This window comes from Streptomyces sp. NPDC005863, from assembly GCF_042871345.1.
Classification (GTDB): Bacteria; Actinomycetota; Actinomycetes; order Streptomycetales; family Streptomycetaceae; genus Streptomyces.
This window is the reverse complement of the sequence record NZ_JBIAII010000008.1, coordinates 1-56,510: the sequence shown is the minus strand read 5'-3', so window position 1 is coordinate 56,510 and position 56,510 is coordinate 1. Positions and strand designations below refer to the sequence as shown.

The following is a 56,510-nucleotide window of genomic DNA, read 5'->3' as shown; positions in this document are numbered from 1 at the left end:
CCGCCGGGCGCGGTGAGTTCCGCGGCCTCGCCCGCGCGCGCGAGGGCCCGTACGTAGCCGGCCGGGTCGCTGGAGGCGAGGGCCAGCGGCGGGCGTCCGCCGCTCACGCCGAGGGCGCCGAGCGCCGCCCGCTGGTCGAGCAGCGCCGCGCCCTCGCCCGCGCAGGCGTCCAGCGCCACGTGGGCGGTGATGTCACAGCTGCCGTCGGGCACGGGCGCCGCCTCCCGGCCCGCCCTGAAGCCCGTCAGCGTCCCGAACGGCGGCCGGGCGTCCCGGGCGTGGGCGTAGTCGACCGCGACCGCCAGACCGCGCCTCAGGGCCCGCACGGCCCCCGCCCACGCCTCGTCCCGGGAGCGGCCGACCTCCGCGCGCAGACCGGGCTCGTGGGCCTGCGGCCACCAGCGCGCCAGCCAGTCGGCGTCCGGTCCCTCGACGCGGCCGCCCGGCGACTCACGGCCGTCGTCGTCCACGAGCACCAGGCGGGGCGTTCCGTCGGGCGCCACCTCGACGACGTCCACGGGCACGTTGTCCAGCCACTCGTTGGCGAAGAGCAGCCCCGCGACACCCGCGGGGGGCGTGGCCCGCCACTCGATGCGCGGGTCGAGGCCGGCCGGGCGCTCGGCGCGCTCCACCGCGTACGCGCGTACGCGTGCCGCCACCTCGGCGGGGAGCGCGGCGAGAACGCCCGTGGTCAGCTCGCCGCGGCCCGCCCCCATGTCGACGAAGGCCAGCTCGTCCGGGCGACCGAGCGCCGCGTCCAGACGACACAGCAGCCGCGCCACGGCGGCCGCGTACAGGGGCGAGGCGTGCACGGAGGTGCGGAAGTGGGCGGCGGGCCCCTCGGGGCGGCGGTAGAAGCCGTCGGGCCCGTACAGGGCGGCCTCCGTCGCCTCGCGCCAGCCGCGCGGGGCGCGCGTGCCCGCTTCGGTGTTGTCGTTCGTCACAGCCCGCAGGCTAAGCGGGCCTCCACCTTGGGGAGTACATGTGCCCGACAGGGATCGGACCTCCGGTTGACCCGAGGGGCTCGCGGGGCTGCCTACGCTGGGTTACGTGCAGCGCCTCTACGACTTCTTCCGCAGACACCCGACATGGGTCGACGGCTTCTGGGCCTTCGTCCTCCTCGGGATCTCCGGGATCGGTCTGGTCACCATGTCCGAGGGCAACGGATACGACCCGACGCCCGTGGCGATCCCGGTCGTCGTCGGCCTCTCCGTGGTGGTGGCGCTGCGTCGGCGGGCGCCCGAGAAGATGCTGGTGCTCGCCGCGGTCATCGGCTTCGTCCAGCTCGTCTTCGACGTGGAGACGTTGCCCTCGGACTTCGCGATGCTGGTGATCATCTACACGGCGGCGGCCGTCGGGGCGAAGTGGGCCTCACGGTTCGCGCTGATCGGCGGCCTGTGCGCGGCCCCGCTGTCGATGATGCGCTGGCCCTCGGAGAACTCCGGCGTCGTCGGCAACGTGTTCTTCACGATCTTCCAGATCGTGCCGTTCGCCCTCGCCTGGGTGCTCGGCGACTCCATCCGCACCCGCCGCGCCTACCTGGCCCAGCTGGAGGAGCGCGCCGACCGCCTGGAGAAGGAGCGCGAGGCGCAGTCGAAGGTCGCGGTCGCCGCCGAACGGGCCAGGATCGCCCGCGAACTGCACGACGTCGTCGCGCACAACGTCTCCGTGATGGTGGTCCAGGCCGACGGCGCCGCGTACGTCCTGGACACCGCGCCCGACCAGGCAAGGAAGGCCCTGGAAACCATCTCGGGCACCGGCAGGCAGGCGCTGGCCGAGATGCGCAGGCTGCTCGGCGTGCTGCGCACCGGCGAGCCCGAGGAGAGCGGCGAGTACGTCCCGCAGCCCGACGTCGAGCAGCTCGACGAGCTCATCGAGCAGGTCCGTACGGCGGGGCTGCCCGTCGACTTCAAGGTGGAGGGCACCCCGCGCCCGCTGCCCAGCGGCGTCGAACTGACCGCCTACCGCATCGTGCAGGAGGCACTCACCAACACCCGCAAGCACGGCGGGGAGAACGCCGGGGCGAGCGTGCGCCTGGTCTACTTCGACGACGGCCTGGGGCTGCTCGTCGAGGACGACGGCAAGGGCGCGCCGCACGAGCTGTACGAGGACGGCGGGGCCGACGGCAGCGGGCACGGCCTGATCGGCATGCGGGAGCGCGTCGGCATGGTCGGCGGCACCCTGGACGCGGGGCCGCGCCCCGGCGGCGGATTCCGCATCAGCGCGCTGCTGCCGCTCAAGCCCGCACACTGACACCTCGGACATCCGCCACCCTCGGACACCCGCACCGAACCTTTCCCGAAGGGACTCTCTTGATGTCGATCCGCGTGATGCTCGTCGACGACCAGGTGCTGCTGCGCACCGGGTTCCGGATGGTGCTCGCCGCCCAGCCGGACATGGACGTCGTGGCCGAGGCGGGTGACGGTGTCGAGGCCCTGGAGGTGCTGCGCGCGACCGCGGTCGACGTGGTGCTGATGGACGTCCGCATGCCCAAACTGGACGGCGTGGAGGCGACCAGGCGCATCTGCCAGGACGCGAACCCCCCGAAGGTGCTGATCCTGACCACCTTCGACCTCGACGAGTACGCCTTCTCGGGGCTGAAGGCGGGCGCGTCCGGCTTCATGCTCAAGGACGTGCCGCCGGGCGAGCTGCTCGCCGCGATCCGCTCGGTGCACAGCGGCGACGCGGTGGTCGCGCCGTCCACCACGCGCCGGCTCCTCGACCGCTTCGCGCCGATGCTGCCGAACACCGGCGGCCAGCCGCAGAACAAGCGCCTTGAGCGCCTCACCGACCGGGAGCGCGAGGTGATGATCCTCGTCGCGCAGGGCCTGTCGAACGGCGAGATCGCGGCGCGCCTCGTCCTGTCGGAGGCGACCGTGAAGACGCACGTCGGCCGCATCCTGACCAAGCTGGAGCTGCGGGACCGGGTGCAGGTCGTCGTCCTCGCGTATGAGACGGGGCTCGTACGGGCCGGGGGCGCGTAGACCCGCGCCCGTCGGGGGGCGAGCCGCGGGGTGGGCTCGGCCTACCGCAGGACGCCCTCGATGAAGTCGCTGCCCAGGCGTGAGACCACGCTGATGTCCAGCTGGTGCTGCACATAGCGCCCGCGGCGGCGCGTGGTGATCAGGCCGGCCTTCTTCAGGACGGTCAGGTGCCGGGATATCTCCGGCGCCGTCATGCCGTGCGAGTCGGCCAGCTCGCTCGTGGTGTACGCCCCGCGCGCGAGGTGCCGGCACAGCCGCATCCGCACCGGGTGGGCCAGCGCGGACATGCGGCGGGTGAGCTGCTCGACGGTGGGCGGCGAGGTGAGGCCGGGGGTGCTGACGGGGTACGTGATCGACGCCTGCCAACCCTTGCGGTGCAGCACCATGAGGTGCGGCCAGCCGAGGCTGGTCGGGACGAGGACGAGGCCTCCGGAGGCCGTGTGGGTCTGGCCCTCGGTGATCTTGTCGACGGTGATGGTCCGGCCGCTCTCGTCGAGGGAGAGCGCCCCGGAGACCGCCTTCAGGGTCTCCGTGAGGCCCTTGTGCCGCAGCAGGTCGGTCTTGTGCCGGGCGTCCGCGGCCAGTTGATGGTGCAGCCGGGCCCAGGTGTCCGCGAAGAAGGCCTCCTCGCAGTCCTCCAGGAGGGTGCGGAACCACGCGCGGACGACCGGCGGGTCGGTGAGCAGCCGCTTGGTGAACAGCACCTGCTGGGGGCCGCGGGCCGCCGCCAGGTCGAGCGCGCGGCGCTGCACGGCCGGGTCGGTCAGGATCTCGCGGTTCGGCTCCGAGTACGTCGACTGGCAGGTGAACTCCAGGGCGGCGTCCACGAACTGTTCGTCGGTCAGCTTGTCCAGCTGGTCGAGCTCCTCGGCGAGCGTGGCTCCGGGGAGGGCGTTCTGCCCCTGGATGCCGGCGAACGGCGCGAACACGTCCGAGAACGTCGTGCGCCACAGGAAGTCGGCCTCGCACATGCGGTCCGCGAGGCACGGGTCCAGACGCGCGGAGACCGCCGTCACCCACCCCTGGAGGCCCGGGTGGTGGCCCGGCTCGGACAGCGCGTGCAGCGCCATGCCGAGCTCGGCCAGGGGGGAGGGCACGACGTGGATGCGCTCCTGGGTCAGCCCGGTGATGTCGATGCGCACGCTCATGGCCCCATGGTGCACCGTGCCACCGACAGCGCGGCCGTCGATTGACGGCGCCCGTCAATCGACGCGACGCCGACGGGGCGGCGGGAGCAAGCTGTGGTCATCGGAAAACGCGGCAGCGTCGCCGCGACCGACGCCCGGCCACCCTGACCGGCCACACCCCGACCGGCCGACCTGACCGGCCGCCTTCATCCGACCCACCCCCATCCGACCCACCCCCATCCAACTCACCCCCTCCGCGAGACCCCCAGCCCATCGATGTCCGTTAAGTACCATTTGTTACGAGAGGTGTTCCGTCATGAGCGTCACCCAGCAGTACCTCCTCGACGCCTACCGCGCCGCCCAGCACGGTGCCCCGACGCCGCCCGCCCCCGGCCAGGGCGACTGGCAGGCCGTCCGCGAGGTCCGCGACTACGGACGCTTCCGTGCCGTGGTGGCGGAACGCCCCGCCCACGGCCGGTTCCGCGCCGCCCTGGCCCGGCTCGTGCACGCCGGCCGGCTCAGCGGGGGAGCCGGCGCACGAACTCCGCGACCGCTTCCTTGACGTCGTCGGCCGTCCACGCCAGGCCCTCCTCGGTTACGGTGACCTCCGTGACCGAGAGGCCCGGCGGCCCATCCGCGAACCAGCGCCCGAAGAGCAGCGTGCCGGTCTCCTCGGCCTGCGCCACGGAGACCTCGGCCAGCACGTCCGGCGCGTACGGCAGCCACACCTGGAACTGATGGGTGTGCGGGCGCTCGGGATGTACGCGCGAGAAGGGCACCCCGGCCGCCGCGAACCCCTCGTGCAGCGCCTCGGCGACCACGCGCGCGTGGGCCACGTACACCGGCAGCCGGGGGAGTCTGTGCCGCAGGCCCAGCAGCGCCGAGACCGCCGTGGGGAACTGCTGGAACACCTGCCCCCCATAGCGGTGGCGCCACACCCTGGCCTCCTCGACAAGCGTGCGCGGGCCGGCCAGCGCGGCGCCGCCCAGCCCTTCGAGGGACTTGTAGAACGACACGTACACCGAGTCGGCGAGCCCGGCGATCTCGTCGAGGCCGCGCCCGAAGTGGTCCGTGCACTCCCACAGGCGGGCGCCGTCGAAGTGCACGACGGCGTCCCGCTCGCGGGCCGCCGCCACGACCGCCTCCAGCTCCTCCCACTCCGGCAGGACGTAACCGACGTCCCGGAGGGGCAGTTCGAGCATCAGCGCCCCGAGGGGCTCGTCGAAGTCGCGCACCTCGTCCGCCGTCGGCAGCCGCGGCTCGCCCGTCGGGTGCACCGTCCGCAAGCCACTGAGCACGGAGAAGGCACCGCCCTCGTGCAGCTCGGGGTGCGCCTTCGGGTGCAGCGCCACGGTCGCGTTCCCGGTACGGCCCGCCCAGCAGCGCAGTGCGACCTGCTGCGCCATGGTGCCGGTCGGGAAGAACGCCGCGTCCTCCATGCCGAGCAGCCGCGCGACCTCGGCTTCCAAGGTGGCCACGACGGAGTCGCCGTACACGTCGGCGGGCTCGTCCGGGCCGGCCACCTCGGGGGCGGCGGCCGCCAGGGCCGAGAGGCGCTCGGTCAGCGGGACGTGGACGGCGGCGCGGTGCAGGGTGCGGGCCGCGCTGCGGTGGGCGGCGCGGCGCCGGTCCGACGCGAGCCGTTCCGGTGGCTCGGACCGCTCTTCGACTGTGCTGTGGGAGGGCATCCTCAGAGCATGGACCGCCCGCGGCCACCGGGCACACGGATATCCACAGCCACCGGCCACCGGTCATACGAACAGCCACAGCCTGTGGACAGCGGCAGACGCGGCGCCGACCGATAGCGTTAACATGACGAGAAATCGTCCGGTACCCCGAGCGGACTGGAACGGAAGGCGCCGCAGCGTGAACGCATCGCATCAGCCAGACCCGCGGGACCGCCCCGCGAGGCTCACCGTCGGAGTCGTGGGAGCGGGCCGGGTCGGCCCCGCCCTCGCCGCGGCGCTGCAGCTCGCCGGGCACCGCCCGGTGGCCGCGTCCGGGGTCTCCGACAGCTCCGTACGACGAGCCGCCGCCCTGCTGCCCGACGTGCCCCTGGTCCCGCCCGCGGAGGTCTTGGAGCGCGCCGACCTGGTCCTCCTGACCGTCCCCGACGACGCCCTGCCCGGCCTCGTCGAGGGCCTCGCCGAGACCGGCGCCGTCCGCCCCGGCCAGCTCCTCGTGCACACCTCCGGGCGGTACGGCACCCAGGTCCTCGACCCCGCCCTGCGCGCCGGCGCCCTGCCGCTCGCGCTGCACCCCGCCATGACGTTCACCGGCACCGCCGTCGACGTACAGCGCCTCGCCGGATGCTCCTTCGGCGTCACCGCCCCCGAGGAGCTGCGGCTCGCCGCCGAGGCCCTGGTCATCGAGATGGGCGGCGAACCGGAGTGGATCGACGAGGAGAAGCGCCCGCTCTACCACGCGGCTCTCGCCCTCGGCGCGAACCACCTGGTCACGCTGGTCGCCGAGTCCATGGACCTGCTCAAGGACGCCGGAGTGACCGCCCCGGACCGGATGCTCGGCCCGCTGCTCGGGGCCGCCCTGGACAACGCCCTGCGCTCCGGCGACGGCGCGCTCACCGGCCCCGTCGCGCGCGGCGACGCGGGCACCGTCGCGGCGCATGTCGCGGAGTTGCGCAAGCACGCCCCGCAGACCGTCCCCGGCTATCTCGCGATGGCCCGCGCCACCGCCGACCGCGCCCTCGCCCACGGCCTGCTCAAGCCGGAGCTCGCCGAGGACCTCCTCGGCGTCCTCGCCCACGGTGCGGCCGGCACCGGCGGCACCGAAGGGGGAGACCGATGAGCACCCACCCGATGGGCACCGACCCGATGAGTGCCGACCTGCTGCACACCGGCGCGGCCCTTCGTACGCGTGCGCGTGCGGGCCGCCGGGCCGTCGTCATGACCATGGGCGCCCTGCACGACGGACACGCCTCGCTGATCCGCGCCGCCCGCCGCGCCGCGGGCCCCGACGGCGAGGTCGTCGTGACCGTCTTCGTGAACCCCCTGCAGTTCGGGGCGGGCGAGGACCTCGACCGCTACCCCCGTACCCTCGAAGCCGACGTCAAGATCGCCGAACAGGCGGGCGCGGACGTCGTGTTCGCCCCCGACGTGGACGAGGTCTACCCCGGCGGCGAGCCCCAGGTCCGCATCACCGCGGGCCCCATGGGCACCGTCCTGGAGGGCGCCACACGGCCCGGCCACTTCGACGGCATGCTCACCGTCGTCGCCAAGCTGCTGCACCTCACCGCCCCCGACATGGCGCTGTTCGGACAGAAGGACGCCCAACAGCTCGCCCTGATCCGCCGCATGGTGCGCGACCTGAACTTCCCCGCGGAGATCGTCGGCATCCCCACCGTCCGCGAGGACGACGGCCTGGCCCTCTCCAGCCGCAACCGCTACCTCTCCCCGGACGAGCGGCGCACCGCCCTCGCCCTCTCCCAGGCCCTCTTCGCCGGCCGCGACCGGCACGCCGCACAGGAGGCCCTGCGCGCGCGGGCCGCGAGCGCCCCCGCCACGCGCGCGCGTGCCGTCGCCCTCAGCGAGATCGGCGAGTCCCGCGCGGCGGCCGACGCGCACGCCGTGGCGTACTCCGCGGAGCCCTCCGCGTCCGGCGGCCCGGCCGCCGTCGTCGCGGCCGCCCGCCTCGTCCTGGACGACGCGGCCCGCCTGAGCCCCCCGCTGGAGCTGGACTACGTGGCGTTGGTGGACCCGGCCGACTTCACCGACGTACGCCCCGGCCACCAGGGCGAGGCCGTCCTGGCCGTCGCCGCCCGGGTCGGCTCGACGCGCCTGATCGACAACATCCCGCTGACGTTCGGAGCCGCCCTATGAGCGCGCGCCACCCGCGACCGAGCACAGCGTCCGTACGGTTGAACGGAGTCCCCGCATGAGCGCCACCGGCATACGGCTGTACGCACCCGCCCCCGGCTGGTCCCTCGACGCCGACGTCGTGGTCGTCGGCTCCGGAGTGGCCGGTCTGACGGCCGCCCTGCGCGCCTCGGCGGCCGGCCTGAAGACCGTCGTGGTGACCAAGGCCCGCCTCGACGACGGCTCCACCCGCTGGGCGCAGGGCGGCGTCGCGGCGGCGATCGGCGAGGGCGACACCCCCGAACAGCACCTGGACGACACCCTGGTGGCCGGCGCGGGCCTCTGCGACGAGGCGGCCGTCCACACCCTCGTCACCGAGGGCCCCGGTGCCGTACGCCGCCTCATCGACACCGGCGCCCACTTCGACCGAGACCCCGAAGGGGCCATCGAGCTGGCCCGTGAGGGCGGTCACCACCGCCGCCGCATCGCGCACGCGGGCGGCGACGCGACCGGCGCGGAGATCTCCCGCGCCCTGGTCGAAGCGGTCCGCGCGCGCGGCATACCGACCGTGGAGAACGCGCTGGTCCTCGACCTGCTCACCGACGCCGACGGCCGCACCGCCGGCGTCTCCCTGCACGTGATGGGGGAGGGCCAGCACGACGGCGTGGGCGCCGTGCACGCCCCCGCCGTGGTCCTCGCGACCGGCGGCATGGGGCAGGTCTTCGCCGCCACCACCAACCCGTCCGTCTCCACGGGCGACGGCGTCGCGCTCGCCCTGCGCGCGGGCGCCGAGGTCTCCGACCTCGAATTCGTCCAGTTCCACCCGACGGTGCTCTTCCTCGGCGCGGACGCGGAGGGCCAGCAGCCGCTGGTCTCCGAGGCCGTCAGGGGCGAGGGCGCGCACCTGGTGGACGCCGACGGCGTGCGCTTCATGGTGGGACAGCACGAGCTGGCCGAGCTCGCGCCGCGCGACATCGTCGCCAAGGGCATCACGCGCCGCATGCTGGAAAAGGGCACCCAGCACATGTACCTGGACGCCCGGCACTTCGGCGCCGAGATGTGGGAGAACCGCTTCCCGACGATCCTCGCCGCCTGCCGCGCCCACGGCATCGACCCGGTCACCGAGCCCGTCCCGATCGCCCCCGCCGCGCACTACGCCTCCGGAGGCGTCCGCACCGACCGGCACGGCCGCACCACCGTCCCCGGCCTGTACGCCTGCGGAGAGGTCGCCTGCACCGGCGTCCACGGCGCCAACCGGCTCGCCTCCAACTCCCTGCTCGAAGGCCTGGTCTACGCCGAGCGCATCGCCGACGACATCGCCGCCCGGCACGCGGAGAACGCCCTCCACGCGCGCGTGCCCGCCCCGGTCACCCAGCCCGAGACGCCCACGCACCCGCTGCTGCCGCCCGAGGCCCGCTTCACCATCCAGCGCGTCATGACCGAGGGCGCCGGAGTGCTGCGCTCCGCCGACTCCCTGGCCCGGGCCGCGGACCGGCTGGCCCGCATCCACGCCGAGGCCGCGGGCGCCCTCGCCGAACACGGCAAGACCTCCGAGCCCGGCGTCGACACCTGGGAGGCCACCAACCTCCTCTGCGTCGCACGGGTCCTGGTGGCCGCCGCCCAGCGCCGCGCGGAGACACGCGGCTGCCACTGGCGCCAGGACCACGCCGACCGCGACGACACCGCCTGGCGGCGCCACATCGTCGTACGCCTGAATCCGGACCGGACGCTGGCGGCGCACACCACCGAGACCCACGACTTCCCTCCGACCCGTCCCAGCCTCCAGGAGCAGTGACCGTGAGCACCCCCGACGACCTCCCCCTCGCCAGCCCCTCAGCCGCGGGCGGTGGCTGCGGCGACGCCTGCGGCTGCGACGGCGGCGGCGAAGCGTTCGACCCCTTGGAGTGCGGCCTCGACCCCGCTCTCGCGCTGCTCCTGACCGAGGCGGGCCTCGACCCGCTGCAGATCGAGGACATCGCGCACATGGCCATCGAGGAGGACCTGGCCGGCGGCGTGGACGTCACCACGGCCGCGACCATCCCCGAAGACGCCGTCGCCACCGCGGACTTCGCCGCGCGCGAGGCCGGCACGGTGGCGGGCCTGCGCGTCGCCGAGGCGATCCTCTCCGTGGTCTGCGAGGAGGAGTTCGAGGTCGAGCGGCACGTCGAGGACGGCGACCGCGTCGAGCCCGGCGACGTCCTGTTGAGCGTCACCACCCGCACCCGCGACCTGCTCACCGCCGAGCGCAGCGCGCTGAACCTGCTGTGCCGCCTGTCCGGCATCGCGACCGCCACGCGCGCGTGGGCGGACGCGCTGGAGGGCACGAAGGCGAAGGTCCGCGACACCCGCAAGACGACGCCCGGCTACCGCGCCCTGGAGAAGTACGCGGTGCGCATGGGCGGCGGCGTCAACCACCGCATGTCGCTCTCCGACGCGGCCCTGGTGAAGGACAACCACGTGGTCGCCGCGGGCGGCGTGGCGCAGGCCTTCAAGGCCGTACGGGAGCAGTTCCCGGGCCTCGCCATCGAGGTGGAGGTCGACACGCTGCACCAGCTGCGCGAGGTCGTCGACGCGGGCGCGGACCTGATCCTCCTGGACAACTTCACGCCGGCCGAGACCGAGGAGGCGGTCGCCATCGTGGCGGGCCGCGCGTTCCTCGAATCGTCCGGCCGCCTCACCCTGGAGAACGCCCGCGCGTACGCGGAGCGGGGCGTCGACTACCTCGCGGTGGGCGCGCTCACGCACTCGTCGCCGATCCTCGACATCGGCCTCGACCTGCGGGAAGCGGTGCGGGACTGATGCTCCTCACCATCGACGTCGGCAACACCCATACCGTCCTCGGCCTCTTCGACGGCGAGGACATCGTCGAGCACTGGCGCATCTCCACCGACGCCCGCCGCACCGCCGACGAACTCGCCGTCCTGCTGCACGGCCTGATGGGCATGCACCCGCTCCTCGGCGACGAGTTGGGCGACGGCATCGACGGCATCGCGATCTGCTCGACGGTCCCCTCCGTCCTGCACGAGCTGCGCGAGGTCACCCGCAGGTACTACGGGGACGTCCCCGCGGTACTGGTCGAGCCGGGCATCAAGACCGGCGTCCCGATCCTCATGGACAACCCCAAGGAGGTCGGCGCCGACCGCATCATCAACGCGGTCGCGGCCGTCGAGCTCTACGGCGGCCCCGCGATCGTCGTCGACTTCGGCACCGCGACGACCTTCGACGCGGTCTCCGCGCGCGGGGAGTACGCGGGCGGCGTCATCGCCCCCGGCATCGAGATCTCCGTGGAGGCCCTCGGCGTACGGGGCGCGCAGCTCCGCAAGATCGAGCTGGCCCGGCCGCGCAGCGTCATCGGCAAGAACACCGTGGAGGCCATGCAGGCGGGCATCCTGTACGGCTTCGCGGGCCAGGTCGACGGGGTCGTGAACCGCATGGCGCGCGAACTCGCGGGCGCGGGCGGCGATCCGGACGACGTGACGGTGATCGCGACGGGTGGTCTCGCGCCGATGGTGCTCGGTGAGGCGACCGTCATCGACGAGCACGAACCATGGCTGACGCTGATCGGTCTCCGCCTCGTCTACGAACGGAACATTGCCCGTTCCTGACCGATTGCTGTTGCCCTCGTGTGCATAACCCTCCACCTTCTGCAAGAGTCTGCGCAGGAACGGGGCTTGGGCGGGTGTAGGGCGGGCTGGGGCGGATGAGGCGCAAGAGACGTGTTGTGGCGGCGGTCGCATGGACGGCGGTGCTCGCCGGTCCCGCCCCGGCGGCGTCGGCGACCACGCCGTACGCCCCGGCCCTGGCCGGAGCGGGCGCGGGCATCCTGCCGTGGCTGGCAGTCGCGGCGGTAGCCGCGCTGGGCATAGGAGCGGTGACCTACGCCTTGCTCCGCCGCCGCGCGGACTAGCGCCGAGCTCGGGCCACAGGGCCCAGCAGCGGACCGAGCGCGCGCCCCTGCGGGCGGGGAACGGCCCGCGAGGCGGGTGTGCGGGGCAGGCAGGCCAGGTGCAGGCCGGCAGGTGGCATAGCCCGCGGGGCGGATACGCGGGGCGGGCCAGGCGCGGGCTCGGCAGGTGGCATGGCCCGGCAAGCGGGAACGCGGGGCAGGCCAGGTGCAGGCCAGCAGGAGGCATAGCCCACGAGGTAGGTACGCGGGGCGGGCCGGGTGCAGGCTCGGCGGGCGGTATGGCCCGTGAGGTGGGTACGCAAGGCAGGCTAGGCGCGGGCCGGCAGGCGGCATGGCTCGTCAAGTGGGTGCGCGCGGCAGGCTAGTTGCAGGCCGGCAGGTGGCATGGCCCGTGAGGCGGGTACGCGCCGCAGGCCAGGCGCGGGCTCAGCAGGCCACCGGCCGCCCCCGCACCCTCCACGGCGTCCTCCCGCCGCCCAGAAGCGCTTCCAGCCCCTCGCCCGCCCCCCGCACCCACCCACCGTCCCTGCGGGAACCCACGCCTGGCCCGCCCCTGCGGGAACCCACCCCCGGCCCGCCCTGGCGGCTACCCACCCACGCCCGCCCGGGCGCCCCCGGCCCCCGCCCCCGCCCCGGGACCTGGAGGGGGCGGGTGGGTGGGGAAAAGCCCGCGAAGCGGGCACGCAGCGCGAATGACGCGCAGGCCCAGAAGTCGACGCCCCCCGCGATAACGCGGAGGCCCACAAGTCCACGCCCCCCGCAAATAACACGCAGGCCCACCAAACCCACGCCCAAGCGAAGACGCCACGCACTGGCGTTAAGCGGATTTTGTCCGTTCTGCGCGTATCGTCAGTCCATGCCCACGCCATACGGATCCCGAGGCGGCATGGCCTTCAGCGCGGAGGAGCTGCGTGTGCTCCGTCGCGCCCTGGCCCTCGCCCTGCACCCCAGCCCCGCCGCGGACGAGGACGTCCAGGACTGTCTGCGTCTCGCCGAATCGGTCGACGAAGCGGTGCGCGAAGGCGCCCGGCTGCGCGCCTTCCTCGTGGCCGACCTCGCCCGGTACCGCGCGGCCCTGCCCGGCACCGCCTCCGGCTACCTCGGACTCCTCGACGACGTCCTCGCCACCGGTTACCAGCCCGGCGCCGACGACCTCGCCGCGCTGCGCGCCCTGCGCGGCAATCCGGTCGCCGCCGCCCTCCTCGACCGCTGCCGCGCCCTGGCCGAACGGTCCGTCCGCGCCCGTCTCGCGGGCCGCGCCGTCGCCGTACCGGAGCGCGCCACGATCCCCGCACCCGCCTCCCGTACCCGCACCCGCACCCACCTCCTCGCCCTGCCCGGCGGCCTGCACGCACCGGGTTCCGCCCCCGACGCCCCCGACCCCGCGGCCCCCCGGCCCAAGACGCCCGCCGAACGCCGTCCGGCCCCCGCGTCCGAGCCGCCCCGCCCGGTCCCCACCCCCGCGGAGGTCTTCCCGCCGAAGCGCCGCCCGGCGACACCGGCGGACCCGCCGCACCAGCTCGTCGCCGGCTAGCTACCCTGGGGGCATGGACTACGTCTCCGCGCTCGTGCCCCCGGTAGTGATGGCCGTGTTCTTCACCTGGCTCATCGTGACGATCGTGAAGTCCCAGGGCGGCGCCAACAAGACCAAGGAGGACGCGGCCGTCGACGCCGCGATCTCCCGCGCCGAAGCCGTCCACCAGGGCCCGAAGACCAACGGCGCCTGACCCGCGCCGCACCCCGGCCGGCCCGCCCCTCACCGGCGTACGACTCATACGTTTCGAGTCGTACGCCCTTTTTGTTGCAGAATTAGGGGTACGCCACGTCCCTCATACATCACGCCAATAGTGACGTCTCCCACTATTGTTCTGCTGTGCCTCGTCCATTGGGAGAACTCGAAGACTCTGTCATGACGCGGGTGTGGAAGTGGAACCGCCCCGTGACCGTTCGAGAAGTCCTGGAAGACCTTCAGCAGGAACGGTCCATCGCGTACACGACCGTGATGACCGTTTTGGACAATCTCCATCAGAAGGGCTGGGTGCGTCGCGAAGCGGAAGGCCGCGCCTATCGATATGAGGCGGTCTCCACTCGCGCCGCCTACGCAGCCGCACTGATGAACGAAGCCTGGTCCCGGAGCGACAACCCCGCGGCCGCTCTCGTCGCGTTCTTCGGCATGATGTCCGAGGAACAGCGCGAAGCGCTGAGCGACGCGATGCGTATCGTCCAAGGCCCGGAGAACCCCGGCTCGGCGGAGCGCGCCGCAGAGCGATAGCGTCCGCTCATGCCAGCAGAGGTCCCCGGACGCAACGAACGCAACGAAGTCAGCGAACTCAGCGAACTCAGCGCAAAAGCGGTCTCCGTCCGCAGGGCGCGAACCTCCGATGTGCCGGCCGTGCGCCGGCTCCTCGACTCCTACGTCCGCGAGCGCATCCTCCTGGACAAAGCGACGGTGACCCTTTACGAGGACATCCAGGAGTTCTGGGTGGCGGAACGCGACGACAACGCGGAGTTGGTCGGCTGCGGCGCACTGCACGTGATGTGGGAAGACCTCGCGGAAGTCCGCACCCTCGCCGTGAACCCGGACGTCAAGGGGGCCGGAGTGGGACACCAACTGTTGGGCAAGTTGCTGCAGACCGCCGGCTGGCTCGGCGTCCGCAAGGTTTTCTGTCTCACCTTCGAAGTCGACTTCTTCGCGAAGCACGGCTTCGTGGAGATCGGCGAGACTCCGGTCGACGGAGATGTCTACAGCGAGCTCCTGCGTTCCTATGACGAGGGCGTCGCGGAGTTCCTCGGCCTCGAACGAGTGAAACCGAACACCTTGGGCAACAGCCGGATGCTTCTGCATCTGTGATCGCCGCGGCGGGAAGCGTGACGGAACAGTGAACGGGGCATCGACGGAACGCGCGTATTCCTGACGGCAGCCTGCCCGGGTGCCCTATGTCCGAAACGCGCACGTTTCCAGGGTTCCTGGGGTCCCCGGTCTCTCCCAGGGGTTTGTGTTTTTCCGGCAAAAGCGGTTTGCTTTCCGACGTACTGCAGTACTGCATATAACAAGGGGCCGAGGAATCGGCGGCGTGTGCCGCGCGGCCCGGCCCCACAGTTATCGATGAAAGGAAATCCGGTGGCACAGAAGGTTCAGGTCCTTCTTGTCGACGACCTCGACGGTGGCGAGGCAGACGAGACCGTGACGTTCGCGCTGGACGGCAAGTCCTACGAGATCGACCTCACCACGGCCAACGCGGACAAGCTCCGTGGCGCCCTCGAGGACTTCGTCAAGGCCGGTCGGCGCACCGGAGGCCGTGGTTCGGGCGGCCGCGGCAAGACCCGTGCCGCCGCGTCCAGCGGCAGCCAGGACACCGCCGCCATCCGCGCTTGGGCGAAGGAGAACGGTTTCGAGGTCAACGACCGCGGCCGTGTCCCCGCCTCCATTCGCGAGGCCTACGAGAAGGCCAACGGCTGACGGCTGCGACGCCGCAGCCGGACTCGGTGGCAGTGTGTCGCCGCCGTGTCCACCAGCCGTACGAGACCGGAGCCCACGGCGGGGTCGCTGTGCGGCGCAGTCCCACCTCCCGCCATGGCGGGCAGGGACACCAGCGCGGGCAGCGTCGGCTCCACCTCACAGCCGGGCTCCGGGGGTCGCAGCCATACGGCGGCCCCCCGCGAGCCGGACCACCCCGGGGGCGTGGGCGCGTCGATCCGCCCGCCCGCCCCGATCGCGGTGAGGCCGAGCGGAATGCCGCCCCACTCCAGCCAGTCGAGCAGCCCCGGCAGCTCGTCCGCGCTTCCCGCGCCGACAAGCAGCCGCATCGTTTCCCCGCGCAGCGCCACCGGAGCCTTCGGCCCGAGGTGCCGCAGCGCCGCGAAGCCCGCCTCCGCCGGCAGCTGCAGGACGTCGAAGCGCAGCCCCGTCACCAGACGCACCGGGCCGGGCCCGGGAACGGTCGCCCAGCCGAGCTCGTTCTCGTACCACCGCCGCACCGGATCGTTCCGCTCGGCCGGCATACGGGGCTGAGGAACTGTGGGAGCCATGTCGGAGCAACAGCCCGCGAGGCACCGGAGTTACGGAAGGTAGCGGCCTGGATGCGTTACGCGTCCGAAAAGGGGGCGCAAGGAGGTGCTCGGCGGCGCAAGGGTGTTCGCCCGTAGCTGAGGGAACCGGGGCGCGCCGCATGGAGTGTCCGTCCTTGCGGGTAAGACATCCCTAGTGGGAAGGGGCGACACGCGGTCCGCGGCACCTCACGTTCGCCATCGGCGTAGTGATGGTGGGGGTAACTGCCTGGCCTGCGGGAACATCGTCTCGCACCATCGGGTTGGAGCAGTTGTCGGCGTTCGAGGTCAGGACTTCCCCTGTGAAGGGGGCCGGGTGTCGGCAGTTGGAATGAGCGGTCCCCGCTTGCGGGACTAAGCTGCGGAAGGACAGGGAGGGGACCGACCCCTTACTGCCTGACCGCTCTGAGGAGCGATTAACGATGTTCGAGAGGTTCACCGACCGCGCGCGGCGGGTTGTCGTCCTGGCTCAGGAAGAAGCCCGGATGCTCAACCACAACTACATCGGCACCGAGCACATCCTCCTGGGCTTGATCCACGAGGGCGAGGGTGTCGCCGCTAAGGCCCTGGAGAGCCTCGGGATTTCGCTCGAGGCGGTCCGCCAGCAGGTGGAGGAGATCATCGGGCAGGGCCAGCAGGCTCCGTCCGGCCACATCCCCTTCACCCCCCGTGCCAAGAAGGTCCTGGAGCTCTCGCTCCGCGAGGCCCTTCAGCTGGGCCACAACTACATCGGCACGGAGCACATCCTGCTCGGCCTGATCCGCGAGGGCGAGGGCGTCGCCGCCCAGGTCCTGGTCAAGCTGGGCGCCGATCTCAACCGGGTGCGGCAGCAGGTCATCCAGCTGCTCTCCGGCTACCAGGGCAAGGAGACCGCCACCGCCGGCGGTCCTGCCGAGGGCACGCCCTCCACGTCCCTGGTCCTCGACCAGTTCGGCCGGAACCTCACCCAGGCCGCTCGTGAGTCCAAGCTCGACCCGGTCATCGGGCGCGAGAAGGAGATCGAGCGGGTCATGCAGGTGCTGTCCCGCCGTACGAAGAACAACCCGGTCCTCATCGGTGAGCCCGGCGTCGGCAAGACCGCCGTCGTCGAGGGCCTCGCCCAGGCCATCGTCAAGGGCGAGGTGCCCGAGACCCTCAAGGACAAGCACCTCTACACCCTCGACCTCGGTGCCCTGGTCGCCGGTTCCCGCTACCGCGGTGACTTCGAGGAGCGCCTGAAGAAGGTCCTCAAGGAGATCCGCACCCGCGGCGACATCATCCTGTTCATCGACGAGCTGCACACGCTCGTGGGTGCGGGTGCCGCCGAGGGCGCCATCGACGCGGCTTCCATCCTGAAGCCGATGCTGGCCCGCGGTGAGCTGCAGACCATCGGCGCCACCACGCTCGACGAGTACCGCAAGCACCTGGAGAAGGACGCGGCCCTCGAGCGCCGCTTCCAGCCCATCCAGGTCGCGGAGCCGTCGCTGCCGCACACCATCGAGATCCTCAAGGGTCTGCGCGACCGTTACGAGGCCCACCACAGGGTCTCCATCACGGACGAGGCGCTGGTCCAGGCCGCCACCCTGGCCGATCGGTACATCTCGGACCGCTTCCTGCCGGACAAGGCGATCGACCTGATCGACGAGGCCGGTTCCCGGATGCGCATCCGCCGGATGACCGCGCCGCCGGACCTCCGCGAGTTCGACGAGAAGATCGCGGGCGTGCGCCGCGACAAGGAGTCGGCCATCGACTCCCAGGACTTCGAGAAGGCAGCCTCCCTCCGCGACAAGGAGAAGCAGCTGCTCGCCGCGAAGGCCAAGCGCGAGAAGGAGTGGAAGGCCGGCGACATGGACGTCGTCGCCGAGGTCGACGGCGAGCTGATCGCCGAGGTCCTCGCCACGGCGACGGGCATCCCGGTCTTCAAGCTCACCGAGGAAGAGTCCTCGCGACTCCTCCGCATGGAGGACGAGCTCCACAAGCGCGTCATCGGCCAGAAGGACGCCGTCAAGGCGCTCTCGAAGGCGATCCGGCGTACGCGTGCGGGCCTCAAGGACCCGAAGCGCCCCGGTGGCTCGTTCATCTTCGCGGGCCCGTCCGGCGTCGGTAAGACGGAGCTCTCCAAGGCGCTCGCCGAGTTCCTCTTCGGCGACGAGGACGCGCTGATCTCCCTCGACATGTCGGAGTTCAGCGAGAAGCACACGGTCTCGCGTCTCTTCGGTTCGCCCCCCGGTTACGTGGGTTACGAAGAGGGCGGCCAGCTGACCGAGAAGGTCCGCCGCAAGCCGTTCTCCGTCGTCCTGTTCGACGAGGTCGAAAAGGCCCACCCGGACATCTTCAACTCGCTCCTGCAGATCCTGGAGGACGGTCGCCTGACCGACTCCCAGGGCCGCGTCGTGGACTTCAAGAACACGGTCATCATCATGACGACCAACCTTGGAACCCGTGACATCTCGAAGGGCTTCAACCTGGGCTTCGCGGCCCAGGGCGACACGAAGTCCAACTACGAGCGGATGAAGAACAAGGTCAGCGACGAGCTGAAGCAGCACTTCCGCCCGGAGTTCCTGAACCGCGTGGACGACGTCGTCGTCTTCCCGCAGCTCAGCCAGGACGACATCCTCCAGATCGTCGACCTGATGATCACCAAGGTGGACGAGCGCCTCAAGGACCGGGACATGGGCATCGAGCTCTCCCAGTCCGCGAAGGAGCTGCTCGCCAAGAAGGGCTACGACCCGGTGCTCGGCGCGCGTCCGCTGCGGCGCACGATCCAGCGCGAGGTCGAGGACAGCCTCTCCGAGAAGATCCTCTTCGGCGAGCTGCGCCCCGGCCACATCGTGGTCGTCGACACGGAGGGCGAGGGCGAGACCGCCACGTTCACCTTCCGCGGCGAGGAGAAGGCGGCACTCCCCGACGTGCCGCCGATCGAGTCGGCCGCGGGTGGCGGCGCGGGCCCGAACCTGAGCAAGGAGGCGTAGCCCCGCGGGGTACGCGTTTCAAAGGGGCTGCCCCGGACCGTTCTTCACGGTCCGGGGCAGCCCCTTTTGCGTACCGCCGCGGTTGCCCTCAGACCGTGATCGTGACGCCTTCGCGGGTAGGTCCGTCCCCCCTTTGTTCAGGGGGCGGTAATGGCGGTTGGAGTCGCGTCGGGGTGCGCGCTCGTATCGCTCCCAGGTACATCGGGGTGCGTCGAGAGAAGCCGCGCCGGGTCAGGGCAGGGTCTTGATCCACTCCGTGATGACGTCCGCGTACTGCTGTGCCATCGGTCCGTGCATGGTGTGCGGCGCGTCGAGCGGTGTGAAGGTCACCGGGTGGCCGGTGGACTCCAGCAGGCGTCGGGCCTGCGCTGCCTGGACGTCCGTCATGGCGCCCATGAGCTGCCCGGTGTCGGGGTCGGTCATGTGGAAGTGGTGGGTGAGCAGGGTCGGCACCTTGACCTGGGCGAGCAGGGTGGCGTGGTCGCAGCCGGCGTTCGCGGCATCGGTGACCCACACCTGGGCCCACTCGGGGTCGTACTCCTTGAGGTGCTGCACCGGTGTCGGGGACGCGCCGTCCTCCGGATTCCCTTGGCCCATCATGAAGCCGATCCCCGGGTGCAGGAACGCCGGCAGCTCGCGCGGGGCAGCATCGACCATGCCCGTCCAGTCGCCGATGGACCACTGCGGGCCGAGCCACTTGGCCCACAGCGCGAAGATGGGCCCGAGGGTCTGCATCATGCCGGGCCCGTACGGCGGGGCGGCCTGCGAGGAGAACAGAGGCGGGTCCTCCAGGATCGCGCCGCGTACCAGACCGGGCTTGGCGTACGCGGCCACGTAGGCGGTGATGACGCCACCGGAGGAGTTCCCGGCCACGATCGTGGGGCGTTGGATGACGACGTCGATGAACCGCTCGACATCGGCTCCCCAGGTGTTGAGGCTGTAGCGGCCCGGTGTCCAGGTCGAGCGGCCCTGCCCGCGCAGGTCGATCGCGAACACCCGGAACTCCGAGCTGAGCAGACCGATCGCCTCCTCGTACCCCCACCACGACTCGCCCTGCGCGGGGACCAGCAGCAGCGCCGGTGCGTCCGGGGAGCCCTCGACCACGTAGTTCATGCGGATCTCGCCCAGGTCCACCAGCTGCTCGGTGAAGCGGTGCGGAACGAAGTGGTCGGCGCGGTCTGCGGCCTCGGAGATGCCCACGGTCGTACTCCTTGCATACGGGACAGGCCGGCGGGGGCGACGTGGCCCCGCCTGTTGTCATCGTCGATCGAAGCCGCCGGATCAGCGACCCGGCACCGACCGTAGAGGGGGTTGCGGACGGTTTCTGTCCCCAACCTCTGCCGCGCGCGCCCAGGGCGTGGTCACCGGGCCTGGATCCGCCGACGTAAGCGTCCGTATGAGGGCGGCCAGGGCCCGGGGGGTCGTGGTGAGGGTGGTGGCCGGGTCGTCGCTCTCTTGGAGGTGGACCCGGCCGGCGGGGTCGGTGACGGCTACGTAGACGCAGTTGGCGCCCGCGCCCTCGCTGAAGGATGACTTCTGCCAACGGGGTTCGGTCACGAGGTCCCCCTCGGGGTCAGCGTTCGGTGAGTGTGCGTATGAGGGCCGCCAGGGCCTTGGGGGTTGTGGTGAGGGTGGTGGTGGGGTCGTCGCTCTCTCGGAGGTGGAGGGTGGGGGAGGTGTCCTGGGGGGCGGCTATGTTCAGGCAGTTGTCTCCGGCGCCCTCGCTGAACGAGGACTTCTGCCAAGCGAGTTCACTCATGGTCTCTTCCCTGGTGGGTGTAGAGCAGGTGCTGGAGCAGTCCCCAGGAGTCACGCTGCTCATGGGTCTCGGTCGGTACGACGGGCGGAAGCGCGTTACGGCACAAGTCGGCGAAGGTCGCCCGGTAGCGGGTCAGGGAGTCTTCGTCGTCCAGGACGACGCGGGCCGCGGGATGCTCCAGGATGACGGTGCCCAAGCGGGCGACCGCGGGTTCGATCTGGAGGAAGGGGGCGCTCAGCCAGGGGCCCGGGCCGGCGTCGAACGGGCGGATCTGCAAAGTGACGTTGGGCAGCGCGGCCGTGTGCAGCAGATGCGTGAGCTGTTCCCGCATGACACGGGCGCCTCCGACAAGCACCCGGACGGCAGCCTCGTGCACGACCACGTGCAGGTGAGGGCCTGACGGTTCGAGGGTCGACCGTTGCCGCGCCCGGCGGAACGCGATCAGCTCCGCGATCTCGGCGTCCCGTGCCGTCGGGCGCGAGCTCCGGAAGAGGGCACGCATGTACGCCTCCGTCTGGAGGAGCCCCGGCAGAACCAGGGTTTCGTAGCTGTAGATGCGGCTCGCCCCGGATTCCAGCTCGGCCAGATCTAGGGTGCGCTGGGGAAGGGAGCGCCGGTACTCCGACCACCACCCCTTACCGTCGCTTTCCGCCAGCGAGGCCAGCGCCTCTGCATAGGGCTCAGATTTGACGTCATACGTCAGGAGAAGAGCGGCGAGCCGGTCGGCCGCGACGGCTGTGCGGGCGGCTTCGACATGACTGAGGTGGGCGGCGCCCATCCCGATCCGTGAGCTTGCCGCGTTGACCGACAACCCTGCCGCTTCGCGCAGCTTGCGCAGTTCGGCCCCGAGTCTCCTCTGCCGTTCCGTGATGTACGTGCGCAGCGCCATGCGGGCCTTTCTGGTGTTTGCGTCATAGTTTGCCGCGCCCGATCGGTCCGGGTCCACCAACTTCACGGATCAGGTTGCAGATCTGAGCCAGCACTCGCTACGTTACGTATGGCGACGCTCACGCACCGAAGCCGGAAGCCTCGCTGTCGACGCAGTAACACCGTCATGCCCGCCCGCAGAAGCGCACCGCCCGTACCAACTCCCCGTGCCGGACGTGGAGTTGCCCGCGAGGGGTGGTAGGCCACTGCGGTCGGGCCGGCGCGGTCGGTCCATCCGTCGAAGCAGCGACCCGCACGCCATGGAGGCGTCTCATGGGCGTACCCGAACATCCCTGCGCGGTTGTCCCGCGCGAACCCGAACTGCCCCAGACCTACACCCTGTTCACCCCGGGCGGAGCCCAATGCGCCAAGGTGTGCCGGGACTTCGTGCGCGGCACCCTGGAGACCCTCGGGCTCGGGCACCTCGGTGAGGTCGCCGCACTCTGCACCTCCGAGCTCGTCACCAATGTGCACCGGCACGCCAGAGGTGACGTCCACCTTCGGGCGGCCGTCGCCGAGACGCACGTACGGATCGCCGTCTACGACGGGAGCGACCGGCTGCCCGCGCCCCGGCGGGCCCTCGCCGGGGACGACTGCGGGCGGGGGCTCTTCCTCGTGACCGCGCTGTCGGACCTGTGCGGCGTCACCCCCGCCGGTGCCGGCAAGGGTGTGTGGTTCCAGCTCAACCGGTGACCGCGACCATGAGGAGAGGGGTGCCGCATCCGTGCTCGGGGTCACAATCGCCGCCCTTGGATCTCCCGCCCCGGTGACATGGCGCACAGGACCTACGTCACGTACTACACGGAATAGTCGACCCGGAAGGGCGCGCGCCCGGGACCTTCGGCCCGCCACCTCCGGGACCTCCGTCGCGCCCCCGTGAGGTCGGCCCGCGCCCGGCGGGGCCGGGAGTCGAGGGGGCGCCCGACGTGCGGGTAAACCTGCGTCGCCGCCGAACGCCCCTCTTTCCACTCAAGGGGGAATTGTCCGGATTTCAGAGGCTCAAGGGGACTAAATACTGCCGGGCCGCTACGGCTCCGGGTAGTAGAAGGGGTGTTTGAGCATCCGTGGGGACGGGGGTTACCAAGGGATGGCTGACCCGGTGAAGCGCGGTCCACGGGGACGTGGGTGACTCTCACCCGCCCCCTCCGCCCGCCGGGTCCGTTCATGCCCCCCTCGGTCGTCGCGTCAGGCGTCGCCGTCGTACACCCCGGAGGACATCCTCATGCTCAAGCGCACCCAGACCCCCCGCTCCTCGTTCCTCGGCACCCGTGTGGCCGTCCTCGCCCTCGGCGTCGGAGCGTCGGCGGTCCTCGGCGGCGGGGTCTCGGTCGCCGCGGGGGACGCGAAGAGCGGCGGCGCGCTGCCCGGCGTCACCGTGAACTCGGTCAAGGCGCAGGCCGACGCCCAGGCCAAGAAGGCCGAGGCGCAGGCCAAGAAGGCCGCCGACGTCAAGAAGGCCGCCGCCGCCAAGGCCGCCGCCTGGGTCGACCCGGTCAGCAACTACACGCTCTCCGCGAAGTTCGGCCTCGGCGGCAACATGTGGTCGAGCAAGCACTCCGGCCAGGACTTCGCCGTGCCGGTCGGCACCCCGGTCGCCTCCGTGCACGGCGGCACCGTCGTCAAGGCCGGCCCCGTCGGTGCCGGTGACGGCCCCGCGTACGGCAACGCCATCGTGATCAAGCACAGCAACGGCACGTTCTCCCAGTACGCGCACCTCTCCCGGATCGACGTCCGGGTGGGCCAGACCGTCGGCACCGGCCAGCACATCGCCCAGTCGGGCAACACCGGCAACTCCAGCGGTCCGCACCTGCACTTCGAGATCCGCACCAACCCCAACTACGGCTCGGCCGTCGACCCGGTCGCCTTCCTCCACTCGGTGGGCGTCAAGGTCTGACCCGTACGGCCCGTAAGGGTGGTGGCTACGTGCCCGTGTGCGCCCGTGTCACCAGATCGATGGCGACCTCCAGGATGGCCTCGCGCTTCTCCTCGGGGTCGCCTTCGACGTCCTTGAGCACGAACATCCCGCCGTGCATCGTGAAGAGCGCGCTGAAGCAGCGCACCTGGTCGGACATCGCGGCTTCCGGGTCCTTGAGGAGGTCGTAGAGGCCGAGCATGCGGTCCTTGAAGCTCTCGCCGGTCTTCAGGTCGCGCATCGTGGCCTGGTTCTCCTGCATGAAGCGGAAGAGCGGCGCCGCGTCGATCAGGATCTCGCTGTAGCGGGTCAGGACCTTGGTCTTAATCTCCAGTGAGGCCGGCTGCGGCTGCTCGTGGCCCCAGGCGATCAGCTCGTCGATGGGCCTGGTCAGGTCATCGAAGATGCTGGTCAGGATGTCTTCCTTGGTCTTGAAGTGGTAGTACAGCGCCGCCTTCGTGACCTCCAGGCGCTCCGAGATCTCCCGGAGCGACGTCTTCTCGTATCCCTGCTCGGCGAAGAGTTCGAGGGCAACGTCCTGAATGCGTTGGCGAGTGTTCCCGCGGCGCTGCTGCTTGTTCGTGCCTGTGCGCGTGCCCATCGGGGTGCTCCTCGACTCCACTGAACTTCGATTTAACTTACTTGACGCCCGGCTAGTTAGGGGTCTACCTTCCCTCAGTGTAGACAGCTAGCCGGGCGGCAAGTAAGTGCCGGGGTGCCGGTACCGGAGTCGGCCCAGGACAGGGCGGGGAGTACGGGGAGTGGGGAACATGGCAGAGAAAACCAAGGCCGGAGCGGGGAAGGCCGAGCCACAGCCGCGCAGCGTGCGCGTCGTCCTGATGGCGCTGATGATCACGATGCTGCTCGCGATGCTCGACAACATGATCGTGAGCCCCGCGATGCCGACCATCGTCGGCGACCTCGGCGGCATGGCGCACCTGTCGTGGGTGGTGACCGCCTACACCCTGGCGACCGCCGCCTCCACCCCCATCTGGGGCAAGCTCGGTGACATGTACGGGCGCAAGGGCTCGTTCCTCACCGCGATAGTCATCTTCCTCGCCGGATCCGCGCTCAGCGGCATGGCGCAGGACATGAACCAGCTCATCGGCTTCCGCGCGATCCAGGGGCTCGGCGCGGGCGGGCTGATGGTCGGCGTCATGGCGATCATCGGTGACCTGGTGCCGCCGCGGGAGCGCGGCAAGTACATGGGCATGATGACCGGCGTCATGGCGGTCGCGATGATCGGCGGCCCGCTAGTCGGCGGCTCCATCACCGACCACCTCGGCTGGCGCTGGGCCTTCTACATCAACCTGCCGCTGGGCGTCGTCGCGCTCGCCATGGTCACCGCCGTCCTGCACCTGCCCAAGAAGAAGGCGCAGGGACGCATCGACTATCTCGGCGCGGCCCTGCTCACCGTGGGGATCAGCGCGCTCGTGCTGGTCACCACCTGGGGCGGTACGGAGTACGCCTGGGGCTCCGCCGTGATCATGGAGCTCATCGGCATCGGCGTCGCCTCGCTCGTCGGCTTCCTCTTCGTACAGAAGAAGGCCGCCGAACCGATTCTGCCGCTGCACATCTTCACCAGCCGCAACTTCTCGCTGATGGCCGTGATCGGCTTCATCACCGGCTTCGTGATGTTCGGCGCGATGCTCTTCCTGCCGCTCTACCAGCAGACCGTGCAGGGCGCGTCCGCGACCAACTCCGGTCTGCTGCTGCTGCCCATGCTGCTCTCGATGATGGCCGTCTCGATGGTCGCGGGACGGGTCACCACCTCCACCGGCAAGTACCGGGCCTTCCCGATCGTCGGCACCATCCTGATGATCACCGGCTTCTACCTGCTGTCGCGGATGGACACCGAGACGACCCGCCTCACCTCGGGCCTCTACATGGCCGTGCTCGGCGCCGGCATGGGCTTCCTGATGCAGATCACGATGCTCGTCGCGCAGAACAGCGTCGAGATGAAGGACATGGGCGTGGCGTCGTCCTCGGCCACCCTCTTCCGTACGCTCGGCTCCTCCTTCGGCGTCGCGATCATGGGCGTGCTCTTCAACAACCGCGTCGCCGACGTGATGGCCGAGCGGGCCGGGTCGGCGGGCGGCCAGGCCACCGGGGAGACGTCGCAGCTGACCGGACCGCGCTTCGAGGCGCTGCCGCAGGTCGTGCAGGACGCGTACCAGCACGCGGTGTCGGCCGGTACGCACTCGGCCTTCCTGCTGGGCGCCGCGATCAGCGTCGCCGCGCTGCTCGCCGCGCTCTTCGTGAAGGAGGTGCCGCTGCGGGGGTCGGGACCGGCGGACAAGGCCGCCGTCGCCGACAAGGGTGTGGCCCTGGACAAGGGTGCGGCCCTCGACGGTGCGGAGAAGATGGTCGACGGCGCCGAGGCCACGGCCGACGGCGCCGGCAAGACGGCCGACGGTGCGGACAAGACGACCGGGAACGCGGGTGGGGACTCCGCGCGGCCGTCCGGGACGACGGTAGCGGAACCCGTCTGACCTCTGCCTGCCCCGCCTCGGCGGACGACGGCCCCCGGCGCTTCGGCGCCGGGGGCCGTCGTCGTGATCGTGGGGGAGTGCCTCAGAAGTTGTCCGGCAGCTGCAGCACCGGATAGCTCCCCGTGTTCGTCGGCGCGTGCTCCGGCAGCCACAGCACCGCCACCGCGCCCTCGGCCGGCTCGTCGGGCGACGCCCCCGCCGGACGTACGTTGCGGAAGGTGAGCCGCGCGCCGAGCACCCGTGCCTGGCCCGCCGCGATCGTCAGGCCGAGGCCGTGCCCGTGGCCCGCCCGGTCGGCGCTGCCGGTACGGAAACGGCTCGGCCCCTCGTTCAGGAGCGCCTCGGGGAAACCGGGGCCGTGGTCGCGGACCCGGACGACCCGGCCCTCCACGCTGACCTCGATGGGCGGCTTGCCGTGCTTGGTGGCGTTGGCGACGAGGTTGCCGAGGATGCGTTCCAGGCGGCGCGGGTCGGTGGTGACCTCCGACTCGTGCACGACCGTCACCGTCACATCGGTGGTCAGGACCGCCATCCGCCGGGACACGAACTCGCCGAGGGTGATGTCCTGCAGCTCGGCCCGCTCGGCGGCGGAGTCGAGCCGCGCCACCTCCAGTACGTCCTCGACGAGCGTGCGCATCGCCTGCGCCCGGTCCCTGACCAGCTCGGTCGGACGGCCGGGCGGCAGCAGCTCGGCCGCCGTGAGCAGCCCGGTCACGGGTGTGCGCAGCTCGTGCGCGATGTCCGCGGTGACCCGGCGCTCGGCCTCCAGACGCTGCTTGAGGGCGTCGGCCATGGCGTCCACGGCGCTCGCCACGTCGTCGGTCTCGTCCCGCATGACGCCGCCGATGGCCTCGCGGACGCTCACGTCCGTCTGCCCCTGGGCGACCTCGCTCGCCGCCGTCGCCGCCTTGCGCAGCCGGCGCGACAGCTGGCCGCCGATCAGCACGCCCAGCGCGCAGCCGCCGAAGACGACCGTGATCGAGCCGATGACCAGCGCCTGGTCGAGGTCCTTCATGACGGTGGCGCTGCGGTCGGTGAACCGGGAGTGCAGCGAGAGGACGTGCCCGTCCGCCAGCGGCACGGCGGCCCAGATGTCGGGCACGCCGTCGGTCTTCTCCTCGACGAAGGTGGCGCGGCGACCCCTGAGGACCTTCTGCCGCAGGTCCTGCGGGAGCTCGGGGTCGTCGACCTTCGTGCCGAACTGCAGGGTCTGCCGCTGGGAGGCGGAGGAGTAGAGCCGCAGGGCGAACTGGATCCGCTCGTCCTGCACGTCGCGGGCGTTGTCGAGCATCGAGACGCGTGCGGCGTTGTGCACGACCAGGCTCAGCGCGATGGCGACGAGCGCGCCGACCAGTGCGATGGCCGCGGCGATCTTCCAGCGCACGCCCGTACGCAGGCGCAGGCCGGTCCGGAACCGCTCACGGACGCGTTCGACCGCCCTGCGTCCCCCGTTCATATGTGTCGTCCCCTGGGTGCGTCGATGAGTACGCCGAATTGGTCGGTTGCGCTGAACTGGCCGGTTGCGCTGAGTTGGGCGGTTGCGCTCACGCGCCCGTTCACGCCTTGAGTTTGTAGCCGAAGCCGCGGACCGTCTCGATGCGGTCCTGGCCCACCTTCGTACGCAGCCGCTGCACATGGACGTCGACGACGCGGGTGTCACCGCCCCAGCCGTAGTCCCACACGCGCTCCAGGAGCTTGTCGCGGGAGAGGACCGTGCCGGGCGCGGACGAGAATTCGAGGAGCAGGCGCATCTCGGTCGGCGTCAGCGCCACCGGTGCGCCGTCCTTGCGCACCTCCATGCCGACCGTGTCGATCTCCAGGTCGCCGAAGTTCAGCACGCCGCCGTCCGCCGCGTCGCCCTCCTCCTGGCCGGACGCCGCCGAGCCCGTCCCGCCGGCGTGGCCGAAGCGGCGCAGCACGGCGCGGATCCGGGCGACCAGGACGGCACCGTCGAACGGCTTGGTCACGTAGTCGTCGGCGCCGGCCTCCAGGCCGAGCACGACGTCGATGGAGTCGGCACGCGCCGACAGCATGATGACCGGGACCGTGGACTCGTCGCGGATGCGGCGGCACAGCGAGACGCCGTCGAGGCCCGGCACCATCACGTCGAGCAGGGCGATGTCCGGCTGGTCGGCGCGGAATGCCTCCAGACCCGAGAGTCCGTCGGGCATCGCGGTCACCGCGAAGCCGTCACGCTCCAGGGCCAACTGGGTCGCTTCGCGGATGACGTCGTCGTCCTCGACGAACAGGACGTGGGTCTGCTCTGCCATCGGGTGCTCTCAGTCCTTGTCGGTGCGGCGGTGCGGCGGTGCGGCGGTGCGGTGTGCGGGGCTCGTGGTCAGGGAGGGGATCAGTTCGCGGCCGGTTCGCTCGGTTCGTCGACCGCGTTGCCGAAGTCGTTGCGCGTACGCCCCTGCTCGGTGAAGCGGTTCGACGACCAGCGGTACGTGATCACTTCCTCGCCGGATGGATAGGCCACCGAGTCACCCTTCGCATACAGCTGCTGTGTCACGACCAGGTCGCCGCGGTCGATCTCCGCGTAGACGGAGGCGGGTTCCTCGGCCGTGAACACATTCTCGTACCCGCCGCCCTGGGCGCGATACACGTAGCTGCCGATGCCCACCGCGTCGCCGCAGGTCAGCACGTTCACCACGACATCGGACGACGATCCGCCGGTCAGGTTCCCGTACGACACGTCGACCGGGTAGGCCTTCCCCACGCACGGCTTCAGCTCGCGCTTGATGACCGGGCTGACCTTCGGATCGTTCTTCACCAGCCGCACCGCGTCGATCTTCTTCGTCGGCACGGCGGCCGAGGACGACGGGGACGGCGCCGTGGAGACCACCGGCTCGCTGCGGGCGGGACCCTCGTCGCGGGCGCCGGAGCCGCCCGTCGCGCAGGCGGAGAGCAAAAGGCCGAGGGCGGCGACCGCGGCCATCGCCGCGCTCACCGCCTTGACGCTCTTTCTGACCCGGGGGCCTAGGCCGCGCAACTCTCCCGCTCCTCACGTTCGAGCGCGCGGGCGCCCAGGTCGCGGCTCTCCAGCTCCTGGCGGAGCCGGGCGAGCGCCCGGTGCAGCGTGCTCTTGACCGTTCCGGCCGACATGCCGAGGGCGGCGGCCGTCTCCTCCGTGGACATCTGCTCCCAGTGTCGCAGCACGACCACGCTGCGCTGCTTGGGAGCGAGCACCTTCATGATGTCCATCAGCAGCGCGCGGTCCGCGTGCTGCTCGGTGGAGTCTTCCACGCTCGCGTCCGGCAGCTGCTCGGTGGGCACCTCTTCGAGCTTGCGGGCCCGCCACCACTCCGTACGCGTATTGATCATGACGCGGCGCAGATAGGCGTCCGCGAGGCGCTTGTCGGCTATGCCGTCCCAGCGGCCGTACGTCCGCACGAGCGCGGTCTGGAGCAGGTCCTGGGCGTCCACGGGGTCCGGGACCAGGCGTCGGGCACTGCGCAGCAGAGCGTCCTGCCGTGTGCGGACGTACTCCTCGAACTCGAGCACCTCGCCGTGCGCCATACCCAACCGCCTCCGTTCCGTCCCCATTGCCGACCGCTGTCCCTGCTCTGCGGTACGGATATGAAGGTACGGAGGCGTTGTCACGGGGTTGTGCGGAGCAGCCAGCGGCGGACGCACGGCTGTACGTAGGTTGTGTAACAGCCGCGGGCGTCAGGTCAGGGGCAGACGGTACAGGCCGTCCGGCAGTGGCTCCACGAGACCGTCCGCGACCAGTCCGTCCAGCGCGCGGGCCCGCTGCACCGGCTCGTCCCACACCCGGTCGAGCGCGGCCTGCGGCACCGGCGTCACGGCCTCGCGCAACACGGCGAGCAGCTTGCCCCGCACCTGACGGTCCGTCCCCGCGTACGTCTGACCGCGGCGGGCCGGGCCCTCGTGCGCGGGCTTGCCCGCCGTCTGCCAGGCGCACTGCGCGGCGATCGGGCACTGCGCGCAGTTCTCGTTCTTGGCGGTGCAGACGAGCGCGCCCAGCTCCATCGAGGCGGCCGCCCACCGGGACGCGGTGCGCTCGTCCTCGGGCAGCAGGGCGCGGGCGAGCTTGCGCTCGGCGGCGGTCGTCGCGTTCGGCGGGTACTGGACGCCGGTCACCGCCCGCGCGAAGACCCGGCGGACGTTGGTGTCCAGGACGGCGTGCCGCTGCCCGTACGCGAACGAGGCCACGGCCGCCGCCGTGTACTCCCCGATGCCGGGCAGCGCGAGCAACTGGGCGTGCTGCGTGGGCACGTCACCGCCGTGCCGCTCCGTTATGGCGACGGCGGCGCCGTGCAGCCGCAGGGCGCGGCGCGGATAGCCGAGCCGGCCCCAGGCGCGGACGGCCTCCCCGGGCGCCTCCTTGGCGAGGTCGGCGGGGCGGGGCCAGCGGGCGAGCCACTGCTCGTAGACGGGCAGGACGCGGCTCACCGGCGTCTGCTGGAGCATGAACTCACTGACCATCACGCCCCACGGCCCGGCGTCCTCGCGGCGCCACGGCAGATCACGGGCGTGCGTGTCGAACCACGCGATGACGGGGGTGTGCAGGGCCTCGCCGACGGATGCGGGGACGTCTCCGGCGGCGGAGGTGGCGGGGGCGACGGGGGCGGCGTGGGCGTCGCCGGTGGTGTGTCGGGGGGCGGGGCCGTTCGGCATGGGCTTCGTGGGAGCAGTCATGGCATCACCGATCCTGCCACGGGGGTGGTGGGGTGCGGGTCCGCCCACGCGGGGGCCTTTGCGGTTTTACGGGTGGGGGGGCCGGGCGGGGCGGCCTCGGGCCCCGGGTGGGGGTGTTCCCTGCGGGTGGGTGGGGGTGGCCGTACGTCGCCGCTCCGCGGCGGGTGGTCACGGTGGGTCTCTGCCGCCGTCAGGTGGCCCGACCCGTGAGTGCCCGCGCCCCGCCGCTCCGCGGCGGCTTCTCCCACCCGCCCGCCCGTTTGCCCCGCGCCGATTCCGCCGGGTAGGAGCGGGCCGTCGTGTGGTCCCGCCGACGTCGGGTGGCCCGGCCCGTGAGCCCCCCCGCCGCTCCGCGGCGGCCTCTCCCAACCCACCCACTCGTTTGCCCCGCGCCCCGCCGCTCCGCGGCGACTTCTCCCACCCGCCCACCCGTTTGCCCCGAACCGATTCCGCTCGGTAGGGGCGGTCGTCACCGTGGGCCTCTGCTCTGTCAGGTGGCCCGGCCCGTGAGTGACCGCGCCCCGCCGCTCCGCGGCGGCCTCTCCCACCCGCCCGCCCGTTTGCCCCGCGCCGGGGCCGCCAGGTAGGGGCGGGTGGGTGGGGAAACCGCCGCGGAGCGGCGGGGCAGGGGTGGGACGGTGCAGGGGGAGGTGGGGCCGTCGCGGAGCGGCGGGGTGCGGTGGGAGGTCGACGTCTGCGGCCGAGGATGGGGCCCCGCCCCGTGGGTTCGTGCAGCCTGGGCTTGCCGCGCCGGCGGGGTGGTGTGCGTAAGGGTGGGTGGGTGGGAAGACCGCCGCGGAGCGGCGGGCCGGAACGGGACGGTGCAGGGGGAGACGGTCAACCCGTAAGGGCACGGACGCGGAAGGACGAGGACGTCGACCGCGCGGAGAACCTGACGATCGGCAGAGGCGCGGGCCGCCCCACAAAACGTAACGTCACCCCCGTGGAACGACGTACAGGCGAGGGACCCCGCCGAACCGAGGACGGACACATAACCACCCGCACAAAAGGCCACCGCACACGCCCCGCCCTCCTCTGGGCCGCCCTCGCCACCCCCGTCCTGACCGTGAACCGTCTCGGTCTGAACGAACCCCGGCCCCTCGCCCAGCAACTCACCGGCCTGGCCGCCCTCGCCGCCGCCACCGTCCTCTCCCGCTCCCGCCCCCTCCTCGCCTTCCTCCTCCCCGCCGCCCTCGGCCTCGCCACCGCCCCCTCCCTCTTCACCCTCGCCTACGGCCCCGCCTTCGCCGTCTTCGCCCTGCTCCTCGGCCGCCGCGCGGACCGTGCGCGCCCCGCCCTCCTCGCCTTCGGGGGCATCGCCCTCCTCGGCACCGTCAAGATCGCCGTGCGGGACGTCGACCCGGTCGTGGAGTGGCTCGTCCTCATGGCGACGCTGCTCTTCGGCGCCGTCTTCCCCTGGCTCGCGGGCCGTTACTGGCGGCAGGGCCGTGAACTGGCCGCCGCCGGCTGGGCCCGCGCCGACCAGCTGGAGCGCGAACAGCGCATCGTCGCCGACCGCGCCCGGCTGCGCGAACGCGCCCGTATCGCCCAGGACATGCACGACTCCCTGGGCCACGAACTGAGTCTGATCGCCGTACGGGCGGGCGCCCTCCAGGTCGCCCCCGACCTGCCGGACCCGCACCGGGAGGCCGCCGCGGACCTCCGCGCCGCCGCCTCGCAGGCCACGGACCGCCTGCACGCCATCATCGGCCTGCTCCGCGAGGACGGCGACGAGCAGGCCCCGCTGGCCCCCGCGGGCGAGAGCGTCGCCGCACTCGTGGCCCGCGCCTCGGAGTCGGGCCTGGACATCACGTACGTCGAGGAGGGCGCCCCGCTCCCCTCACAAGGCGACCCCGCCCGGACCGAGTTGACCCGAGCCACCGCCCACCGCGTGGTCCAGGAAGCCCTCACCAACGCGGCGAAACACGCACCCGGCGCCCCCGTCTCGGTGACGCTGACACACGACGCCCCCGACAGCCACGCCCCCGCGACAACCGTCACCGTCACCAACGGCCGCCCGGCCCACCCCGGTTCCCCGCCCCCCTCCGGCGGCGGCTCCGGCCTGCGCGCCCTGCGCACCGGCGTCACGGACCTGGGCGGCACCTTCGAAGCCGGCCCGCACGACCACGGCTTCCGCGTGACCGCCCGCCTGCCACCCGGCGGCCCACCCCCGCCGCCTTCCCCGACCCCGCCCCCGCTCCACGCCCGACGCCGCACGGTCATCGCCTTCGGCGCCGCGGTCACCACGGGTGCGCTGCTGATCGGCGGAACCTTCGCCTGGTACGCGTACTCCCGCACCCACTCCGTCCTGGACCCCGCCGACTACGCGCGCCTGCGCATCGGCGAGACCCGCACCGAAGTGGAGCGCGTACTCCCGGAGCGGACCGTCTCCGACCCGCCACTGGAGCGGGCGCCGACGCCGCCACCCACGGGCGCCGACTGCGCGTACTACCGCGCGAGCGGCGAACTGTTCACCGCGGTCACCCACTTCAGGCTCTGCTTCACCCGCCACGGCACCCTCGTGGACAAGGCCGTCATCCCCACGGCGGGCGAGGCCGACGAGAACAGAAGAACAAGAGAGACAACAAGAGGGACAGGGAGCGCGCACGGTGAATGACGAGAACAGCGACCAGGGGAAATCCACCATCCGCGTCCTGCTCGCCGACGACGAGGCCATGATCCGCGCCGGCGTGCGTGCCATCCTCTCCGCGGGCCGCGGCATCGAGGTCGTCGCGGAGGCCGGCGACGGTCGCGAGGCGGTGGCGCTCGCGCAGGCCCACCGGCCCGACGTCGCCCTGCTCGACATCCGCATGCCCCGCCTCGACGGCCTCGCCGCCGGCGAGGAGATCGTCCGTACGCTGCCCGGCACCGGTGTCGCGATGCTGACGACCTTCTCCGAGGACGCCTACATCGCGCGGGCCCTGAGCGGCGGGGCCACCGGCTTCCTCCTGAAGTCCGGCGACCCGCACGAACTCATCGCGGGTGTACGGGCGGTGGCGGGCGGCGCCGCGTTCCTCTCGCCCCGGGTCGCCCGGCACGTCATCGACGGTGTCGGCGCCCGGCGGCTCGGCCGGGGCGTCACCGCCCGCGCCCGCGTCGAGGCCCTCACCCCGCGCGAGCGCGAGGTGCTCGGCCTGGTCGGGGCGGGCCTGTCCAACCCGGAGATCGCGGCCCGGCTGCACCTCGTGGAAGGCACGGTGAAGGCGTATGTGAGCGCGGTCCTCGACCGGCTGGGGGTCAAGAACCGCGTCCAGGCGGCGATCGTCGCGTACGAAGCGGGGCTTGTCCCGGACGGAGCCTGACCGGCCGCGACCGGCTCAGTGCCGGGGCATGTCGTCGCGACGGAAGCTCATGGTCGGCGCGTCGTACGCCGCCGGGTCGTACGCCTCGTGCGGCGCAGCGCCATGAGGCGGAACCTGCCCTTGCGCCGCGTAGGGAGTCGAGGCGGAGGCGGACACCGCGGCGCGCCGGGGTCCCGGGCCCGCGAACCACTTCACGATCCCCGTCGACGAGCCCCGCATGGCCAGAGTGATCCGCGCCACGGGCCGCGTCATGATCCGCACGAGCACGAAGACGATCAGCGCGCCGAAGACCAGACCCACCGCCACGTCGTGCGGGTAGTGCACGCCGACGAAGACCCGCGAGAAGGCCATGAGCACGGCCATCGGCACCGTCAGGGCCGCGATGCGCGGCCAGGCGAGCGCGAGGCCGACGGCCGCGGCGCCCGCGATCGTCGAGTGGTTGCTGGGGAAGGACCAGTCGCCGTGCGGCGGGCACTGGACGAGGGGGTTCAGCGCGCCGGTCACGGCCCGGCAGGGGCGTTCCTCGTCGATCGCGGACTTGACCACCTCGCTGCACACATACGCCACCGCGGTGGTCAGCGGAGCGAGCACCGCGATCGCCAGGGCGCGGGGCTCCCCGCGCCGGGCCCGCCACCAGGCGACGATGAAGAGCACGCCGAAGAGCAGCAGGCCGAGCTCCGTCCACACCTCCGCGAGGTGCTGGAACCACGACGGTGTGTCGTGGGCGAAGTCGGTGATGTCGCGGTAGAGGTCGTCGCTCATGGTGTCCATGATTGCGGACGGTACGGAGTGCGGCCCAATCGTCACACCTGGCGTTCGTCCGGTCACAGCCCCTGACGATGGACAGGGGTGGGGGACGGTTCGGATGGCGCGGACCGCGATTCCGGAATGATGATCGGCAAACTTTGTCGCTCAAGGCGGCGGGTGGGGCGGGAGAAGGAGCGGATCTCTCGTAAGGTTTGGGCGTGGGATCTCTGCGCAATCCGGTCGGGCCGCTTCCCTCCACCATCTACTGGCGTCGGAGGGCCGTTCTGCTGTCCGTATTCGGCCTGCTGGCGCTCCTTGTCGTCTGGGTCGTCACCTCCGGTGGCGGCGGCGGCAAGAACAACGCCGACGGTCCTGGCGGCAACGGACCCGCCACGTCCATCACTCCCGGCCCCACCGGGTCCGGACCCGCGATCAGCCAACACCCGGGCGGGCGGGACGAGTCGAGCGAGGGCTCCGGCTCCGGTTCGGGCGGTTCCAGCGGCTCGGGCTCCGGAGGTTCGGGCGGTTCCGGTGGCTCCGGCGGCTCGGCGGGTTCGGGCTCCGGCGGTGCCGGTGGCTCCGACGACGGCAAGGGCGGTGGCGGCGGCGGTGGTTCGGCCGACCGGCTGCCGGCCGGTTCGCGGCTGCCCAACTGCACCAGTGGTGTCGTGAAGTTGACCGTGCGCAGCATCGAGAACCGGTACGCGGTCGACGAGAAACCGAAGTTCGAGCTGATCGCCGAGAACAGCGGAGGCAAGGCCTGCAAGGTCGATCTCGGCGGCAAGGGAACGGTCCTGACGATCACTCAGGCCGACGGCGACGAGAAGTTCTGGTCCTCGGCCGACTGCCCGTCCGGCAACGGCAGCCTGCTGCTGCGGGTGCCGGGAGAGGGCCGCATCACGCACGAGGTCCGGTGGGACCGGCGGGCCAGCGCCCCGGAGTGCGCGACGCCTTCGGCGGGATCGGCGAAGGCGGGGACGTATCTGGTCGAGGCGAAGGCGCCTGGGCTGGGGACGGCCCGAGCGTCATTCGTCCTCGAAAAGGACTGACCCTGGGCGGGTGGGCCGGGGCGTTGTCAGGCGTACGGGGGCGGTGACTTCGGTGGGTCGGTGCCTTTTGGCGGTTGCCGGGGCCGTCCGGGGTTTTGCGGAGTGTGGCGGTTCCGGGCCAGCAGTAAAGGGCGCCCTTCGGGCGTCGGCTTCGCCGATTCCGCTGCGCTCCACCCTTGACTCCCGTCCCTCCACCGCGACCTGAACTTCGACCCGGACGGCCAGGGGTGGGGCCGGCGGGAACCGGGGGATGGGTCGTCACGTCTCGCTGCCGGGTGCGGCCCGTCTCAACGTACGCCGACGTCCCGGTCGGGGCGGAACTCATCGGCTTCGCTGCTCGGGTCATCCCATTTCGCTGCCGGGTGCGGACCGGCCCATCGTGGGCGCGTGTCAGGGGCGAGGTGCTGTTGGGTCCGGGGGCTACCTATTTCGGGCCGGGCCGGGCCGGGCCGGGCCGGGTTGGGTTGGGCTGGCTCCCTGGCACCTACTTCGGGAAAGTTGCGAATGGGTCCGCCGCGCGCCCCCCTCACATCACCAACGCGCCCCGTCCGAGCTCGGGAGTGGGGAGTTCTTCTGGGGGCGCTCGGGTGTGGAAGGGGGCGCGCGGCACCTCACTTCGCAACTTTCCCAAAGTAGGTGACGGAGAGGGGCGGGGCTGCCGGTCGGCAATACCCAGTGGCCGGTGGCCGGTGGCCCGAGCGTCGAGGCAAGCCGATGGGCCCCACCCCAACCGTGGCGTGCACTCGCGTTGGGCCGGGCCGCACCCGGCAGCGAAAGGTGATGACCCAACCCCCCGTTCCCGTCGGCCCCACCCCTGGCCGTCCGGGTCAATGGTCAAGCTGCGGTGGAGGGACGGGAGTCAAGGGTGGAGCGCAGCGGAATCGGCGAAGCCGACGCGTAGCGCAGCGGAGCGCCCTTTACTGCCGGCCCGGAACCGCCACACTCCGCAAAACCCCGGACGGCCCCGGCAACCCCCAAAAAGCACCGGCCCACCAACGTCACCGCCCGGCACCCCTCAACGCCCCGGCCCAGCGACTAGACGTAACGCTCCAAGATCGAAGACTCCGCCAACCGCGAAAGCCCCTCCCGTACGCTCCGCGCCCGCGCCTCGCCGACGCCGTCCACCGTCTGGAGGTCGTCCACGCTGGCGGCGAGCAGCTTCTGCAGGCCGCCGAAGTGCTCGACCAGGCGGTCGATGATCGCGCCGGGGAGCCGGGGGACCTTGGCGAGGAGGCGGAAGCCCCGCGGGGACACCGCGGAGTCCAGCGCCTCCGGCGAGCCCGTGTAGCCCAGCGCACGCGCCACCGTGGGCAGTTCGAGGAGCTCCGCGTGCGTGAGGGAGTCCAGCTCCGCGAGCGCCTCGTCGACCGTGCGCGACCGCTTGGCCGTCGGCTCGGGCACGTAGTCCCTGACGACCAGCTCCCGCTCCGGCTCGACGCCCGCGATCAACTCGTCCAGCTGCAGGGCGAGAAGCCGCCCGTCCGTGCCGAGCTCCACCACGTACTCGGCGATCTCCGTGGCGATGCGCCGCACCATCTCCAGGCGCTGCGCGACCGCCGTGACGTCCCGCACCGTCACCAGGTCCTCGATCTCCAGCGCGGAGAGCGTGCCCGCGACCTCGTCGAGGCGGAGCTTGTACCGCTCCAGGGTGGCCAGCGCCTGGTTGGCGCGGGAGAGGATCGCCGCCGAGTCCTCCAGGACGCGGCGCTGCCCGTCCACGTACAACGCGATCAGCCGCATCGACTGGGAGACGGAGACGACCGGGAAGCCGACCTGCTTGCTCACGCGGTCCGCCGTGCGGTGCCGCGTGCCGGTCTCCTCCGTGGGGATCGTCGGGTCCGGCACCAGCTGCACGCCGGCCCGCAGGATCTTGGTGATGTCCTTGTCCAGGACGATGCCGCCGTCGAGCTTGCACAGCTCACGCAGGCGCGTCGCCGTGAACTCCACGTCCAGGATGAAGCCGCCCGTGCACATCGACTCGACCGTCTTGTCCCAGCCGAGGACGATCAGACCGCCGGTGTTGCCGCGCAGGATGCGCTCAAGGCCGTCACGGAGTGCCTGGCCGGGTGCGACGGCGCTCAGAGAGGCGCGCATCAGCACATCGGCGCCGGAACTGGAACCCGGCTTGCCGGGAACCGCTCCCCGGTCGTTGGCTGCCACTGCACTCCCTCGGTCGCAGGTTGTCCGAGCCTCTGCCGGCACCGTGTCGCGTACGGAGCTTCGTACGGATGGGCGAGACCAGGGCAAAGTCTACCGGCGCTCTTCGTCCTCCCGTGGGGCCTCTCGGCGACGGGACCTCGGAAGGACACGCAGGGCGTCCCCCATGTCGGCGACTTCCATGACCTTCATACCGGCGGGGATCCTGCCGGGATCGGCCGGTACGAGGGCGTGGGTGAAGCCCAGACGGTGCGCCTCGGCCAGTCTGCGCTGCACGCCCGTGACCCGTCTGACCTCGCCCGCCAGGCCCACCTCGCCGATCGCCACGAGATTCTTCGGCAGCGGGGTGTCGCTCGCCGCACTCGCCAGCGCGAGGGCCACGGCGAGGTCCGCGGCGGGCTCGGTCAGCCGCACGCCGCCGACCGTCGCGCTGTAGATGTCGCGCTTGCCGAGGGCCGTGATCCTGCCGCGCTGCTCCAGGACGGCGAGCATCATCGAGACGCGGGAGGTCTCCAGACCGGAGGTGGTGCGGCGCGGGCTCGGGATCTGCGAGTCGACGGTCAGCGCCTGGACTTCGGCGACCAGCGGCCTGCGGCCCTCCAGGGTCACGGTCAGACAGGTGCCGGGGACGGGCTCGGCGCGGCGGGTGAGGAAGAGGCCGCTGGGGTCGGCGAGTCCGGTGATGCCCTCGTCGTGCAGTTCGAAGCAGCCGACCTCGTCCGTCGTCCCGTACCGGTTCTTGACGCCGCGGACGAGGCGCAGGCGCGCGTGCCGGTCGCCCTCGAACTGGAGGACCACGTCGACGAGATGCTCCAGGAGGCGGGGGCCCGCGATCGCGCCGTCCTTGGTGACGTGACCGACCAGGAGGGTGGCCATGCCGCGCTCCTTGGAGGCGCGGATCAGCGCGCCGGCCACCTCGCGGACCTGCGCCATGCCGCCGGGCGCCCCGTCGATCTCGGGCGAGGCGACCGTCTGGACCGAGTCGAGGACCAGGAGCGAGGGCTTGACCGCGTCCAAGTGCCCGAGGACGGCGGACAGATCGGTCTCCGCCGCGAGATACAGGTGGTCGTCGATGGCGCCGATGCGGTCGGCGCGCAGCCGGACCTGGCTCGCGGACTCCTCACCGGTCACATAGAGCGTGCGATGCGTCTCGCTGGCCGCCTTGGCCGCGACGTCCAGGAGCAGCGTGGACTTGCCGACGCCCGGCTCGCCCGCGAGGAGCACGACGGCGCCGGGCACGAGGCCGCCGCCGAGCACCCGGTCGAGCTCGGGCACGGAGGTCGTGCGCGCGGTGGCCTGGCGGCCGTCGACCTCGCCGATCGGCACGGCGGACGAGGTGACCCGGCCGGGGGCGGTGGTGCGGACCGCGGGCGCGCCGTACTCCTCGACCGTCCCCCAGGCCTGGCACTCGGGGCAGCGGCCGAGCCACTTGGCCGTCTGCCAACCGCATTCGGTGCAGCGGTAGGACGGACGGTCCTTGGCGGATTTCGTACGGGCAGCCATGCTCGAAACCGTAACCGAGCCCACTGACAACCCGGCCGGCTCCGCGACGCGCGCTCGCCCCGCGTAGGAGCACAGGCCACGGAATCGGGAGTTCCTGTCCCCTTTTGAGGGATCTGTTCACCCGTAAGGATTAAAAGAGAGCAAGAGGGAGGAACGCGGCTGCATCATCCGCCTAACTTCGCACGGGTGATGAGCAGCAGTCCGGAAACTTCCACGAACGCAACCGGCGCACACCGGGCGCACCGTGACGCGCGCAAGCGCGTGGTGCCCCGTCCGGCGCCCCGGACCGCGCCGCCCGTGCGCTACGAGCCGTATCTGGACGGCCTGTTCACGTACTGCCTCTCCGTACTCTGCGATCACGACGCGGCGACCGCGGCCCTGGGGGACGTGCTCCACCTCGCCGAGCGCCGCGGCACCCGCGGCCCCGAGGCCGCCAAGGACCTCAAGGCCTGGCTCTACGCGCTCGCCCGCTGGGTCTGCCTGCGCCGGCTGGCCGAGGCCAAACGCAGCCGGGAGGGCCGGCACGCGCAGGGTGGTTCCGGCAGTGACGCCAAGAGCAGCGACCCCAAGAGCGCCGCCGACGCCAAGACCGCCGGCGACCCCGGCAACACAGGCCACCCCGCCCCCCACCCCCCGGCATCCGAAGAAACGGCACGGCAGCGGCGCCGCGAACTCGCCCAGCTCGCCTGGCCGGAGGCCGCAGGAACCACCCCCGAACAGCGCGAGGCCCTCGAACTGGCCGTGCGGCACCAGCTCACCCCGGCCGAGGTCGCCGCCGTGCTCGGCATGGACCTCACCAAGGCGCGCGGCCTGCTCGCCTCCGCCGCCTGCGAGGTCGAGCGCACCCGCGCCGCCCTCGCCGTCGTGGAGACCGGCAGCTGCCCCATCGTGGCCCGCCTCACCGGCGACAACCAGCTGCTGCTCGGCACCGCGCTGCGCCGCGAACTCGTCCGGCACGTCGACGACTGCCCGCACTGCCGCCGCACCGCCGAGCGCGCCGGTTCCAGCGCCTGGCCCGGCACCGCCGTCAGCCCGGCCGCGCTCCCCGTCGTCGAGGCGCCCCGCACCGCCCTGCACCTGGCGATGGCGCACGCCCCCCGCGCGCGCGGCGGCGGTCCCCGCTACGACCGGCGCGGCTTCCCGATGGACCCCAAGGACCACGCCGCCCGCCGCGACCGGCTGCGCGCGCGTGCCGTCACCACCACCGTCGTCGCCACCGTGGTGGCCGCCCCGGTGCTCGCCCTCTGGTCCGCCTACCGGGGCGCGCCGCTCACCGGCGAGGGCCACGACGGCCGTTCGGTCACCGCGAGCGAGGACGGTCCTGGCGGCAGCGACCACGCGCGGGACGACTACGAGAACGCGGGCAACGCCCGCAAGGGCCCCGAACCGCGCTTCACCGCGGGCAGCCACTCGCCCGACGTCTCCGTGGAGGTCATCAGCGGCGGCTCGCCCTCGCACTCCTCGACCGGCCCCGGGCGCCTCACCGTCGCGGCCCGGCCGAGCGGCGACACCACCCTCATCACGCTGACGGCGTCCGGGGGTTCACCGGTGCGCTGGTCGGCGAGCGAGGGCGCGTACTGGCTCTATCTGAGCCGCTCCTCGGGGACGCTCGCACCGGGCGAGTCCATCACCCTCCAGGTGTACGTGGACCACTCCCGCGAGCCCGCCGGGCGCTGGCACGCGCGGGTCGCCGTCACCCCCTCCGGGGCGGTCATCTCGATCGACGGGCACGGGGACCGGCGCCCGCCGCACCATCCGGGCCCGCGGCCGACGCCCCGGCCCACCGACCCGGGCCCCTCGCACCCCCACCCGTCGGACCCGGGCCCCTCGGCCCCCGGCCCGTCCGACCCGGGGCCCTCCGACCCCGGCCCGACCCCGGCGCCCACCGACCCGACGCCCAGCCCGTCGGACCCGGGCCCCGGCGACTCGACCCCGCCACCCGGCAGCGGGGACCCGAGCCCTAGCTGACCGGACGCCCCACCGTCGACGGGTCCGCCGGATGCGGGGCCAGCATCGGCAGCTGCGCCGCGAGCCGCTCCTCGCACAGCGCCACCAGCCGGTCGTACCCCTCCTTGCCCATCAGCTCGATCAGCTCGGGGCGGTAGGAGACGTAGACCGGATCGCCCGCGCCGTGCGCCGACGTCGCCGACGTGCACCACCAGTGCAGGTCGTGGCCGCCGGGGCCCCAGCCCCGCCGGTCGTACTCACCGATCGACACCTGCAGGACGCGCGTGTCGTCGGGCCGGTCGATCCACTCGTACGTCCGCCGCACCGGCAGCTGCCAGCAGACGTCCGGCTTCGTCTCCAGCGGCTCACGGCCCTCCTTGAGCGCCAGGATGTGCAGCGAGCAGCCCGCGCCGCCCGCGAATCCGGGGCGGTTCTGGAAGATGCACGAACCCTTGTACGGACGGGTCTGGCGGTCGCCGTCGTCGTCCGTGGAGACCCAGCCGGTCTCCCGGCCCACGTCGTGGTGCTGCCAGATGTCGGGCGTCAGCCGCTCCACGTACCCGGCGACGCGCTTCTCGTCGTCCTCGTCCGAGAAGTGGGCGCCCAGGGTGCAGCAGCCGTCGTCGGCGCGGCCCGCCTGGATGCCCTGGCAGCCGCTCCCGAAGATGCAGTTCCAGCGGGAGGTCAGCCAGGTCAGATCGCAGCGGAAGACCTGCTCGTCGTCCGCCGGATCCGGGAACTCCACCCAGGCGCGGGCGAAGTCGAGCCCCTTCTCGTCCGGCTCCGGGGCGCCGGACTTGCCCTGCTTGGGCAGCTTGGCCGGTGTTCCCGACTTGCCCGGCTTCTCCGCCTTCTGTGGCTTTCCCTGCTTCGTCGTCTTCTCCGACGCGGCCTGCTTGGTCGACGGCTTCCCCGACTTCGATTTGTCGGTCTTCGCCTTTTTCGTCTTTGGCACATCTCCAGGGTATGCGTGCGGGCGGGCGCCCGGGGCCAGACGATCACGCCGCGCGGCGTAGCGTTCCGTACATGAGACTCGGTGTCCTCGACGTGGGGTCGAACACGGTGCATCTGCTCGTGGTCGACGCCCACCCCGGTGCGCGTCCGCTGCCCGCGCACTCGCACAAGGCCGACCTGCGCCTGGCCCAACTCCTCGACCCCGCGGGGGCGATCGGCCCCGACGGCGTGGACCGCCTGGTGACCGTCGTCCGCGAGGCGGTGGAGGCCGCCGAGGACAAGGGCGTGGAGGAGGTGCTGCCGTTCGCCACCTCCGCCGTGCGCGAGGCGACCAACGCCGACGCGGTGCTCGGGCGCGTCAAGGACGAGACCGGCGTCGACCTGCAGGTCCTGTCCGGCGAGGAGGAGGCCCGGCTGACCTTCCTCGCCGCCCGGCGCTGGTTCGGCTGGTCCGCGGGCAAGCTGCTCGTCCTCGACATCGGCGGCGGCTCCCTGGAGATCGCGTTCGGCCTGGACGAGGTGCCCGACGCGGCGGCCAGCCTGCCGCTCGGCGCGGGCCGGCTCACCGCCGCCTGGCTGGGCACCGACCCGCCGGACCCCTCCGACGTGAAGGCGCTGCGACGCCATGTGCGGGCCCAGATCGCCCGTACGGTCGGGGAGTTCAGCCGCTTCGGCGCGCCCGACCACATCGTGGCGACGTCGAAGACGTTCAAGCAGCTCGCCCGGCTCGCGGGCGCCGCGCGGTCGGCGGAGGGCCTCTACGTACAGCGGGAGCTGAAGCGGAAGTCCCTGGAGGACTGGGTGCCGCGGCTCGCCGCCATGACCACGGCGGAGCGCGCGGAGCTCCCCGGCGTCTCCGAGGGGCGGGCGGGACAGCTCCTCGCGGGGGCGCTCGTCGCGGAGGGCGCGATGGACCTCTTCGGGGTCGAGACGGTGGAGATCTGCCCGTGGGCGCTGCGCGAGGGCGTGATCCTGCGCAGGCTCGACCACCTCCCCGCGCCGTGAGGCAGGACCGGAGCGGCGAGACCGTGCCCGAGCCGGGCGGAAGGACCACCGGCCGGTCCGCAGCCGTCCCCGGCCAGGGCGGCAGGAGGCCACCTCCCCGGCGCCCGGAGGGGGCCCGTACGCTGTCCTTCGTGGCAGAACCAGTGGTGCGCATCCCGGATGCGAAGGTCGCCCTGTCGACGGCCTCGGTCTATCCGGAGTCGACGGCGACGGCCTTCGAGATCGCCGCGCGCCTCGGCTACGACGGCGTCGAGGTCATGGTCTGGACCGACCCGGTCAGCCAGGACATCGAGGCCCTGCGCCGGCTCAGCGACTACCACCAGATCCCCATCCTGGCCGTCCACGCGCCCTGCCTCCTGATCACCCAGCGCGTCTGGTCCACCGACCCGTGGGTCAAGCTGCAGCGCGCGAAGGCCGCCGCCGAGAAGTTGGACGCCTCGACCGTCGTCGTGCACCCGCCGTTCCGCTGGCAGCGGCAGTACGCGCGCGACTTCGTCGACGGGATCTGGCGGATGGCCGACGAGACGGACGTACGGTTCGCCGTCGAGAACATGTACCCCTGGCGCTACCGCGACCGCGAGATGCTCGCCTACGCCCCCGACTGGGACGTCACCAAGGACGACTACCGCCACTTCACCGTCGACCTCTCGCACACCGCGACCGCCCGCGCGGACGCCATGGACATGGTCGACCGCATGGGCGACCGGCTCGGCCACGTCCACCTCGCCGACGGCAAGGGCTCCGCCAAGGACGAGCACCTCGTCCCGGGCCGCGGCACCCAGCCGTGCGCCGAGCTCCTGGAGCGCCTGGCCACCACCGGCTTCGACGGGCACGTCGTCATCGAGGTCAACACCCGGCGCGCGATGTCCAGCGCCGAACGTGAGGCCGACCTCGCCGAGGCGCTCGCCTACACGCGGCTGCACCTGGCGTCGGCCGTGCGGGTGCCCCGCTCATGACCCGTGGCGGGCTCACCGGCGGCGAACCGCCGGAGGCCACCGCCCCGCGCCGCCGGGGCCGCCCGTCCCGTACGCAGTCCGAGACCGGGCCCGCGACCCGCGACCGGATCCTCGGCGCGGCCCGCGAGGAGTTCTCCGAACGCGGTTACGAGAAGACGTCCGTACGCGGCATCGCCAAGGCCGCCGGGGTCGACCCGGCGCTCGTGCACCACTACTTCGGCACGAAGGAACAGGTCTTCGAGGCGGCCGTCACCGTCGCGTTCGCGCCCGCCCTCAAGGCGCCCGCCGCGATCGAGGACGGCCCCCTCGACGGCGTCGGCGAGCGGCTGACCCGGTTCATCCTCGGCGTCTGGGAGAACCCCGCGACCCGCGCCCCGCTGCTCGCCATCGTGCGGTCGGCGATGAACAACGACACGGCCGCCGCGGTCTTCCGCCGCCTCGTCGCCGCCCAGCTCCTCGGGCGCATCGCGGGGCGCCTCGACCTTCCGGACGCGGAGCTGCGCGCCGAGCTCGCGGCCGCGCAGCTGGTGGGCATCGCCATGCTGCGGTACGTGATCAAGGTCGAGCCGCTGGCGTCGGCGGACGTGGAGCAGCTCGTGGCGCGGGTGGCTCCGGTGGTGCAGGGGCATCTGACCGGGGACTGAACGGGCGCCCTGACCGGGCGCCGCGGCCGGCGGCCGACCGGAGGCGCACCCCCGGCGGACGTGGTCGCTCAGCGAGACGCCCGTCCCGCCATCCGGACAGCCTGTCCAGATCCTGGAGCGGCGGCGTACGCTCGGCAGCAAGTCATACCCTGCCGCGAAGGCCCCGCCCGGGGCCCACCGAAGGAGCGAGCGACAATGCCCGAGCTCAGGTCCCGCACCGTCACCCACGGCCGCAACATGGCGGGCGCTCGCGCCCTTATGCGCGCCTCCGGTGTACCCGGGGCCGACATCGGACGGAAGCCGATCATCGCCGTGGCCAACTCCTTCACGGAGTTCGTGCCCGGCCACACCCACCTGCAGCCGGTCGGCCGCATCGTCTCCGACGCGATCAGCGCGGCAGGCGGCATCCCCCGCGAGTTCAACACGATCGCCGTGGACGACGGCATCGCGATGGGCCACGGCGGCATGCTGTACTCGCTGCCCTCCCGCGACCTGATCGCGGACTCCGTGGAGTACATGGTGGAGGCGCACTGCGCCGACGCCCTGATCTGCATCTCCAACTGCGACAAGATCACCCCCGGCATGCTGATGGCCGCCCTGCGCCTCAACATCCCGACGGTCTTCGTCTCCGGCGGCCCGATGGAGTCCGGCCGGGCCACCCTGGTCGACGGCTCGGTCCGCACGCTCGACCTGGTCGACGCCATGTCGGAGGCCGTCAACGACAAGATCTCCGACGAGGACATCCTCCGCATCGAGGAGAACGCCTGCCCGACCTGCGGCTCGTGTTCGGGCATGTTCACCGCCAACTCGATGAACTGCCTCACCGAGGCCATCGGCCTCTCTCTGCCGGGCAACGGCTCGGTCCTCGCCACCCACACCGCCCGCAAGGCGCTGTACGAGCGCGCGGGCTCGACCGTCGTCGAGCTGACCAAGCGCTACTACGGCGAGGACGACGCCTCGGTCCTGCCGCGCAACATCGCGACGCACGCCGCCTTCGAGAACGCCATGGCGCTCGACATCGCCATGGGCGGCTCCACGAACACGATCCTGCACCTGCTGGCCGCCGCCCAGGAGGCCGAGGTCGACTACAACCTCGACCACATCAACGCCGTGTCGCGCCGCGTCCCGTGCCTGGCCAAGGTCGCGCCGAACGTCGCGGGCGCGAAGACGTACTACATGGAGGACGTGCACCGCGCCGGCGGCATCCCGGCGATCCTCGGTGAGCTGTACCGCGGCGGCCTCCTGAACGAGGACGTCCACACCGTCCACTCGCCCTCCATCAAGGAGTGGCTCGACACCTGGGACGTGCGCAGCGGCAGCGCGAGCGAGGAGGCCACCGACCTCTGGTACGCGGGCCCCGGCTGCGAGCGCTCCGCCACCGCCTTCTCGCAGTCCAAGCGCTGGGACACCCTCGACACGGACGCGGCGCACGGCTGCATCCGCGACGTCGCGCACGCCTACTCCGCGGACGGCGGCCTCGCGGTCCTCAAGGGCAATCTGGCCGAGGACGGCTGCGTCGTGAAGACCGCCGGCGTCGACGAGTCCATCTGGACCTTCGAGGGCCCGGCCGTCGTCTGCGAGTCGCAGGAGCAGGCCGTCCAGAAGATCCTCACGCAGCAGGTGAAGGAGGGCGACGTCGTCGTCATCCGCTACGAGGGCCCCAAGGGCGGCCCCGGCATGCAGGAGATGCTCTACCCGACCTCGTACCTGAAGGGCCGCGGCCTCGGCAAGGCCTGCGCGCTCGTCACCGACGGCCGCTTCTCCGGCGGCACGTCGGGCCTGTCGATCGGCCACGCCTCGCCCGAGGCGGCGTCCGGCGGCACGATCGCGCTCGTCGAGGACGGCGACCGGATCCGCATCGACATCCCCGGGCGCACCATCGAACTCCTCGTCCCCGAGGAGGAGCTGACCGCCCGCCGCGCGGCGCTCGGCGGGGTGTACGCGCCGAAGTCCCGCGAGCGGAAGGTCTCCGCCGCCCTGCGCGCGTACGCGGCGATGGCCACCAGCGCCGACAAGGGCGCGGTGCGGGACGTGTCGCGACTCGGCTGAGCCGCCGTTCGGGCCCTGAACCGGCTCGAAACCTTTTGGGGCGCGGGCGCGTCCTTGGTGTGAGACACACGCCGAGGGCGCGCCCGCGCCGTTCTTTATGTACGGGGGAGAGCACCGTGAGCGAGAACGTCATCACACCAGAAGTCGTCGAGGAGCCGGCCGGGACGGGTGCCGCCGATGCGACCGCCGTGGTCGATGTGGCCGCTGTGGTCGACGTGGCCGCCGTGGCGGAGACCGTCGAGGCCCTGACCGCCCGGAGCTACCCGGTCGTCGCGGACGTCAACGTCCGCTCCGGCCCCGGCACCTCGTACGACACGGTCGGCCGGCTCCGCGCCGGCGCCCGCGTCACCATCTCCTGCCAGCGGCCCGGCGAGACGGTCACGGGCCCGACCGGCACCTCGAAGATCTGGGACCGCATCGGCAGCGGCCGGTACGTCTCGGACACGTACGTCCGCACGGGCAGCAGCGGATACGTGGCGCCGCGCTGCTGACACCCGGGGCGGCGGTCAGGACGAGCCGAGGGGCCGCCGCGGTCCGGGCGGGGCGGGGGGCGACCCGCGTCAGCCGGACCGCGGCGGCTTCGACGCGTCGTAGGCGAACACCGTGTTCTTGGCGGCCGTCACGACCACCACGCCGCCGACGACGGTCGCGCGCGGGCTGGCGTTCTGCTCGCCCGCCAGGCCCTCCGCGCGCGGATCCGTGGTCGCGAGCACCTCGCCCTTGCGGGTGGAGAGCGTGACGACCCGGCCGCTGGCCGAGCTCAGGTAGAGGGCGCCGTCACCTCCGGCGTCCCCGCTCACCGGCCCCGACAGGCCCTCGACGCCGGTCTGCCGGTCCCACTTCTTCCAGCCGGTCGCCGGGTCGAAGGCGGTGACGATGCCGGTCTGCCCGCTCACGACGACGGTGTTGTTCGCGAGGCCGGGCGTCCCGTAGTACACCTTCGACAGCCGCGAGTACGTGACCTCGTGCGACTTCCGGTCGACCCGCGTGATCCCGTCGTAGCCGAACGTCTCCCAGCCCTTGCGCCGGGTGTGCAGCAGGACCAGGCCGTCGCCGGTGGTGCCGACCGGCTGGACGGGGCCCTGCAGGGAGATGGCCTTGCCGAGCTTCCCCGAGTCCATGTCGACCACGTGCAGGGTGGGGTGGCGCACCATGCTGGCCTCGATCTCGGAGCGGGGCGCGCACATCGCGTACAGCAGGGTGCCGCCGGCCGGCACCGGGGCGCACGCCCGGCCCGCGGGGAACGGCTGCTTCCAGCGCACGTCGCCGGAGTGCGCCCGCCGGGCCTCGAAGCGGTTGTTCGACGCGTCGACCGTCACGACCGTGGAGCCGACCACCACGGCGTCCTGCGTACGACCGCCCGTCACGGCCGCCGACTGCGCGCCGGACGGCACCGACCACAGCTCTTTGCCCTTGTCGGCGTCGACGGCGACGACCTCGGTGCGCGGGTCGCCCGGCTCGTCCTCGGCCGCGAAGCGGTAGCCGAGCACGGTGTCGCCGGTCACGCCCACCAGGTGCATGCCCTGCACCGGGACGCCGGGGCTCTTCTCCGTCCACACGCGGGAGCCGTCGGAGATCCGCAGCCGGGTCGCGACGACCCCGCCGCCCCCGCAGAACAACGCGTCGCCGCGCGCGACACAGCGCAACTCGTCCGGGATGTCCTCGCGCCCGCCCGGCACGGTCTTGTGCCAGGGGCGGAACCCGCCCGGCAGCTTCGCCCCGGCCGCCGCGATGTCGGTGCCCTTGTCCTCCGTACCGCCGCTCCCGTCCGATCCGACGGCCCGCACCACCGCGACCCCGCCACCGATCGCGGCCACGGCCACGGCGGCGGCGAGCACGGGACGCCAGCGGCGGCGCAGCCGGCGGCCGATGAGGGTGCCGGAGTCGGGCGTGGGCGCGGCGGCCGGCGACGGGGTCTTCCGGGACGGGTCGGCGGGAGCAGGCACCGGCGTGTGGTCGTCCGTCGACAGGTGGTGCTGGGTGTCGGTCTCGCGGGTGCTGCGCCGCGGCCCTTCGGCGGGGCCCGTCGCGCCGCCCAGGTCGGCGGGCAGATCCCGCAGCCGTACGAGGAGTTCGTCGGCGGAGGGGCGCGCCTCGGGATCCTTGTCGAGGCACGGCTCCACCACCGCGCGCAGCGTATCGGGCACGGAGCCCAACGACGGCGGCTCGTGCACCACTTGATAGGCCGTCATGTACGGGCTGTCCGCGTCGAAGGGGCCCTGCCCCGTCGCCGCGTACACCAGCAGCGTGCCCAGCGAGAACACGTCGGAGCGCGGTCCGACGCCGCGCGGCGCCTGCAGCTGCTCGGGCGACATGAACGGCGGCGTGCCGATCACCCGGCCCGTCATCGTCAGCGTCTGCTGGTCCGTCGCGCGCGAGATCCCGAAGTCGATGACGCGCGGGCCCTCGGGGGAGAGGACCACGTTGGACGGCTTGAGGTCCCGGTGCACGACCCCGGCGCGGTGGATGTCGCGCAACGCCTCCGTCAGGCCGATGGCCAGCGTGCGCAGCGCGGGGCCGCCGATGGGGCCCTTGCGGGCGATGTGCTGGGCGAGGGTGTGCCCCTCGATGAAGGTCGTGGCCATCCACGGGTGTTCGGCCTCGGGGTCGGCGTCGATCACGGCAGCGGTGAAGGCGCCGCTGACCCGGCGGGCCGCCGCCACCTCCTGCCGGAAGCGGATCCGGAACTCCTCGTCGTCCGCGAACTGCCGGTGGATCAGCTTGATCGCGACGGGGCGCCCGGACGCGGTACGCGCCAGGAACACCGTGCCCATGCCGCCCGAACCGAGGCGCGCCTCGAGCGGGTAGCCGCCGATCTCCTCCGGGTCGCCGCCACGGAGCGTCATGCCCACCGACCTCCCCCGTGCGGTTACGTGCCCTCATGAATGACGCAGCCCAAACTAGCTGCCGGGCGGTGTGTCCTGGCAAGGCGGGGGACGAAAAGGGCGCGCCTGGGCGGGGCGGTGAGCTGCGCGGCGTGATCCTTGGGGGCCGTGGTGCGCTGTCGCCGCCCGCGCGGCAGGCGATAATCAAACGGTGAGCGAAGAACCCCCCGGCACGTCAGGCACGCCAGGCAGTCCAGGCACCCTAGGCACACCTCAGGGCCCGTCCACCGGTGCTGCCCTCGGCACCGCCCCCGGCACCGCCCCGGGCCCGCGGCCCGAGCCCCTCCGCTTCTTCGGGACGACCTGGGTGGACCACGACGGCGGCTACGGCGCACGCCGCGCGGGTGTCGCCGTCGGCTCGCTGGCCGCGGCGGCCGCCGGCTGCTTCGTGCTGCGCTTCGCCTACGAGGGCCTCGCCATCGCGGCGGTGGGGCAGTTCGTGAACCTGCTCGTCGTGGTGATGTTCGCGATCTGCAGCGCCATCGCCTTCCGCCGCACCTGGGACGGCTTCTCCCGCCGCCACGACGCGGCGTCGCAGGCCTCGACGCGCGGCCTGATGACGATCGGCTTCATCGGCAGCCTCTGCGCGTACTTCTTCCGCTCCCTGAAGGAGGCCCCGGGCGAGGGACTGCACCGCGCGGAGTACGCGGAGGCCCGCGAACAGTACGAGAAGCGCACGTCCCGCCGAACGGGCAACCCGTCCCGCAAGAAGAACCGAAAGGGCTGAGAGGGGGGCTTACGGGGCTCGGGCCCACCTCCACGGCTTCAGGCGGCCACCCACCTGGGTTGGCCCACACTCACGGCTTTGGTCCGCCGTCCGGGGTTGGCCCACCTCCATGGCTTTGGTCCGCCGTCCGGGGTTGGCCCGCCTCCACGGCTTTGGTCCGCCCTCCGGGGTTGGCCCGCCTCCATGGCTTTGGTCCGCCGTCCGGGGTTGGCCCGCCTCCACGGCTTTGGTCCGCCCTCTCGGTTCCGGCTCACCGTCCGGGGGCGGCTCACCTTTAGGGTGCGGGCGCACCTTCAGGGCTCGGGCCCGCCTTCAAGGCTCGGGCCCACCTTCAAGGTTCGGCCCCACCCTCAAGGTTCGGGCCTACCTTCGCGGCTCGGGCCGACCCTCAAGGCTCGGGCCTACCTTCGCGGCTCCGGCCCACCTTCGCGGCTCAGGCCCACCCTCACCGCTCTGGCCCACCCGTCCCGCCCCGCGCGAGCATGGCGGGATGACGTCCGCCTCCTCCAGTGCCAACGCCCGCGCCAGCGCCCGCGCCCGCGTCCGCGCCCGCTCCTTCGACGCGGCCGCCGCCCAGTACGCCGCGTACCGCCCCTCCTATCCGCCCGCCCTCCTCGACGCCGTCGAGCGCCTGGCGGGCCGCCCCCTCGCGGACGCCCGCGTCGTCGACGTCGGCGCCGGCACCGGAATCGCCACCGCCCTGCTGACCGCACGAGGCGCCCGCGTCGTCGCGGTCGAGCCCGGCGACGGCATGGCGGAACAGTTCCGCCGCACCCTGCCGCACGTCCCCCTCGTACGCGGCGACGGCAACGCCCTCCCGCTCGCCGACGCCTCCGCGGACCTCATCACCTACGCCCAGGCCTGGCACTGGACCGACCAGGAACGCTCCGTGCCGGAAGCCCTGCGCGTGCTGCGCCCCGGCGGCGCGCTCGCCCTGTGGTGGAACAAGACGGACCACGAGATGCCCTGGCTCGGCGAACAGTCCGCCCGCATGGCCCGCTTCCTCGCCCGGGACGACGAGGCCGACCCCACGTCCGGCCCCACGTCCGGTCACTCAGCCGACCGCACCGACGACCTCACGACCGGGCTCGACTTCCGCCGCGACCGCCTCCGCTGGACCCGCCGCGTCCCGGTCGACACCCACCTCGCCAACCTCGGCACGCACTCGGCCTTCCTCGTCCTCGGCGAGGAACGCGCGGCTGTCTTCCTCGCCGCCGAACGCACCGAGCTGCTCAAGGTCTTCCCGGACGGGATCGTCGAGGAGAGCTACGTCGTCGACCTCCTCGTGGCACTCCGCCCGCCGTCCCCCTCGCCCGCGTGACCGCTTGACGCGCCCCGCCCCCGGGAGGATTATTCATCACATGATGAATAAAGCGAACAAGCGAAGCCCGACAGCCGGCCACCCGCCTCCCCCCGCGGGCACGGACCCCGCCACCCAAACCGGAAGCCCGGCCACCCAAACCGCAAGCCCCACCACCCAAACCGCAAGCCCGGCCACCCAGGCCGGAGCCCCCACCCCCCAGACCGAACCCCCCGCCATCCGCGCCGACACCCTGACCGTCGCCCGAGGCCCCCGCACCGTCCTGCGCGGCCTCGACTTCACCGTGCCCCGCGGCCAGATCACCGGTCTCCTCGGCCCGTCGGGCTGCGGCAAGTCCACCCTCATGCGCGCGGTCGTCGGCACGCAGGCCAAGGTCACCGGCGCCCTGACCGTCCTCGGCCACCCCGCCGGATCCCCCGCCCTCCGCTCCCGCATCGGCTACGTCACCCAGGACCCGTCCGTCTACGACGACCTGACCGTCCGCCAGAACCTCGACTACTTCGCCGCCGTCCTCGACCCCGGCCGCGGCGCCGCCGCCGCCCGCCGCCACGACCAGGTCGGCCGCGTCCTCGACGACGTCGCCCTCACCTCGCACGCCGACTCCCTCGCGGGCAACCTCTCCGGCGGCCAGCGCAGCCGCGTCTCCCTCGCGGTCGCGCTCCTCGGCGCCCCCGAACTCCTCGTACTCGACGAACCCACCGTCGGCCTCGACCCCGTCCTCCGCCGCGACCTCTGGAACCTCTTCCACGCCATCGCCGACCGCGGCGCCACCCTCCTCGTCTCCTCGCACGTCATGGACGAGGCGGAACGCTGCCACCGCCTCCTCCTCATGCGCGAGGGCGAACTCCTCGCCGACGACACCCCCGAAGCCCTGCGCACCCGCACCCGCACCGACACGGTCGAGGCGGCATTCCTCCACCTCGTCGACGCGGCGGACACGGACGCGGACACCGGCGCGGTCACGGACGCGGACACCGGCGCGGACACGGACGCGGACACCGGCGCCGCCCCCGCCGGCGCCGCCCCCGCCGGTGACGCCGACGCCGGCTCCGGCGCCCCCACCGACACTCCAGCCGCGTCCAGGAGCCCCCGATGAACGCCTACCGCACCTTCGCCACCGCCGCCCGAGTCCTGCTCCAGCTCCGCCACGACGTGCGCTCCATCGCGCTGATGATCCTCGTCCCCTGCGTGATGCTGCTCCTGCTGCGGTACGTGTTCGACGGCAGCCCCCGCACCTTCGACTCCATCGGCGCCTCGCTCCTCGGGATCTTCCCCCTCATCACGATGTTCCTGGTGACCTCGATCGCCACCCTCCGCGAACGCACCTCCGGCACCCTCGAACGCCTCCTCGCCCTGCCCCTCGGCAAGGGCGACCTCATCGCCGGCTACGCCCTCGCCTTCGGCGCCGTGGCCGTCGTCCAGTCCACCCTCGCCACGGGGCTCGCCCTGTGGGCCCTCGGCCTGGACGTCACCGGCTCCGCCTGGCTCCTGCTCCTGATCGCCCTGCTCGACGCGCTCCTCGGCACCGCGCTCGGCCTCTTCGTCTCGGCCTTCGCCGCCTCCGAGTTCCAGGCCGTCCAGTTCATGCCGGCCGTGATCTTCCCCCAGCTCCTGCTCTGCGGCCTCTTCACACCGCGCGGCCAGATGCAGCCGGTCCTGGAGGGCATCTCCGACGTCCTCCCCATGTCGTACGCCGTCGACGGCATGAACGAAGTCCTCCGCCACCCCGACGTCACCGGTGACTTCCTGCGCGACGTCGTCATCGTCGCCGCGTGTGCCCTCCTGGTCCTCGCCCTCGGTGCGGCCACGTTGCGCCGCCGCACGGCCTGACCCCACCGACCCCGCCTCCGGCCGACCCGGGCCCCTCCGCGACCGGTGTCGACCCTTGTTCCGCCCACCGGACACCACCGCTGGCTCCGGCACCCCAATGCGAGGATGGTCCCCGGACGACGCAACCCCGGAGGCCACCGTTCATGAGCAGCACCACGAGCCAGAAAGTCGCAGTCCTCGGCACCGGAAAGATCGGTGAGGCCCTGCTCAGCGGCATGATCCGCGGCGGCTGGGCGGCCGCCGACCTTCTGGTCACCACCCGCCGCCAGGAACGCGCCGACGAACTCCGCACCCGCTACGGCGTCACCCCCGTCAGCAACGCCGAAGCCGCCGCGAAGGCCGACACCCTGATCCTCGCCTGCAAGCCGCAGGACATGGCCAAGCTGCTCGACGAACTCGCCCCGCACGTCACCCCCGACCGCCTGGTCATCAGCGCCGCCGCCGGCATCACCACGGCCTTCATCGAGGAACACCTGCCCGCGGGCACCCCCGTCGTCCGCGTCATGCCGAACACCCCCGTCCTCGTCGACGAGGGCATGTCCGTCATCTCCGCCGGCAGCCACGCCTCGGGCGACGCGCTGGCCCACGCCGAGGCGATCTTCGGCGCGGTCGGCAAGACGCTCCGCGTCCCCGAGACCCAGCAGGACGCGTGTACGGCCCTCTCGGGCTCCGGGCCCGCGTACTTCTACTTCCTCGTCGAGGCCATGACCGACGCGGGCATCCTGCTCGGCCTGCCCCGCGACAAGGCGCACGACCTGATCGTCCAGGCGGCGGTCGGCGCGTCCGTCATGCTCCGCGACAGCGGCGAGCACCCGGTGAAGCTCCGCGAGGCGGTCACGTCTCCCGCGGGCACGACGATCAACGCGATCCGCGAGCTGGAGAACCACGGGGTGCGGGCCGCGCTCATCGCCGCGCTGGAAGCTGCCCGCGACCGCAGTCGTGAGCTCGCCTCCGGAAACAACGCCTGACTCTTCTGGCGGGGGCGCCTTGGGCTTGCGTCTCTGCGCCTTGGGTTCGTTTTTGGGTGCGGGGCCGCGGGGGTATGTGCGTACTCGCCATCCACTGTTCGCCACGCCTTGTGGATAGTGGGGCCACCGTGTGCTCGGTGCTCCGTGCGCACATACCCCCGCGTCCCCTTCCGTCTCGTACGCGGGTGCCGGGCCGTGGGGCGTCCGCCAGTTGCCTACGCCGGTTCGTCAGTCGGTGGCAGTAGGCCGATCGCTCGGTAGGCGCCGTCGACCGTTGGCTTGGCCATGGACTTGGCTCGCTCGGCTCCCCGTCGCAATACCTTCTCTACGTACGAGGGGTCTGCCACCAGCGCCTTGTGGCGCTCCTGCACCGGCCTGAGCAGTTCCACCACGGCCTCGGCGGTGTCCTTTTTCAGTGCGCCGTACGACTGGTACGCGCCGCTCAGGGCTTCGGGGTTCCCGCCCTGGCAGGCCGCGAGGATCTCCAGGAGGTTGGAGACGCCCGGCTTCGACTCCCGGTCGAACTCGACCTCGCTCCCGCTGTCCGTGACGGCTCGCAGGATCTTCTTGCGGATCACGTCCGGCTCGTCGAGCAGGTAGACGATCCCGGCGCCGGCGTCGTGGGACTTGCCCATCTTGGACGTGGGGTCCTGCAGGGCCATGACCCGTGCCGCCACCTTGGGCGGGGTGGCCCGCGGGACGACGAACGTCTGTCCGTACCGCTGGTTGAACCGCACCGCCAGGTCCCGCGTCAGCTCGACGTGCTGCGTCTGGTCGTCACCGACCGGCACCTCGTCCGCGTCGTACGCGAGGATGTCCGCCGCCATCAGCACGGGATAGGTGAGCAGCGAAAGCCGCACGCTCCCGCCCCTGGCCCGCTCAAGCACGGACTTCTCCTTGTACTGGATCATCCGCCGCATCTCGCCGTCCGTCGCGACGCACTCCAGCAGATACGAGAGGCGGGCGTGCTCGTCCACATGGCTCTGGACGAAGACGGTGGCTCGCTCGGGATCGATCCCGGATGCGAGCAGCAGCGTCGCCGCCTGCCGACTGAGCCGGCGCACCCGGCCCGGATCGTGTTCGACCGTCAATGCGTGCAGGTCGACGATGCTGAACAGGGAGTCGGCCCGGTACTGGTCGGTCTCGGCCCACTGCCGGACGGCTCCCAGGTAGTTGCCCAGGGTCAGGTGTCCCGTCGGCTTGACCCCGCTGAAGATCCTCGTCATCTCTCCGCCTCCTGGTCAGGACCGCCGGCCCGGCCGCCGGGCTCCAGGTCCTCCGGGGGGAGAAACAAGAACGGCCGCCGAGGCGGCGGCCGTTGAGTACATGCGTATGTACGGCCGCCCTCAGGCGGCCCACCACAGTTGGGCGTACGCACGTGTAGTCACGCCCCCCAGAGTAGACCCGACGGAGGCCCGCTGTCCGGAGTTGACACTCCGAGGGTGCCTACGTAGTGTTCTCCGAGTTGCCCGACGTGAGCGTCGACCACTTGCTGGTCGGTCCCCGGGCGGCCATTCCGCAAGAACCATTCAAGCGATCGACGTCGTGCGCCCTTCCGGGTCTCGCCTTCGGTTTGTTTTCATGCGTATTTGCGAAATGAGGAATCGGCGTTCGAAAGGACGCCCCCGATTAGGTCGGGAGCCGAGATTCCGCTAAAGTCTCACTCGTCGGAACGGCCCAATAGCCGCGAAGACAAGCCCCGCTGACCGGGGGTCAGGCCCGAAAGGATCTGATAGAGTCGGAGCCGCCGGAAAGGGAAACGCGAAAGGCCGAAAGGCCGGAGCGGGAACTGGAAAGGCACCGAGGAAGTCGGACACGAAAGAGTCTGATAGAGTCGGAAACGCAAGAACGAAGAACAAAAAGAAACACCGAAGGGAAGCGCCCGG

Annotated in this window: 52 protein-coding genes (1 of these 52 running past the window's edge); 32 read left to right on the top strand and 20 right to left on the bottom strand. The window is 72.2% G+C overall.

What is annotated here, in order from left to right; translation table 11 throughout:
- On the bottom strand, window positions 1-944 hold the 5' portion of the coding sequence (locus tag ACFYO9_RS26110; protein ID WP_358778478.1) for an SAM-dependent methyltransferase. It extends 109 nt beyond the left edge of the window; only the first 944 of its 1,053 coding nucleotides appear in the window; the start codon lies at window positions 942-944; the stop codon falls past the left edge of the window.
- 106 nt (window positions 945-1,050) lie between these two features.
- Between ACFYO9_RS26110 and ACFYO9_RS26105 the strand changes: the two genes are divergently transcribed.
- Window positions 1,051-2,253 (top strand): sensor histidine kinase, encoded by a 1,203-nt coding sequence (locus ACFYO9_RS26105; protein ID WP_358778477.1) that lies wholly within the window; start codon window positions 1,051-1,053, stop codon window positions 2,251-2,253.
- Window positions 2,254-2,315: 62 nt separating this feature from the next.
- On the top strand, window positions 2,316-2,984 hold the full coding sequence (locus tag ACFYO9_RS26100) for a response regulator transcription factor (RefSeq protein ID WP_355811150.1): 669 nt from the start codon (window positions 2,316-2,318) through the stop codon (window positions 2,982-2,984).
- A gap of 41 nt (window positions 2,985-3,025) precedes the next feature.
- Here the strand turns inward: ACFYO9_RS26100 and ACFYO9_RS26095 are convergent, their stop codons facing one another.
- On the bottom strand, window positions 3,026-4,132 hold the full coding sequence (locus ACFYO9_RS26095; protein WP_355811152.1) for a DUF5937 family protein: 1,107 nt from the start codon (window positions 4,130-4,132) through the stop codon (window positions 3,026-3,028).
- A gap of 295 nt (window positions 4,133-4,427) precedes the next feature.
- On the opposite strand from ACFYO9_RS26095, the gene ACFYO9_RS26090 reads away from it, so the two are divergent.
- Window positions 4,428-4,673, top strand: a complete 246-nt coding sequence (locus ACFYO9_RS26090) for a hypothetical protein (RefSeq protein ID WP_355811155.1) — start codon at window positions 4,428-4,430, stop codon at window positions 4,671-4,673.
- On the opposite strand, the gene ACFYO9_RS26085 is transcribed toward ACFYO9_RS26090, so the two are convergent.
- The gene (locus ACFYO9_RS26085) at window positions 4,630-5,799 is read right to left on the bottom strand and encodes a beta-eliminating lyase-related protein (protein WP_358778476.1); all 1,170 of its coding nucleotides are present in this window, start codon (window positions 5,797-5,799) and stop codon (window positions 4,630-4,632) included. The genes ACFYO9_RS26090 and ACFYO9_RS26085 overlap by 44 nt on opposite strands.
- Window positions 5,800-5,977: 178 nt before the next feature.
- Between ACFYO9_RS26085 and ACFYO9_RS26080 the strand changes: the two genes are divergently transcribed.
- From ACFYO9_RS26080 to ACFYO9_RS26030, 11 genes are all read left to right on the top strand, one after another.
- On the top strand, window positions 5,978-6,916 hold the full coding sequence (locus ACFYO9_RS26080) for a DUF2520 domain-containing protein (protein ID WP_355811161.1): 939 nt from the start codon (window positions 5,978-5,980) through the stop codon (window positions 6,914-6,916).
- A gap of 26 nt (window positions 6,917-6,942) precedes the next feature.
- Entirely contained in the window at window positions 6,943-7,947 is a 1,005-nt protein-coding gene (panC, locus tag ACFYO9_RS26075) for a pantoate--beta-alanine ligase (RefSeq protein ID WP_358778489.1), read from the top strand.
- A gap of 55 nt (window positions 7,948-8,002) precedes the next feature.
- Window positions 8,003-9,718, top strand: coding sequence for an L-aspartate oxidase (locus ACFYO9_RS26070; RefSeq protein ID WP_358778475.1), 1,716 nt, complete (start codon window positions 8,003-8,005; stop codon window positions 9,716-9,718).
- A 2-nt stretch (window positions 9,719-9,720) separates the two neighbouring features.
- Window positions 9,721-10,722, top strand: a complete 1,002-nt coding sequence (nadC, locus tag ACFYO9_RS26065; RefSeq protein WP_355811166.1) for a carboxylating nicotinate-nucleotide diphosphorylase — start codon at window positions 9,721-9,723, stop codon at window positions 10,720-10,722.
- Window positions 10,722-11,528, top strand: a complete 807-nt coding sequence (locus ACFYO9_RS26060; RefSeq protein WP_355811169.1) for a type III pantothenate kinase — start codon at window positions 10,722-10,724, stop codon at window positions 11,526-11,528. Before nadC ends, ACFYO9_RS26060 begins: the two co-directional genes overlap by 1 nt.
- 116 nt (window positions 11,529-11,644) lie before the next feature.
- Window positions 11,645-11,830 carry a hypothetical protein gene (locus ACFYO9_RS26055; protein ID WP_355811172.1) on the top strand — a complete coding sequence of 62 codons (186 nt, stop codon included), beginning with the start codon at window positions 11,645-11,647 and terminating at the stop codon, window positions 11,828-11,830.
- Between the two features lie 886 nt (window positions 11,831-12,716).
- A complete protein-coding gene (locus ACFYO9_RS26050) occupies window positions 12,717-13,364 on the top strand; it encodes a hypothetical protein (RefSeq protein WP_358778488.1) in 648 nt (215 codons plus the stop codon).
- Window positions 13,365-13,377: 13 nt separating this feature from the next.
- Window positions 13,378-13,557, top strand: coding sequence for a hypothetical protein (locus tag ACFYO9_RS26045; protein ID WP_355811178.1), 180 nt, complete (start codon window positions 13,378-13,380; stop codon window positions 13,555-13,557).
- 158 nt (window positions 13,558-13,715) lie between these two features.
- Window positions 13,716-14,102: a BlaI/MecI/CopY family transcriptional regulator gene (locus ACFYO9_RS26040; protein WP_358778474.1), complete on the top strand. Its 387-nt coding sequence runs from the start codon at window positions 13,716-13,718 to the stop codon at window positions 14,100-14,102.
- 9 nt (window positions 14,103-14,111) lie between these two features.
- The gene (locus ACFYO9_RS26035) at window positions 14,112-14,681 is read left to right on the top strand and encodes an amino-acid N-acetyltransferase (RefSeq protein WP_358778473.1); all 570 of its coding nucleotides are present in this window, start codon (window positions 14,112-14,114) and stop codon (window positions 14,679-14,681) included.
- 270 nt (window positions 14,682-14,951) lie between these two features.
- Entirely contained in the window at window positions 14,952-15,290 is a 339-nt protein-coding gene (locus tag ACFYO9_RS26030) for an Lsr2 family protein (protein WP_358778472.1), read from the top strand.
- Here ACFYO9_RS26030 and ACFYO9_RS26025 read toward each other — a convergent pair.
- Entirely contained in the window at window positions 15,269-15,832 is a 564-nt protein-coding gene (locus ACFYO9_RS26025) for an SCO3374 family protein (protein ID WP_388666616.1), read from the bottom strand. The two genes, ACFYO9_RS26030 and ACFYO9_RS26025, sit on opposite strands and share 22 nt — an antisense overlap.
- Window positions 15,833-16,299: 467 nt before the next feature.
- Here ACFYO9_RS26025 and ACFYO9_RS26020 point away from each other — a divergent pair, with 467 nt between their 5' ends.
- On the top strand, window positions 16,300-18,828 hold the full coding sequence (locus tag ACFYO9_RS26020; RefSeq protein ID WP_355811190.1) for an ATP-dependent Clp protease ATP-binding subunit: 2,529 nt from the start codon (window positions 16,300-16,302) through the stop codon (window positions 18,826-18,828).
- Window positions 18,829-19,059: 231 nt separating this feature from the next.
- Here the strand turns inward: ACFYO9_RS26020 and ACFYO9_RS26015 are convergent, their stop codons facing one another.
- The 4 genes from ACFYO9_RS26015 to ACFYO9_RS26000 form a co-directional block, all read right to left on the bottom strand.
- Entirely contained in the window at window positions 19,060-20,028 is a 969-nt protein-coding gene (locus ACFYO9_RS26015) for an alpha/beta fold hydrolase (protein WP_358778471.1), read from the bottom strand.
- An 81-nt stretch (window positions 20,029-20,109) separates the two neighbouring features.
- Entirely contained in the window at window positions 20,110-20,385 is a 276-nt protein-coding gene (locus ACFYO9_RS26010; protein WP_358778470.1) for a DUF397 domain-containing protein, read from the bottom strand.
- 16 nt (window positions 20,386-20,401) lie between these two features.
- Window positions 20,402-20,587: a DUF397 domain-containing protein gene (locus tag ACFYO9_RS26005; RefSeq protein ID WP_355811205.1), complete on the bottom strand. Its 186-nt coding sequence runs from the start codon at window positions 20,585-20,587 to the stop codon at window positions 20,402-20,404.
- Window positions 20,580-21,542 carry a helix-turn-helix transcriptional regulator gene (locus ACFYO9_RS26000; protein ID WP_358778469.1) on the bottom strand — a complete coding sequence of 321 codons (963 nt, stop codon included), beginning with the start codon at window positions 21,540-21,542 and terminating at the stop codon, window positions 20,580-20,582. The genes ACFYO9_RS26005 and ACFYO9_RS26000 overlap by 8 nt, the downstream gene beginning before the upstream one ends.
- 245 nt (window positions 21,543-21,787) lie before the next feature.
- On the opposite strand from ACFYO9_RS26000, the gene ACFYO9_RS25995 reads away from it, so the two are divergent.
- On the top strand, window positions 21,788-22,207 hold the full coding sequence (locus tag ACFYO9_RS25995) for an ATP-binding protein (RefSeq protein WP_358778468.1): 420 nt from the start codon (window positions 21,788-21,790) through the stop codon (window positions 22,205-22,207).
- Window positions 22,208-22,736: 529 nt separating this feature from the next.
- Window positions 22,737-23,408 carry a M23 family metallopeptidase gene (locus tag ACFYO9_RS25990; RefSeq protein ID WP_355811214.1) on the top strand — a complete coding sequence of 224 codons (672 nt, stop codon included), beginning with the start codon at window positions 22,737-22,739 and terminating at the stop codon, window positions 23,406-23,408.
- A 25-nt stretch (window positions 23,409-23,433) separates the two neighbouring features.
- On the opposite strand, the gene ACFYO9_RS25985 is transcribed toward ACFYO9_RS25990, so the two are convergent.
- On the bottom strand, window positions 23,434-24,027 hold the full coding sequence (locus ACFYO9_RS25985; protein ID WP_358778467.1) for a helix-turn-helix domain-containing protein: 594 nt from the start codon (window positions 24,025-24,027) through the stop codon (window positions 23,434-23,436).
- Between the two features lie 169 nt (window positions 24,028-24,196).
- On the opposite strand from ACFYO9_RS25985, the gene ACFYO9_RS25980 reads away from it, so the two are divergent.
- Window positions 24,197-25,918: an MDR family MFS transporter gene (locus tag ACFYO9_RS25980; protein WP_358709813.1), complete on the top strand. Its 1,722-nt coding sequence runs from the start codon at window positions 24,197-24,199 to the stop codon at window positions 25,916-25,918.
- Between the two features lie 82 nt (window positions 25,919-26,000).
- On the opposite strand, the gene cseC is transcribed toward ACFYO9_RS25980, so the two are convergent.
- The 5 genes from cseC to ACFYO9_RS25955 all read right to left on the bottom strand — a co-directional run bounded on the left by cseC (window position 26,001) and on the right by ACFYO9_RS25955 (window position 30,580).
- Window positions 26,001-27,374 (bottom strand): two-component system sensor histidine kinase CseC, encoded by a 1,374-nt coding sequence (cseC, locus tag ACFYO9_RS25975; protein ID WP_358778466.1) that lies wholly within the window; start codon window positions 27,372-27,374, stop codon window positions 26,001-26,003.
- A 100-nt stretch (window positions 27,375-27,474) separates the two neighbouring features.
- Complete coding sequence (cseB, locus tag ACFYO9_RS25970) at window positions 27,475-28,188, bottom strand: two-component system response regulator CseB (protein WP_355811225.1); 714 nt, start codon at window positions 28,186-28,188, stop codon at window positions 27,475-27,477.
- Between the two features lie 80 nt (window positions 28,189-28,268).
- On the bottom strand, window positions 28,269-28,856 hold the full coding sequence (locus ACFYO9_RS25965; protein WP_355811409.1) for a hypothetical protein: 588 nt from the start codon (window positions 28,854-28,856) through the stop codon (window positions 28,269-28,271).
- A 41-nt stretch (window positions 28,857-28,897) separates the two neighbouring features.
- Window positions 28,898-29,437 carry a SigE family RNA polymerase sigma factor gene (locus tag ACFYO9_RS25960; protein WP_358778465.1) on the bottom strand — a complete coding sequence of 180 codons (540 nt, stop codon included), beginning with the start codon at window positions 29,435-29,437 and terminating at the stop codon, window positions 28,898-28,900.
- Window positions 29,438-29,587: 150 nt separating this feature from the next.
- The gene (locus ACFYO9_RS25955; RefSeq protein WP_358778464.1) at window positions 29,588-30,580 is read right to left on the bottom strand and encodes an A/G-specific adenine glycosylase; all 993 of its coding nucleotides are present in this window, start codon (window positions 30,578-30,580) and stop codon (window positions 29,588-29,590) included.
- A 943-nt stretch (window positions 30,581-31,523) separates the two neighbouring features.
- Between ACFYO9_RS25955 and ACFYO9_RS25950 the strand changes: the two genes are divergently transcribed.
- Window positions 31,524-33,197: a histidine kinase gene (locus ACFYO9_RS25950; protein ID WP_358778463.1), complete on the top strand. Its 1,674-nt coding sequence runs from the start codon at window positions 31,524-31,526 to the stop codon at window positions 33,195-33,197.
- Window positions 33,198-33,255: 58 nt separating this feature from the next.
- Window positions 33,256-33,882, top strand: coding sequence for a response regulator (locus tag ACFYO9_RS25945; RefSeq protein WP_388666651.1), 627 nt, complete (start codon window positions 33,256-33,258; stop codon window positions 33,880-33,882).
- A 15-nt stretch (window positions 33,883-33,897) separates the two neighbouring features.
- On the opposite strand, the gene ACFYO9_RS25940 is transcribed toward ACFYO9_RS25945, so the two are convergent.
- Window positions 33,898-34,653: a phosphatase PAP2 family protein gene (locus ACFYO9_RS25940; protein WP_358778461.1), complete on the bottom strand. Its 756-nt coding sequence runs from the start codon at window positions 34,651-34,653 to the stop codon at window positions 33,898-33,900.
- A 194-nt stretch (window positions 34,654-34,847) separates the two neighbouring features.
- On the opposite strand from ACFYO9_RS25940, the gene ACFYO9_RS25935 reads away from it, so the two are divergent.
- On the top strand, window positions 34,848-35,678 hold the full coding sequence (locus ACFYO9_RS25935; protein ID WP_358778460.1) for a hypothetical protein: 831 nt from the start codon (window positions 34,848-34,850) through the stop codon (window positions 35,676-35,678).
- A 1,035-nt stretch (window positions 35,679-36,713) separates the two neighbouring features.
- Here ACFYO9_RS25935 and disA read toward each other — a convergent pair.
- Both disA and radA read right to left on the bottom strand, forming a co-directional pair.
- A complete protein-coding gene (disA, locus tag ACFYO9_RS25930; protein ID WP_355811238.1) occupies window positions 36,714-37,838 on the bottom strand; it encodes a DNA integrity scanning diadenylate cyclase DisA in 1,125 nt (374 codons plus the stop codon).
- A gap of 90 nt (window positions 37,839-37,928) precedes the next feature.
- Window positions 37,929-39,338: a DNA repair protein RadA gene (radA, locus tag ACFYO9_RS25925; protein WP_358778459.1), complete on the bottom strand. Its 1,410-nt coding sequence runs from the start codon at window positions 39,336-39,338 to the stop codon at window positions 37,929-37,931.
- A 186-nt stretch (window positions 39,339-39,524) separates the two neighbouring features.
- On the opposite strand from radA, the gene ACFYO9_RS25920 reads away from it, so the two are divergent.
- Window positions 39,525-41,306, top strand: coding sequence for a hypothetical protein (locus ACFYO9_RS25920; protein WP_358778458.1), 1,782 nt, complete (start codon window positions 39,525-39,527; stop codon window positions 41,304-41,306).
- Here the strand turns inward: ACFYO9_RS25920 and ACFYO9_RS25915 are convergent.
- Window positions 41,299-42,240, bottom strand: a complete 942-nt coding sequence (locus ACFYO9_RS25915; RefSeq protein ID WP_358778457.1) for a hypothetical protein — start codon at window positions 42,238-42,240, stop codon at window positions 41,299-41,301. The two genes, ACFYO9_RS25920 and ACFYO9_RS25915, sit on opposite strands and share 8 nt — an antisense overlap.
- Before the next feature lie 71 nt (window positions 42,241-42,311).
- On the opposite strand from ACFYO9_RS25915, the gene ACFYO9_RS25910 reads away from it, so the two are divergent.
- The 5 genes from ACFYO9_RS25910 (at window position 42,312) to ACFYO9_RS25890 (ending at window position 47,384) form a co-directional block, all read left to right on the top strand.
- Complete coding sequence (locus tag ACFYO9_RS25910; RefSeq protein ID WP_358778456.1) at window positions 42,312-43,244, top strand: Ppx/GppA phosphatase family protein; 933 nt, start codon at window positions 42,312-42,314, stop codon at window positions 43,242-43,244.
- 131 nt (window positions 43,245-43,375) lie between these two features.
- Window positions 43,376-44,200, top strand: a complete 825-nt coding sequence (locus tag ACFYO9_RS25905; protein WP_355811253.1) for a sugar phosphate isomerase/epimerase — start codon at window positions 43,376-43,378, stop codon at window positions 44,198-44,200.
- Complete coding sequence (locus ACFYO9_RS25900) at window positions 44,197-44,844, top strand: TetR family transcriptional regulator (RefSeq protein WP_358709805.1); 648 nt, start codon at window positions 44,197-44,199, stop codon at window positions 44,842-44,844. Before ACFYO9_RS25905 ends, ACFYO9_RS25900 begins: the two co-directional genes overlap by 4 nt.
- Before the next feature lie 195 nt (window positions 44,845-45,039).
- The gene (ilvD, locus tag ACFYO9_RS25895) at window positions 45,040-46,893 is read left to right on the top strand and encodes a dihydroxy-acid dehydratase (RefSeq protein WP_358778455.1); all 1,854 of its coding nucleotides are present in this window, start codon (window positions 45,040-45,042) and stop codon (window positions 46,891-46,893) included.
- 116 nt (window positions 46,894-47,009) lie between these two features.
- Entirely contained in the window at window positions 47,010-47,384 is a 375-nt protein-coding gene (locus tag ACFYO9_RS25890) for an SH3 domain-containing protein (RefSeq protein ID WP_388666613.1), read from the top strand.
- Between the two features lie 69 nt (window positions 47,385-47,453).
- Here ACFYO9_RS25890 and ACFYO9_RS25885 read toward each other — a convergent pair whose 3' ends face one another.
- Window positions 47,454-49,739 carry a serine/threonine-protein kinase gene (locus ACFYO9_RS25885; protein WP_358778454.1) on the bottom strand — a complete coding sequence of 762 codons (2,286 nt, stop codon included), beginning with the start codon at window positions 49,737-49,739 and terminating at the stop codon, window positions 47,454-47,456.
- Window positions 49,740-49,929: 190 nt separating this feature from the next.
- Between ACFYO9_RS25885 and ACFYO9_RS25880 the strand changes: the two genes are divergently transcribed.
- From ACFYO9_RS25880 to proC, 5 genes are all read left to right on the top strand, one after another.
- Entirely contained in the window at window positions 49,930-50,505 is a 576-nt protein-coding gene (locus ACFYO9_RS25880) for an EamA/RhaT family transporter (protein ID WP_358778453.1), read from the top strand.
- A gap of 490 nt (window positions 50,506-50,995) precedes the next feature.
- The gene (locus ACFYO9_RS25875; protein WP_358778452.1) at window positions 50,996-51,826 is read left to right on the top strand and encodes a class I SAM-dependent methyltransferase; all 831 of its coding nucleotides are present in this window, start codon (window positions 50,996-50,998) and stop codon (window positions 51,824-51,826) included.
- A 40-nt stretch (window positions 51,827-51,866) separates the two neighbouring features.
- Window positions 51,867-52,922: an ATP-binding cassette domain-containing protein gene (locus tag ACFYO9_RS25870; protein ID WP_358778451.1), complete on the top strand. Its 1,056-nt coding sequence runs from the start codon at window positions 51,867-51,869 to the stop codon at window positions 52,920-52,922.
- A complete protein-coding gene (locus ACFYO9_RS25865; protein WP_358778450.1) occupies window positions 52,919-53,656 on the top strand; it encodes an ABC transporter permease in 738 nt (245 codons plus the stop codon). Before ACFYO9_RS25870 ends, ACFYO9_RS25865 begins: the two co-directional genes overlap by 4 nt.
- A gap of 143 nt (window positions 53,657-53,799) precedes the next feature.
- Window positions 53,800-54,624, top strand: coding sequence for a pyrroline-5-carboxylate reductase (gene proC / locus ACFYO9_RS25860; protein ID WP_358709798.1), 825 nt, complete (start codon window positions 53,800-53,802; stop codon window positions 54,622-54,624).
- A gap of 215 nt (window positions 54,625-54,839) precedes the next feature.
- Here proC and trpS read toward each other — a convergent pair whose 3' ends face one another.
- The gene (trpS, locus tag ACFYO9_RS25855; RefSeq protein ID WP_358778449.1) at window positions 54,840-55,850 is read right to left on the bottom strand and encodes a tryptophan--tRNA ligase; all 1,011 of its coding nucleotides are present in this window, start codon (window positions 55,848-55,850) and stop codon (window positions 54,840-54,842) included.
- Between the last annotated feature and the right edge of the window lie 660 nt (window positions 55,851-56,510).

Bases quoted from the DNA above. Each gene is read 5' to 3' on its own strand.
- ACFYO9_RS26085 (WP_358778476.1), bottom strand. From the start codon at position 5,799: ATGCCCTCCCACAGCACAGTCGAAGAGCGGTCCGAGCCACCGGAACGG.
- ilvD (WP_358778455.1), top strand. From the start codon at position 45,040: ATGCCCGAGCTCAGGTCCCGCACCGTCACCCACGGCCGCAACATGGCG.
- radA (WP_358778459.1), bottom strand. From the start codon at position 39,338: ATGGCTGCCCGTACGAAATCCGCCAAGGACCGTCCGTCCTACCGCTGC.
- panC (WP_358778489.1), top strand. From the start codon at position 6,943: ATGAGTGCCGACCTGCTGCACACCGGCGCGGCCCTTCGTACGCGTGCG.
- ACFYO9_RS26090 (WP_355811155.1), top strand. From the start codon at position 4,428: ATGAGCGTCACCCAGCAGTACCTCCTCGACGCCTACCGCGCCGCCCAG.
- ACFYO9_RS26095 (WP_355811152.1), bottom strand. From the start codon at position 4,132: ATGAGCGTGCGCATCGACATCACCGGGCTGACCCAGGAGCGCATCCAC.
- ACFYO9_RS25990 (WP_355811214.1), top strand. From the start codon at position 22,737: ATGCTCAAGCGCACCCAGACCCCCCGCTCCTCGTTCCTCGGCACCCGT.
- ACFYO9_RS25870 (WP_358778451.1), top strand. From the start codon at position 51,867: ATGATGAATAAAGCGAACAAGCGAAGCCCGACAGCCGGCCACCCGCCT.
- ACFYO9_RS25995 (WP_358778468.1), top strand. From the start codon at position 21,788: ATGGGCGTACCCGAACATCCCTGCGCGGTTGTCCCGCGCGAACCCGAA.
- ACFYO9_RS26045 (WP_355811178.1), top strand. From the start codon at position 13,378: ATGGACTACGTCTCCGCGCTCGTGCCCCCGGTAGTGATGGCCGTGTTC.
- ACFYO9_RS26035 (WP_358778473.1), top strand. From the start codon at position 14,112: ATGCCAGCAGAGGTCCCCGGACGCAACGAACGCAACGAAGTCAGCGAA.
- ACFYO9_RS26060 (WP_355811169.1), top strand. From the start codon at position 10,722: ATGCTCCTCACCATCGACGTCGGCAACACCCATACCGTCCTCGGCCTC.
- ACFYO9_RS25955 (WP_358778464.1), bottom strand. From the start codon at position 30,580: ATGACTGCTCCCACGAAGCCCATGCCGAACGGCCCCGCCCCCCGACAC.
- ACFYO9_RS25965 (WP_355811409.1), bottom strand. From the start codon at position 28,856: ATGGCCGCGGTCGCCGCCCTCGGCCTTTTGCTCTCCGCCTGCGCGACG.
- ACFYO9_RS25985 (WP_358778467.1), bottom strand. From the start codon at position 24,027: ATGGGCACGCGCACAGGCACGAACAAGCAGCAGCGCCGCGGGAACACT.
- ACFYO9_RS25910 (WP_358778456.1), top strand. From the start codon at position 42,312: ATGAGACTCGGTGTCCTCGACGTGGGGTCGAACACGGTGCATCTGCTC.
- ACFYO9_RS25885 (WP_358778454.1), bottom strand. From the start codon at position 49,739: ATGACGCTCCGTGGCGGCGACCCGGAGGAGATCGGCGGCTACCCGCTC.
- ACFYO9_RS25980 (WP_358709813.1), top strand. From the start codon at position 24,197: ATGGCAGAGAAAACCAAGGCCGGAGCGGGGAAGGCCGAGCCACAGCCG.
- proC (WP_358709798.1), top strand. From the start codon at position 53,800: ATGAGCAGCACCACGAGCCAGAAAGTCGCAGTCCTCGGCACCGGAAAG.
- ACFYO9_RS25960 (WP_358778465.1), bottom strand. From the start codon at position 29,437: ATGGCGCACGGCGAGGTGCTCGAGTTCGAGGAGTACGTCCGCACACGG.
- cseC (WP_358778466.1), bottom strand. From the start codon at position 27,374: ATGAACGGGGGACGCAGGGCGGTCGAACGCGTCCGTGAGCGGTTCCGG.
- trpS (WP_358778449.1), bottom strand. From the start codon at position 55,850: ATGACGAGGATCTTCAGCGGGGTCAAGCCGACGGGACACCTGACCCTG.
- ACFYO9_RS25875 (WP_358778452.1), top strand. From the start codon at position 50,996: ATGACGTCCGCCTCCTCCAGTGCCAACGCCCGCGCCAGCGCCCGCGCC.
- ACFYO9_RS26020 (WP_355811190.1), top strand. From the start codon at position 16,300: ATGTTCGAGAGGTTCACCGACCGCGCGCGGCGGGTTGTCGTCCTGGCT.
- ACFYO9_RS25900 (WP_358709805.1), top strand. From the start codon at position 44,197: ATGACCCGTGGCGGGCTCACCGGCGGCGAACCGCCGGAGGCCACCGCC.
- cseB (WP_355811225.1), bottom strand. From the start codon at position 28,188: ATGGCAGAGCAGACCCACGTCCTGTTCGTCGAGGACGACGACGTCATC.
- ACFYO9_RS25940 (WP_358778461.1), bottom strand. From the start codon at position 34,653: ATGGACACCATGAGCGACGACCTCTACCGCGACATCACCGACTTCGCC.
- ACFYO9_RS26005 (WP_355811205.1), bottom strand. From the start codon at position 20,587: ATGAGTGAACTCGCTTGGCAGAAGTCCTCGTTCAGCGAGGGCGCCGGA.
- ACFYO9_RS25945 (WP_388666651.1), top strand. From the start codon at position 33,256: ATGATCCGCGCCGGCGTGCGTGCCATCCTCTCCGCGGGCCGCGGCATC.
- ACFYO9_RS26050 (WP_358778488.1), top strand. From the start codon at position 12,717: ATGGCCTTCAGCGCGGAGGAGCTGCGTGTGCTCCGTCGCGCCCTGGCC.
- ACFYO9_RS26070 (WP_358778475.1), top strand. From the start codon at position 8,003: ATGAGCGCCACCGGCATACGGCTGTACGCACCCGCCCCCGGCTGGTCC.
- ACFYO9_RS25865 (WP_358778450.1), top strand. From the start codon at position 52,919: ATGAACGCCTACCGCACCTTCGCCACCGCCGCCCGAGTCCTGCTCCAG.
- ACFYO9_RS26025 (WP_388666616.1), bottom strand. From the start codon at position 15,832: ATGCCGGCCGAGCGGAACGATCCGGTGCGGCGGTGGTACGAGAACGAG.
- ACFYO9_RS26100 (WP_355811150.1), top strand. From the start codon at position 2,316: ATGTCGATCCGCGTGATGCTCGTCGACGACCAGGTGCTGCTGCGCACC.